Genomic DNA, 57,671 nt, shown 5'->3' on the forward strand with positions numbered 1-57,671 from the left:
TGTTCGAGGGCGAGACCCTCGGCTGGACGAAGGGCGTCGCGACGGCCAAGGTCGATGGTGGATCCTCGGAGTTCGGTGCCTCGGCCCCGAACCTCGTGGTGAAGGACATCGACGCCGGCGACTGGACGGGTCTCTCCTCGGTGGCGTTCGGTGAGAACGGCGCTGCGTCGATCACTGCGAAGGTGAAGCCGCTTCAGGCCGGCGGCGCGATCCAGGTGCGCCTGGACTCGGCTGACGGCCCCGTGGTGGGCACGATCGACGTCGATGGCACGACGGGTGCGTGGACCGAGGTGACTGCCGACCTCGAGGGGGCGACGGGCACCCACGACGTCTATTTCACCTACAGCGGCGCCGCCGGTGACCTGTTCGAGCTCGACACGCTCGAGTTCACCGAAGGCGAGGTGGCTCCGGCGCTCGACGTCGCGGTGACCGCCGGCACACGATGCGTCGCCGGCAAGGCGATCGTGACGGTGCAGGCGACGAACCACGAGGACGTATCGGTCTCGGTCGTCTTCGGGACGTCATTCGGCACCAAGTCGATCGCGTCGCTTGCTCCGGGGAAGAACGCGGTGCACGCGTTCACCACTCGTCAGCCGACCTTGCCGGCCGCCACGGTCGCCGTGACTGCGACTGCGCCCGTGGATGGCGAGCCGCGGACCGTCTCGCTGGATGCGCCGTACGACGCGCGGTCCTGTGGCTGAGTGAACGCGGCGGCCCGCACCTTCACTCGCCCACTCATCGAGTGGGCCGAGTCCGAGGGAGCGGGTCGCCGCGCCCTCGACCGCGTTGCGGACGGCGCGCAGCCGCAGGCTGAGCCGAGCGCGGGCCGGGGCGAATAGGCTGGTGCCCGTCGGTCGGTGTCGGAGGTCGGCGCCGAGCGGCCCGAGCACGATGAGTGTGCAGAGACATCCGCGAGACAGGAGTCGGTCGTGAGTGACGTCGAGACGGGGGAGCGCCCCGAGAAGCTCGGCATCCGCGAGGTTGCCGCGCTCGCCGGCGTCTCGCACATGACCGTCTCGCGCGTGCTCAATGGGCACCCCAACATCCGCCCCGCCACCCGGCAGCGCGTGCTCGACGTCATTCAAGAGCTCGACTTCAAGCCCAACAGCGCAGCGCGCGCGCTCGCGACGCAGCGCACCCAGCGCATCGGCGTCATCGTCGACAGCTCGGTCGAGTTCGGGCCGACCAGCACGCTGCGCGGCATCGAGTTCGCCGCCCGCTCGAGCGGCTACTCGGTGGCATCCGTCGCCCTGCAAGACGACGCCAACCTGACGCCCGAGACGGCGGTGAGCCACTTGATCGCCGAGGGGGTCGATGCGCTGTGCATCGTCGCGCCGCGCTCGTCGTCGGTGTCAGCGCTCCGGCGCATCTCGATCGACGTGCCCGTGCTCGTGGTGAAAGCCGCGAAAGACCCGACGTTCCTCAGCGTCAGCGTCGACCAGCAGCTCGGCACGACGCTCGCCGTCGACCACCTGGTCTCGCTCGGACACCGCGACATCCTGCACCTCGCCGGCCCCCTCGACTGGCTCGATGCGCGTGGTCGCGAGCGCGCGTTCCACACCCGCATCGAGCAGTGGGGCCTGAAGGCGCGGCCGATCGTCGTCGGCGACTGGACCGCCGACTTCGGCTACGACTACGCGTCGAACCTGAAGGGCGTGCCCGAGTACACGGCCATGTTCGTCGCGAACGACGAGATGGCGCTCGGCGTCGTGCACGGCTTCCACGACCGCGGCATCCGGGTACCCGAAGACGTGAGCATCGTCGGCTTCGACGACCTGCCGCTCTCTCGCCACTTCATCCCGCCGCTCACGACCGTGCGGCAAGACTTCCATGCGCTCGGAATCAAGGCCATGGAGGTGTTGCGCGCCGCGCTCGAGGGCCGCGAGATCCCGCAGCGCTCGAAGATCCCGAGCGAGCTCGTCGTCCGCGCATCGACCGCGCCGCCGAGGTCGTCATGACCGAGCGGGATGCCTCGGCGCGGCCGGTCGTCGAGATGACCGGTATCACCGTGGTGATCGAGGGAACACCGGTGCTGCACGGCGTCGACCTGCGCCTGTTCGGCGGCGAGATCCACGCCCTCATGGGCGGCAACGGTGCCGGCAAGTCGTCGATGGTGAAGGCGCTCACCGGCGCGTACCGCATCGATGCCGGCGAAGTGCGCATCGACGGGGAGCCGGTCGCGCTCTCGGGCCCGGCCGCGGCGGAGGCGGCGGGCGTCGCCGCAGCCTTCCAAGACGTCGACCTGTGCGGCAATCTCTCCATTGCCGAGAACGTCATGATCGGTCACGAGGAGCGGCGCTGGTACGGCATCTCGTGGGGAGCAACGCGGCGGCGAGCCGTTGCGGTGCTCGACGAGCTGGGCCTCGGCGACCTCGACCCCAAGCAATCGGTGTCGGCGTTGTCGCCGGCCATCCAGCAGCTCGTCGCCATCGCCCGGGCGCTGGTGACCCAGCCGAAGGTGCTCGTGCTCGATGAGCCAACCTCGAGTCTCGACGCCGATGAGGTGGCCACCCTCTTCCGGGCCCTGCGGCGCCTGCGCGAGCAGGGCGTGGCGATCCTCTTCGTCTCGCACTTCCTCGAACAGGTCTACGCGATCAGCGACCGCATCACGGTGCTGCGCGACGGCCGTGGGCACGGGGAGTACTCGACGAGAGAACTCGACCGTGCCGAACTGATCTCGAAGATGATCGGCAAAGACCTCACCGAGCTGCGCCGCATCGGGTCGGAGCGACGCGCCCACCGCGCCGAGCCCACGGGCGAGCCCGTGTACCGCGCGGTCGGCGTCGGCCGGCGGGGCGACTTCGATGCGACCGACTTCGAGCTGCACCGGGGCGAGGTCGTCGGTCTCGGCGGCCTGCGCGGTTCGGGCCGGAGCGAGTTCGGCCAGCTGCTCGCCGGCGTCGTGCGGGGCGACTCGGGAACGATCCAGATCGACGGCCGCAAGGTCGTGCTGTCGAGCCCGGCGGCTGCGCTGCGCCACCGCATCGCGTTCGCGAGCGAAGACCGGCGCGACGGCGGCATCATCGAGGAGCTGAGCGTGCGCGACAACATCGTGCTCGCCCTGCAGGCGATCCGGGGCTGGGCGCGACCGATCTCGCACGCCGAGCGCGATGCGCTGGTCGAGCGGTTCATGGAGTCGTTCGACATCGTGGCGCCAGGGCCGGATGCGCCGGCGAAGCAGCTTTCCGGCGGGAACCAGCAGAAGGTGCTGCTCGCAAGATGGCTCGCGACGAGACCCCACGTGCTCGTGCTCGACGAGCCGACCCGCGGCGTCGACATCGCGGCGAAGGTCGAGATCCAGGCTCGCGTGGCCGAGATGGCCAGAGACGGCGTCGCCGTGGTGTTCATCTCCTCGGAGCTCGACGAGGTGGTGCGGCTCAGTGACCGCATCGCGATCCTCAAAGACCGCCGCAAGATCGGCGAGGTCAGCAACGGGCCGGGGCTCAGCGTCGACACGATCATCGAGATGATCGCGGCCGCCGACGAAGACGACGCGTAGGGGCGCGCACCAGAACCTCGCGGCCCGTCGCCGTTTCCAGAACGTTATGTTTCCGGGAACAATGGGTGTTGCGCTTCGGAAATTGTTCCCGGTAACATGCTGGAAGCGGCACGCATCGAGCGGAGCTGCAATCACACACAGCCCGCGCGAGTGGGTAGAAGCCGGCAGCAGTGCCGGATCTCAAGGAGGAGATCACATGTCAGTTCAGAGGCGATTCACGAAGATCCTCGGCCTGGCGGCCGTCGGCGCGCTCAGCATCGGCCTCGCCGCGTGCTCGAGCGGCGGCGACAGCGGTTCGGGTGGTGGCGAGGGCGACCTCACCACGGTCGGCTTCGTCGCAGTGGGCCCCGAGGGTGCATGGCGCGAGGCGAACGAGACGAACATCCAGGACACGTTCACGAAGGATGCCGGCTTCGACCTGAAGTACGCGCCGGCCACGAACCTCGACCAGAAGTCGCAGATCGACGCGTTCACATCGTTCGTCGACGAGGGCGTCGACGTCATCCTGCTCTCGGCCACCGAGGCATCCGGCTGGGAGGACTCGCTCGCTCGTGCGCAGGAGGCAGAGATCCCCGTGATCCTGCTCGACCGCGGCATCGAGCCCGAAGACACGAGCCTCTACGTCACCCGCATCGCCCCCGACAACGTCGAGGTCGCCAAGGAGGTCGGCGCCTGGGCTGCAGAGCAGTTCCCCGACGGCGGCAACTACATCACCCTCGAGGGCCCCGCCGGCGTCGGCGTGGTCAACGAACGCAACGAGGGCTGGAACGAGTCGGTCGAGGGCACGAAGCTCGTGCAGGTCGCTGCGCAGACCGCCAACTGGTCGGCCGAAGAGGGCAAGAGCGTCACCGAGACGCTGCTCAAGGCCAACGGCAACAACATCCAGCTGATCTTCGCGCAGAACGACGAGATGGGCCTCGGCGCGGCACAGGCCGTCGAAGAGGCCGGCCTCACGCCGGGCGTCGACGTGAAGATCGCCACGATCGACGGCACGCTCGCCGCCATGGAGGCGCTCGCCGACGGCCAGCTCAGCTACGTGCACGAGTACAACCCGCTGTTCGGTGAGACCGCACTCGAGGTCGTCGAGAAGGCGCTCGCCGGCGATTCGGTCGAGTCGTACATCATCGTGCCGAGCGAGGCGTTCGACTCTGCCGAGGCAGCGCAGGCCGTGCTCGCCGACCGCAAGTACTGACGGTCGCCACGCCGCACTCGCGGCACACGGCAACTGAAGTGCGGGGCCGGCTGCCACAGCGGCCCCGCATCGTCGCCCACAGAACGACCGGCCCGCGTCGACGCGGTCGTCCACAGAACGGCCGGCCCGCATCGAAGCGGTCGGAGCACAGAAATGCGACTGTCATGACTGAAGCACTGCCCCTCATCGAGATGCGCGACATCTCGATCGAATTCCCGGGCGTCAAGGCGCTCGACGGCGTGGACTTCCGCCTCTTCCAGGGCGAGATCCACGCGCTGATGGGCGAGAACGGCGCCGGCAAGTCGACGCTCATCAAGGCGCTCACCGGCGTCTACAAGATCGACGGCGGGTCCATCGTCGTCGCCGGTCAGGAACGCCAGTTCCACGGCACCAGCGACGCGCAGAGCGCCGGCATCTCGACCGTCTACCAAGAGGTCAACCTCGTCACCAACCTCACCATCGGCGAGAACGTGATGCTCGGCCACGAGGTGCGCGGGGCGTTCGGCGTCAACTGGCGAGCCACCCACAAGGCCGCGACGGAAGCCCTCGCGACGCTCGGACTCGAGTACCTCGACACGCACAAGCCGCTGTCGACCCTCTCGATCGCGCTCCAGCAGCTCGTCGCGATCAGCCGAGCGATGGCCGTCAAGGCGAAGGTGCTCATCCTCGACGAGCCGACATCGAGCCTCGACGCGGCCGAGGTCGAGGGACTCTTCCGCGTGATGCGCGTGCTCCGCGACCAGGGCGTCGCGATCCTGTTCGTGTCGCACTTCCTCGATCAGATCTACGCGATCAGCGATCGGCTCACCATCCTGCGCAACGGCCGGTACGAGGGCGAGTACCTCACGCGCGAACTCGACCGCCACCAGCTGATCTCCAAGATGATCGGCAAAGACCTCAGCACGCTCTCGTCGCTCGGCGGCAACCGCCGCGCCGAGGAGCGCGACTACACCGCCGAAGAGCCGCTGCTCTCGGCGAAGGGCATCGGCCGGCGAGGCTCCATCGAGCCCACCGATCTCGACATCCACCGCGGCGAGGTGATCGGCTTCGCCGGCCTGCTCGGCTCGGGTCGCACCGAGCTCGCGCGCCTGCTCTACGGCGCCGACCGCACCGACGAGGGCGAGATCACGCTGCACGGTGCACGCGTCGACATCAAGAGCCCGGCCGACGGCCTCGGCAAGCGCATCGCGTTCTCGACCGAGAACCGCCGCGACGAGGGCATCATCGGCGACCTGACCGTTCGAGAGAACATGATCCTCGCGGTGCAGGCCGAGCGCGGGTGGGCGCGGCCCATCCCACGCAAGGAGCAGGACGAACTCGTCGAGAAGTACATCACCGCGCTCAACGTGCGGCCGGCCGACCCGAATCGGCTGATCAAGAACCTGTCGGGTGGCAACCAGCAGAAGGTGCTGCTCGGCCGCTGGCTCGCGACCACGCCCGAGCTCCTGATCCTCGACGAGCCGACGCGCGGCATCGACGTCGGCGCGAAGGCCGAGATCCAGGAGGCTGTCGCGGCACTCGCCGAAGACGGCGTCTCGGTCGTGTTCATCTCCTCCGAACTCGAGGAGGTCGTGCGCCTGAGCGAGCGCATCATCGTGCTCAAGGACCACCAGAAGATCGGCGAGATCGTGAACGGCCCGACGGTCACCGCGCAGCAGGTCGTCGACATCATTGCGGCACATGGTGTCGAGGCGGCCGCGCACAGTGGCATCATCGATGCCGAAGCAGGTCTGCACCCGAGCGACGGCCGGCAGGCGAGCGCGCATGCGCTCACCGCGGCGAAGGAGGAATCATGAGCACCGATGCTCGATGGTCATGGCTGCGCGAACTCATTCGCAAGCCGTTCTTCTGGGGGCTGATCGCCATCCTCGCGCTGCTCGCGCTGAACGTGCTGAAAGACCCCAACTACCTGGCGATCTCGATCAACCCGGTCAACGGCAACCTCGTCGGCAACGTCGTCGACATCCTGCGGTCCTCGGCGCCGATCCTGATGATCGCGGTCGGCATGTCACTCGTCATCGCGACCGGCGGCATCGACCTCTCGGTCGGCTCGGTGATGGCCGTCTCGGGCGCTGTCGCGATGGTGTTCATGAAAGAGGCGGGGGAGTCGGGCTCGCTCGGCGCCGCGCTCGGCGCGATCGGCCTCGCACTGCTCGTGAGCGCGGTGCTCGGCGCCGTGAACGGCGTACTGGTGGCCTATGTCGGTCTGCAGCCGTTCATCAGCACCCTGATCATGATGCTCGCCGGCCGCGGTATCGCGAAGGTGATCACCGAGGGGCAGAACACCTCGGCCACGAACGACCCGTTCCGCTGGATCGCGAACGGGTTCTTCATCGGCCTGCCCGTCGTCTTCCTCCTCGCGATCGCGATCGTCGTCGTCGTGGGCTTCGTGGTTCGGCGCAGCGCGCTCGGCCTCATGATCGAGGCGATCGGCATCAACCCGAAGGCGAGCCGCATGGCGGGCATCAAGCCGAACGGGCTGCTGCTCACCGTCTACATCCTGAGCGCAGTGCTCGCCGGCATCGCCGGCATCATGTCGGTCGGTACCGTGATGACGGTCGACGTCTCGCGCACCGGCTATCAGATGGAACTCGACGCGATCCTCGCCGTCGTCATCGGCGGCACCTCGCTCGCGGGCGGCAAATTCTCGATCGGCGGCGCGGTCGTCGGCGGCCTGCTCATCGCGACCCTCGACAAGACCATCGTCTTCCTCGGCATCTCCTCGTCGGCCACGCCCGCATTCAAGGCGATCGTGATCGTGGTGCTCTGCCTGCTGCAGTCCGAACGGGTGCGCAGCTGGTTCGTGCAACGTCGCAGGCCCCCGCAGGGGCGAATGACACCGACCACGCCGCCGGTGAAGCAGGAGAACCAGGAGGTGACGGCATGACCGCCGTGCAGACCCCGCGCGCCGACTCGCCCACCGAGGCATCCGCTGTCGCGAAGATCGTGGCCCGGGTGAAGCGGGTCGTCTCATCGAACCCGTCGGTGCTGCCGACCGTCGCGGCCATCGTCATCTTCATCGGCATGGTGATCTACGGCGAAGTGGCCTACGGCCGCATCGTGCAGGCCAACACGCTGTCGAACCTGCTCATCAACAATGCGCACCTCATCATCCTCGCGGTGGCGATGACCTTCGTGATCCTCACGGGCGGCATCGACCTGTCGGTCGGCGCGATCATCGCGCTCTCGAGCGTCGCCGGAGTCATGCTCTCCAATGCCGGCTGGGATCCGCTCGTCGTGATCGTGCTGATGATCCTCATCGGTACGGTGTTCGGGCTGGCCAGCGGCATCCTGATCCAGTACTTCAACGTGCAGCCGTTCATCGCGACGCTCGCGATGATGTTCCTCGGGCGAGGTCTTGCGGCGCTGCTCAGCACCCAGCCCGAGCGACTCTCCGAGGATTCGCCGATCCGCTGGCTCGGCGAGCAGTTCAAGATCGTCGACGGCGAGAAGGTGAACGACGTGGTGGTCACCCCCGGCGTCGTGATCGCGCTCCTCGTGGTGCTCGTCGCGTTCTTCGTGCTGCACCGCACCCGCACCGGCCGCACCGTCTACGCCATCGGCGGCTCCGAGAGCTCGTCGGCCCTCATGGGTCTCGCGGTGCCACGTACGAAGGTGCTCGTCTACGTCATCAGCGGCACGCTCTCGGGCGTCGCCGCCGTGGTCTACACCTCGCGTCTCGGCATCGCGCAGAACATCACCGGCATCGGGTGGGAACTCGACGCGATCGCCGCGACCGTCATCGGCGGCACGCTGCTCACCGGCGGCTACGGCTACGTGCTCGGTTCGGTGATCGGCGCCCTCGTGCTCGGCCTCATGAACGTGCTGATCACCCGCGACGGCGGCATCCCGCCCGAGATGACGACGATCATCACGGGTGGCATCCTCCTGGTGTTCGTGCTGCTGCAGCGCGCGGTGACCTCGAAACGGCATACCTAGCCGCCGGCGTCGGCGTCGGCGAGACGACTGGCGCAGCGAAGGGCCGGATGCCTCGAGGCATCCGGCCCTTCGTCGTTTCTCGAGATGTGGTGCGACGCGTCAGACGGCGTGGGCGTACCGGGCCTGCTCGGGTTCGGCATCTGCCGTTGCGAGTGCTCGGGAGGTCAGGCGATCGTGATCGCGTTCGCGCGGGCAGCTGCACGGAACCGCGAAGCGGTCGCCGTCGTGCGTCACGAACTCGACGTGCTCGGTCGGTTCCTCGTGTTTGCGTCGGTGCCACATGATCGACTCCCTTCACCTGAAGAGACGCCGGATGCCGCGATCCATGACGCCACTCGGGGGAGTGATTCCGGGCGGGTTCCGGCCGAGGAACGCCCGGCCGGAACCCACCGTGTTCAGAGGATGAACCGCGCGCCTTGCCAGCCTTGGCCGACGCGGTTCGCGGGGGTGAACATGTCGCCGGTGAAGACCCCGGTGTTCACGTTCTCGAGCAGGGTGCCTGCGGCGTCGACGGAGAGCAGGTCGGCTTGCGAATCTCCGTTCAGGTCGGTGACGACGGGCAGGTTCGAGCTCGTCCAACCTGCTCCGACGTCGATGCGGGGCCCGAAGGCGGGGATGCCGTTGGTGCACCCGGTGTTCTGATACGCGGCGAGCTTCCCGTCCGTGAAGACGGCCAGGAGATCGGCGCGCCCGTCTCCGTTCAGCTCGACGGCGTTCAGTTGCAGTGTGTCGCCCCAACCCGAGCCGACCTGCGCGGTACTGGAGAACATCGAGCCGGTGAACGTACCGCTGTTGTTGAACGCCCTCAGGTTTCCGGCGGTGATGGTGAGGAGATCGGTGTCGCGGTCGCCGCACAGGTCGCCGAGCACGGGCAGCTGCGATGCCGACCATCCCTGGCCGACCTTGACCCCCGCACTGCTGAAGGCCGGGACGTTGTTGCTGCATCCGGTGTTCCGATAGGCCATCAGGTCGCCGTTCGCGAGAACACCGAGCAGGTCTGCACGGCCGTCGGCATCCAGGTCGGTGGCCTTCAGGCTGAGGTTGCCCTGCCAGCCCTGACCGACCTGGACCGGAGCCGCGAACATGCTCGCGAAGATGCGGGTGTTCGCGCGGTATCGCAGTGCGCCGGTCGACTCGACCTGCAGGATGTCGAGGTGCCGGTCGCCGCAGAATTCCCCGACGATGGGCAGCTTGGCACCGGTGTACCCGGATCCGACGGTCACCGACGAACCGAAGGTCGTGGCCCCGTCCTGGTTGGATTCGCCGCTCGTCGTCGAGAAGTTCGGGTAGGCGTTCAGCGTCCCGTTCGCCATGACGCCGAGCAGGTCCGAGCGGCCAGTGCCGCTGAGGTCGCCGAACTCCGTCCCTCGGGCCAGGGCGAAGGAGAGGAACGGGTCGAGCACTCCCACGCCGACTCGCACGGTGCTCGCGCTGATCTGCGCAACGAGCGCGGTCACCTCGTTGCGCTTCTGTTTCATCGTGGCCGTGTTTCCTGCGCGTTCGGCGAGGAGTGCGGCAACCGCGGCTTCACCCGCCCGACCGTACAGGCTCGCCTTGTCGAGCCATGGTCCGCCTTCGGCGGCGATGAGTTGGTTGGAGCCTGGCTCTCGGAGCGTCGTCGCGCTGTTCTTCAGCGCGGTGAACGCGGCGGTGAGCTGCGTGCCGGCTGCGGCGAGTCCGTTGTTCGACTGCCACGCGCCACGGAACGCGGCGATCTTCGCACCGATGCCCACCGACTCGATGTCACTGAGCGAAGAGGCGTAATTGTTCTCGGCGAAGACCCGAAGCGCGTCGGCGCGGCTGCCGCCGAGCGCCACGATGGATGCCTCCCACGACGCTTCCCAGGAGGCGTTCGCGTTGTATGCGACGGGGTTCCACGCGTAGTCGGCAGCCGTGAACAGGGCCACCTGCGAGAGTTCCGCCTGCTGCATCGCGTTGAACGTGATGCCCGCGCTCTGCTCGGCGAGGCTGGCGTCGCGGCCCTGCACAGGTCCGAGAAGCAGCCGGTCGGCGCTGAATCGGTCGGCGTAGTCGTTGACCGGGTAGTTGTCCCAGACGGCGATGGGTCGCCCGCCGAAGGCGTTCTCGGCATCGGTGAAGTCTGCTCCCGTGATCGTGGGCGAGATGACTTCGGGGCCGCTCCAGTAGAGCGTCGCCTTCGGCGTCATTTCCTGAACGAGTCGTGTGCGGTACACCGTCGAGCGGGTGGAGAAGTATTCCGTCGGCACGACCAGGAGGGGGCGAGCGCCGGTCTTGGCGTCGAGGAACGCCTGGATCTTGTTGACCAGCTCCGCCTGGGCGGTCGCGAGGCCCTCGTCGGTCACGCCGTATCCGAGTTCGTCGCCATCGCAGACGAACTTCTCCGGGATGTCGTCCCAGGCGATGGTGAACCGTCTGACGCCGATGGTCCAGAGCTGGTCGATGCGGTTCTTCAATGCGGTGACATCCGCGGGATCGGTGAAGCAGATGCCCTTCGATGAGTCCATCGGCGCCTGCGGCGAGATGCGATAGATGTACTCCACGTGGCGCGCGGCGCTGAGGTCGACGGTCGCGGCGATGGCGTCGAGTTCGGCCTGGGTGTACATCGTCCGCCAGTGGTCGCCCGTCACCACCTTGTCGGCCGGTTCGGAACCGGTCTTGGGGTCGCCGGCCGGACCGTAGAAGTACGTGTCCATCTTGTTCCGCGCGAGGAACTCGATATGCGAGTGTTCCGCAGCCGCCGACCACACCGGCCCGTAGAACGACTGCATGCCGCCGCGCATCACGAAGGACGGACTGTCGCTGACGGTGACCTTCCAGATCTTGGAGCCCGAGCTGCCTTGCGACACGATCTGACGGAGGCTCTGGGCCGCGTAGTAGGTGCCGGTCGGGTCGACGCCAGAGAGCACGACGCGGACCCGGCCCTGCCCGTCGGCGCCGGCGGCGAGCACGTACCCGGCAGACGGAAGTCCGGCCGGCCCAGTCGCGCCGAGCGCGCTGAGCGCCGCTGCGCTGGCCGGGTTCTCGGTGGGGCCGCCGACGTAGACGGTGGGCCCGGTTCCCGGGTCGCTCGATGCCACCGTGGTTGCGGTACCTGTCGCACTGAGCAGGCTGCGCGTCAGGGCGAGAGCGGCGGTGTCCGCGCCGGCGGGAGCAACGAGGGTGACACTCGAGGGCAGCGTGAGTTGCTGGCCGTTGCTCGTCAGTTGCTTCGGCTTTGGCCAGATGGCCGGCCCGGTCGGGGCGGCGGTCGCCGGGGCGGCATCGAGGATGCCGGTCGGCGTGAGGACTCCGACGGAGAGGGTAGCCGCGACGGCGAGCGCGAGTGCGGCTCTGCGACGACGGGGTATGGCAGTACGCAAGGACTTCATGAGGCATGGCCCCTTCTGACCAGCGCCGCACCGGTTGCGGCGGACTACGCCAGATACTGGTCTAGAGCGGTATGCCTGTCAAGGATTTCTCGAGATCGCGTGAGTCAGGCGCTCTGGGCGCGCCCGACATGCATCTCGATGACGTATCGGTCGCCGCGATAGAGCGAGCGCCCGAATTCGACGGCTTTTCCCATGTTGTCGTGGGCTCGGCGTTCGATGGCGAAGCAGGGTTCTCCGGTGACCGTCTCCAGGCGAGCGGCATCCTCTTCGCTCAGTCGATCGATCGCGACGGTCTGCTCCGCGTTCTCCAGTCGTACGCCGTACGCGGTGCCGAGCACCTCGTACAGCGACGCGGATTCCGACATCCGATCGAGGAGATCCGGGAAACGCGCAAGCGCGAGGTTCGATGTCTCGAACGCCATCGGCGTACCATCCGCGGTTCGCACGCGCTCGATGCGGATGACCGCGTCGCCTTCGGCGATGTCGAGTGCCGCGGCAACGCGAGCGGATGCCTCCTCGATTCGGGCCGCGAAGTCGCGTGCCCCCGGCTCCATGCCTCGGAAGCGCATGTCTTCCGTGAATGAGCGGAAGATCTCGGAGTGAGCGAGCCTCGGGTGCTGGACGAACGCCCCACGCCCGGGCTCGCGACGGATCAGCCCGGCGGTTTCGAGGCTGTCGATTGCACCTCGCACCGTCATGCGCGCAACACCGAACTGCTCGGCGAGTACTCGCTCGGAGGGAAGCAGCGTGTCGGGGCGCGAGGCGGCGGCGAAGGCGGCGAGCGCCTGGCGGATCTGCTCGCCCTTTCCGGGCTCGCCCAAGTGCTCGCCGACATGCTCGGCGAGCAGGCCGATCTCCGCGCGCCCGTCGGATTGCCGTGTGCGTGCCACGTGACTCCTCATTCCCAACGCGCTCGGTCGCGTGTAGTCAGCATAGAGCGGCCCGTGGCACATTGGTCTATACCAACCATTGACATGCGGTATAGACCAGTATTAGCGTGAGCGCACCACATAAGCCCCGCCGACTCACTGCCCACCTTCCGTCGGCAGCGGTCTCACCAAGAGGAGAACAATGTCGAACATCAGAAGGGCCACACTCGCTACGGGATTGCTCACTGCGAGTGCGCTCGCACTCACCGCTTGCGCCCCGGGCGCGGGCGGCGCCGGATCCGGAGATGACTCCGTGATCACCGTCTGGGGCTGGCGGCAAGAGGACGCCGCGACGTACAAGACGATCTTCAAGACCTTCGAGGACGCCCACCCGGGCCTCACGGTCGAGTACGTGCCCTACCTCAACACGGAGTACGACACGATCCTGTCGACCGGACTCAAGGATGCCTCGGGCCCCGACGTTGCTCAGTTGCGCTCCTATGGGCTGCTCCAGCCGCTCGTGGAATCCGGAAGCCTCGTCGCGCTCGATGACGAGATCGACGCACTGGCGGACTTCGCGCCGTCGGTGCTCGACGGCGCCCGCGGTGCATCGGACGACGCCGTGTACGGAGTGCCGTTCGCGGTTCAGACGCTCCACGTCATCTACAACACCGCGATCTTCGATGAGCTCGGATTGGAGGAGCCGACCACGTGGGACGAGATGACCACGTCGTTCGACGCGATCAAGTCGTCGGGCGTCACGCCGCTCGCCAACACCGTGACCGACACCTGGATGCTCCCCATCGAGCAGGAGATCTTCGGAGCCGGCACCTACGGTGGCACCCCGTACCTCGAGAAGATGCTCGCCGGAGAGGCATCCTTCACGGATGCCCCGTGGGTCGAGTCCGTCGATGCGTGGACGAGCACGCAGCCGTACTGGGGCGAGAGCTTCACGGGCACCAGCTACGAAGATGCGCAGGCCCTGTTCACCTCGGGCCAGGCCGCAGCGTTCCCCGGCGGCATCTGGGAGCTCGCGAGCTTCCGCAAGGCCAACCCCGAGCTGGAACTGGGCATCTTCAACGTGCCTGCCCCCGACGGCAGCGGCACTCCCGTGCCGGGATACGTGGACGGGTCGTTCGGCGTCTCCGAGGCCAGCGACAACAAGGAAGCGGCTCTCGAGCTCGTGGAGTGGATGGCCAGCGCCCAGTTCGGACAGCTGTTCAGCGATGAGCTCGCCCAGATCTCACCGGTGCCCGGCGTGACCCCTTCCGATGAGTTGCTCGCAGAAGCCGTCGACGCGTACGCCGCCGAGCCGAGCCCGTACATCACCTACGCGTACTTCTCCGGCGGCACCCCGGCCGCCTGGGACCTCGCATCGGAGTCGTTCTCGAGCGTCGTGCTCGGGGAGATCGCCGCCGCCGACGCTGCTGGACAGATCCAGCGCGGCGTCGACCAGTGGTTCACTCCGCGCTCATGACCACGGCACGAGTGCGGGGCCGCTATTCGCCCGAGCACACCTCGTTCGGATGGATCGCCCTGTTCAGCGGCCCCGCACTCGTGCTGTACACGGTGCTGGTCATCGTTCCCATCCTGACCGCGTTCGTCTACGGACTCTTCGACTGGAAGGGCACCGCCGCCGGCGCGTTCGTCGGCCTCGGCAATTACATCGAGCTGTTCACCCGCTACCCGGTGAACGAGCAACTCGGTACCGCGTTCTGGCACAACGTGCTCTTCTTCATCGGCACCATGGCCGTGCAGAACACCATCGGTCTCGGACTGGCGGTGCTCCTCCACCGAACACGCACCGGCAAGCGCCTCTTCCAGACCCTCTACTCGACCCCTTATCTGCTCAGCCCGCTCATCGTCGGCTACCTCTGGGCGATGCTCCTCAGCCCGAACTTCGGCCCCATCAACGCCGGCCTGCGCGCCGTCGGGCTCGACGCGCTGGCGCTGCCATGGCTCGGCGAACCGAGCACCGCACTGCCGGTGCTAATCCTCATCAACGCCTGGCAGTGGATCGGTGGCCCGCTCCTCATCTTCGGCGCCGCGCTCGGTGGCGTCCCTCAGGAACTCGAGGAAGCCGCGGCACTGGACGGCGCTTCGCCGAGCCGCCTGTTCTGGGCCATCCGATTCCCGCTCATCATGCCCGCCGTCGGCATCATCACCGTGCTGACCTTCATCGGGTGCTTCAACCTGTTCGACCTCGTCTACGCCCTCGGCGGATCCAATGGCGGGCCATCCGGATCCATGGACGTGCTCGGGCTCGTGTACTACCGACTCGCCTTCGGTGGAGGGACGAATGCCATCGGCGAGTCCTCCGCCATGGCGGTGCTCATGTTCATCCTCGTCTTCGGCGTAGCCATTGCGCTCGAACGATTCCTTCGACGCCGGGAGGCCTGATGACCGCCACGCTCGACACCCCGCGAACGAGTTCGCCCGCACCATCGCACGAGGCGGAACGGCAGCAGCGGTCGCAGCGACGAACTCGCCTCGGTCAGAAGATCGGCGTGCAGGCGGTGCTCTGGCTGTACGCCGCCATCGCATTCGGTCCGATCCTGCTGGTGCTGCTCGGATCGCTGCGTCCGACGAGTGAGATCCTGCAGGACCCCATCGCGCTTCCGACCAGCTTCGACCTGTCCAACTACGTCAGGGCCTGGGAATCAGCCTCCCTGGGAACCTACTTCGTGAACTCGACCTTCATCACGATCTGCTCGGTCGCGCTCTGCGTGGGGGTCTCAGTCGCCGCCGCATTCGTCATCACCCGGCGACGGTTCAGGGGCCGAGCCTTCCTGGCCGCGTTCTTCATCGCCGGGCTCATGGTGCCGGCGAAACTCGGCCTGCTCCCGATCTACTACATGTTCCAGGCCGGCGGTCTCATCGACAGCCACCTGGGGCTGATCCTCCTGTACGCGGCCAGCGGCATTCCGTTCACGATGTTCGTGCTGATGGGCTTCATGCGCGGGCTCCCGGTCGAGCTCGAAGAGGCCGCCCGACTCGACGGAGCGAACGACGGACGGATCTTCATCTCGGTCATGCTGCCGCTCGTGCGGCCCGCGCTCGCCGTCGTCACGATCTTCCAGTTCGCTCCGACATGGAACGACTTCTTCTATCCGCTCATCCTGTTGCGCGACACCGACAAGTACACGATCCCGGTCGGGCTCACCCGGTTCTTCGGCGAGTACTCCGCGGACCGGGGCACGCTCTTCGCCGGGCTCGTGATCGCCCTGCTCCCGTTGGCGCTGGTCTTCGCGTTCGCGTCGAAGCAGATCATGTCGGGCCTCACCGCTGGGATCAGCAAGTGACCGCTGTCGCCGCCATCGACGGCGGAAAATCGGGGCTGCGGATCCGCATCTCGACGCCGACCGGAGAACTGACCGGGAGCGGGCCGGGATTCGTCTACGCCGGATCCTCCCATGACATCGCCGCCATCGCCGGCGCGGTGCGCATCGCCCGTGACAATGCCATCGGGCGCTCTGCGGGTGATGCTGCGCCGAAAATGGATGCCGCGGTGCTCGGCCTGACCGGAATTCCCGGCGAACGACCGGAGCGGGCACAGCTCACCGCGACCCTCGAGCACGAGCTCGCGGCACGGGTCCTCCTCGTCGATGACGCGTTGCTCGCCCATGCCGGGGCCGTGGCCGGGCCCGGAACCGTGCTCAGCGCGGGCACCGGTTCCATCGCCCTGGCGATCACCGGAGACGGCCGCCCCGCGTGGGTCGACGGTTGGGGACCGACGCTCGGCGATCGGGGAAGCGCGTACGCCATCGGGCTCGCCGGGATGCGTGCGGCGACGGCCGCCCTCGACCGCACCGGACCGGAGACCCGACTCACCGTCGATTTCGCCGATGCGCTCGGCGGCGACTCCTCGCTCGCGGCGCTCCAGCGGTTCTACCGTTCGGAGTCGACGGTGGTCATCGTCTCGTCGTTCGCCATTCGTGTCGCCGCGGCCGCAGAGGCAGGGGACGGTGTCGCGACCGGGATCCTCCGCGCTGCCGCCACCGACCTGGCCGACACTGTCGCGCTCGCCGCCGCACACGCCCCAGGCCTCCCCGTCAGCTACGCCGGTCGGATGCTGCGGGTGAACGCGACCCTGCTGGCGTTCGTCTCCTCGGCGCTGGTGGCGCGCGGCCTCCGCCTCGACGCGCCCCGCGGCGATGCCCTCGACGGCGGGATCCGGCTCGCGCGGGTCGCCGCCGGCGCTGAAACCGACATGGGCGCTGACACCGACATGTCGGTGTACGAGCGGGCATTGAACGCCTGGGAGAGCGAGAACCCGTGCTAGCGGTGGGACACGCGGCGTCGACCCTGCCGGTGCTCCCGGGCGAGCTGCTCGGGGGGTACGTCGACCGCACTGGCGGGGCGATCGGTTCGCTCGAGCCGCTCGAAGTCCATGCCGTCAGCATCTCCGGCGGAGGCAAGCGGATCGTGCTGCTCGTCGTCGACCTCATCTGCGTCAACACCGACCTGGTCGCGAGGGTCCGCGAGGCGGTCGCCGAGCTCGGCGCCGAAGCGGCGTGGGTCTCCGCCACCCATGCGCACTCCACGCCCGAGGCGGGGTGTTTTCCGGGGGGTGCCGCCACCCCTGAGGCCGTGGCTCTGCGCGTCACCGCCGCCGCTCGGGAAGCGGCGCTCGGCGCCATCGAGGCGGAGCGCTCCGCTCGCGTCCGTGCGGTTCGCGCCGAGGTCGACGAGGTCGGCGGACGCCGGAACGTGCCGATCTCCGGTCCCCCGCGCGTCCCGGTCGACGCCATCGTCTTCGAGGGAGACGACGGCGAACGGCTCGGCCTCTTCGTCGTGACCCCGGTGCATCCGACCGTGTTCGGGGCTGACAACAGGTTCGCCAGCGCAGATCTCGCCGGTGGAGTGCGTCGAGCGCTCGACCCTGACGCAGGGTGGGTCGTCGCCGCGACCGGTGCCGCGGGCGATATCAGCACACGGGCCACTCGTCGGGCGCGGAGCCTCGCGGAGATCGACCGCCTCGCCGGCCGGATCGCGGTCGCGCTGCGTGGCGCGCTCGACCACGACCCGTCGGCGACGACCGGCGCCCTGGTTCTGCCGCTCATCGAGGAGCTCGCCCTGCCGATGAGCAGCGCCTCGGAGCTCGAGCTCATGACACCGCAGCCCGACCCCGCCGACGCATTCGCTGAGCGACGTCGGGCGGTTCTCGAGCAGGGACTCGCGTTGGCGGCGGCGAGTCGTGCGCACCGTGCCGCCGGCACGAAGGTGCTCACGCTCGAAGTGTTCGCCCTCGCGCACATCCGACTCGTCGCGGTTCCCGCGGAACTCTATCTCTCCCTCGCCGAGCGGATCCGCCGAGAACATCCGTTCCCCGGGCCGGTCATCGTCATCGGGTACACGAACGGGTATCTCGGCTACCTGCCCGATGCGGACGCGCCGGTGAGCTACGAGACCGTCGTCAGCCCGGTCAGACGGGGCAGCGGCGAAGCACTCGTCGAGGCGGCACTGCAGCAGCTCCTCCAACTCGAATCCACCTCACTCAGCCAAGGAGTATCCGCATGACCACGACGACACTGCAGTACCCCGCAGTCGCGTTCGAGCACATCCGAGCTGTGCTGGACACTCAGGCCGCGCCCATCGAGCAGGCCACCGAGATCCTCGCGAATGCGATCACCGCCGGCGGGATCATCCAGGCGTTCGGAACGGGTCACTCGCGCGCGGTGACGCTCGAACTCGCGGGCCGAGCCGGCGGGCTGGCGGCGGTCGGCATGCTCGCGGTGAAGGACCTGGTGCTGTTCGGCGACACGCTCCCCGAACAGATCCTCGATCCGACCTTCGAGCGCGAGGCCGGCATCGCCGCGAGGATCTACGACCTCGCACGCCCGCAACCCGACGACGCGTTCGTGATCGTCTCGAACTCGGGGATCAATTCCGCGGTCGTCGAGATGGCCGTCCTCGCCCGCAGCAAGGGGCATCCGATCATCGCCATCACGTCGCGGAAGCACAACGCGCACGTCGCCACGCGCGACGCGTCCGGCTTGAATCTCGCCGACCTCGCCGACGTGGTCATCGACAATGCGGCTCCAGCGGGCGACGCCACCATCGACCTCGGGAACGGCATCCGCATCGGTGCAGTCTCGAATCTCACCGGCATCCTCATCGCCCAGATGATCGCCGAAGGGATCACCCGCAGGCTGCAGGAGCACGGCGGGCCGGTGCCCGTGTTCGTCTCGGCGAACCTCCCCGAGGGCGATGCGCACAATCGTGGTCTCTACGACGCGTTCGGGAGTCGCATTCGACCCATCGAGCCGTGAACGGCGGGGCCGTGCCTGTCGGGAGACCTGTCAAGCCCCTGGGGGCGGCACGAGCGGCTTGCTATGTTGGCGCCAACGGCTCCGCGACCGCCGGTGCCCGTACTCATGACCGATGCGCAACCGGAGCAGCAGCATGGAGCGCCTTCTCTACGCAGGACACGACTTCCCCACAGCGACCGCCATCGCCGATGCGGTACTCGACTACGCGCGCACGCTGGCCAGATTGGGCCGCTATGCGACGATCGACATCCCGATCGTCGCGATGGACGGCGCACCGTCGAAGGCGAAGCTCCTGCTGGGGCCGTCGCTGCCGATCGCGAGCAAGCCGATTCAGGGCCCGGCGATCGAACTCGTCGATGCCGGCGCCGTGGCGGAGCTGCGCGATGCGACCGAACGATTGAATACGCCCGCCGAGGTGCACTGGGAGCTCGACCGGCGTGACGACGAACGGATGATCGACGAGTTCGATGTCGATCAGTTCTGAGCGCTCGGAACCGGCCTCGAGCCGTGACGACTGCGTTCTCACAGCCAGACGGACTATCCTGAAGCGTGACTGCTGACGAAGCTCCGGTCGAGGTGGAGGCTCCCAACGAGCCCGCCGCGACGACATTCTCCGACCTCGGGCTCGATGGTGCTGTGCTGAAGGCCCTCTCCGACGTGGGCTACGAGACCCCCTCCGCGATTCAGGCCGCGACCATTCCGACCCTGCTCGCCGGGCGCGACGTCGTGGGCCTCGCCCAGACCGGCACCGGCAAGACGGCGGCGTTCGCGCTGCCGATCCTCGCACGCCTCGACCTCTCCCAGAAGACCCCGCAGGCACTCGTGCTCGCACCGACGCGCGAGCTCGCCCTGCAGGTGTGCGAGGCGTTCGAGCGCTACGCCGCGCACCTCAAGGGCGTGCACATCCTTCCCGTCTACGGCGGTCAGGGTTACGGCGTGCAGCTCTCGGCGCTGCGCCGTGGTGTGCACATCGTCGTCGGCACTCCGGGCCGCATCATGGACCACCTCGACAAGGGCACGCTCGACCTGTCGGAGCTCAAGTACCTCGTGCTCGACGAAGCCGACGAGATGCTCAAGATGGGCTTCGCCGAAGACGTCGAGACGATCCTCGCCGACACTCCCGACACGAAGCAGGTCGCCCTGTTCTCGGCGACGATGCCGGCGACGATCCGTCGCATGTCGAAGCAGTACCTGCACGACCCCGAAGAGATCACCGTCAAGACGAAGACGCAGACCTCGGCGAACATCAGCCAGCGCTACCTCATCGTGTCGTACCAGCAGAAGGTCGACGCCCTCACCCGCATCCTCGAGGTCGAGAACTTCGAGGGCATGATCGTCTTCGTGCGCACGAAGAGCGTCACCGAAGAGATCGCCGAGAAGCTCCGCGCACGCGGGTACTCCGCCGCGGCGATCAACGGCGACGTCGCGCAGGTGCAGCGTGAGCGCACGGTGAACCAGTTGAAGTCGGGCAAGCTCGACATCCTGGTGGCGACGGATGTCGCTGCGCGCGGCCTCGACGTCGACCGCATCAGCCACGTGGTGAACTTCGACATCCCGACCGACAGCGAGCCCTACGTGCACCGCATCGGCCGCACCGGTCGCGCCGGCCGCACCGGCGATGCGATCAGCTTCGTCACGCCCCGCGAGCGCAGCCTGCTCGCCCGCATCGAGAAGGCGACCCGGCAGCCGATCGTGCAGATGCAGTTGCCGAGCGTCGACGACGTCAACGTCACGCGTCTCGCCCGCTTCGACGACCGCATCACCGCGGCGCTCGACCAGAGCGAGCGCATCGACGGGTTCCGCGACATCATCGCCCACTACGTGCGCAACCACGACGTTCCCGAAACGGATGTCGCGGCCGCGCTCGCCGTCGTCGCGCAGGGTGAGTCGCCGCTGCTGCTCGAGCCCGAGGCTGAGCGGCGTCGCTCCGAGCGGGAGTGGGATGACCGTCCGGCGCGAGGTGCACGCCCTGAACGCGGCGACCGGGCGGGTCGCGATCGCTCCGACCGCGATCGCGGCGATCGCGGTGACCGGCCCGAGCGTCGTCAGCGGCCGAGCAGCGGTCCGATGGCGACCTACCGCATCGCGGTGGGCAAGCGCCACAAGGTCGAACCGCGCCAGATCGTCGGTGCGCTCGCGAACGAGGGCGGGCTGAGCCGCGGCGACTTCGGAGCCATCCAGATCCGTCCCGAGTTCTCGCTCGTCGAGCTGCCGGCCGATCTCTCGCAAGAGACGCTGCAACGCCTCGACGGCACCCGCATCTCGGGCCGGCTGATCGAGCTGCGTCCCGATCGCGGCGGCCCGGCGCGTCGTTCGGACGACGACGGCGAGAAGCCGTTCCGGAAGCCCCGCCACAAGGGCTGAGCGAGCGGATGCCGGTGGCGGCGACCACTTCGCGACGCATCCGCGTGCGCGGCTTCGTGGCCGCCGGCGCCTGCCTCGTGCTCGGCCTCGGCCTGCAGCTCGTCGATCGCACGCTGATCGTCGACCTGCTCGGAAGCATGCTCTACGTCGGCCTCTTCGCCTTCCTGCTTCGGGCGTGCTGGCCGGGGTTCGGCGCTGTGCCGGCCTCGGCGGCGGCGTTCGCGCTCGCGGCCGCGGTCGAGGTGCTGCAGCTGACCGATGTGCCGCAGCGGGTGGTCGAGGTGTTCCCACCTGCTCGCCTGCTGCTCGGCGGCTCGTTCGACCCGATCGACCTGCTCGCGTACGGCGGCGGGGCGGTGCTCGCCTGGCTCGTGCAACTCGTCTTCATCGACCGGGCTCGCGTACCCTCGTTCACGGGCGACGCCCGCACCGAGAGCTGACCGAGACCCGACGGAGACCCGAGAGCATGGACGACGGCGGGAGCACGCCCGGCGGGGCTCGGCCGAACGGCAACGAGCGGCGCCCACGTGGGCGACGAGTTGCGCCCGCGCCCGCGTCACCGGTCACCGGGCTCGTGGCTCCACTGCTGTCGTTCCTGGCGACGTCGGTCGCGTGGGTCGCCCGTCATCGGCTCGCCGCCGGCCTCGCCGTCACGGGTCTCGCGACCGTCGCCATGCTCGCGGGCGGCATCGCACTCATGCAGCCCAGCGGCGACGCCGCAGCCGACCAGGAGGCATCCACATCGGTCGACGATCCCCGCCCGGATCCGACCCGCCCGACATCGACCCGCCCAACGGCTCCGAGCCCCTACGGGCCGGTGCTCCCCACCCCGGCGCCGCCACTGTCGCCTCCAGCCGAGACGACGCCGCCGGTCGAGGGAATCGACGAGCCTCCGGTCGACGACCCGGTGACCGAGCCGACGGCCGCACCCGAGCGGGGTGACGACCACCCCGGGCAGGGCAAGGGGCCGAAGAAGCCGAAGTGAGTCGTGCGCCGGGGTCTAGCCGACGCGCTCGGATGACCGACGCGTGCGATCGACACCGGCGATGAGCCGTGCGCCGACGGCGCGAAGCGGTCGCGGGAGGGGAAGTCTCGCCGCGACCGACCGAGCGCGAGGGAACCGGTCGGATCTGCGCGCCTCGCCTCGCACGGCGGCCTGTCGCAGCGCTCGTGCCCAGGCTCGCGTCACCCGCTGCTCGTCGAAGCGTCGTGACGTGCGCACCGCGCGAGCACGCATGCGCGCGACGCGTCGTGGCGACATCCGCTGCAGCCGCTGGATCGCGCCGGCGAGGCCGTCGACGTCTCCGCTCGGCACGAGGAATCCGTTCCGCCCGTCGCGGATGAGGTCGGCTGGGCCGTAGGGGATGTCGTAGGCGATCGGCAGGCAGCCGGCGGCCATGCTCTCGACGAGCACGAGCGGGAAGCCCTCGGAGTGCGAGCTGAGCAGCAGGAACGAGGCGCCGGAGAGATGGCGTCGTGCGTCGGGATCGAACCCGTGAAGTCGCACCGCCGCGGGATCGGTGATGCGGCGTTCGAGTGCTGGGCGGCTCTCACCGTCGCCGTATACGTCGAGCCGCACCCGTGGAGCCGCCCGGCCGGTCGCCGAGCGTGCCGCGTTCGCTGCCTGCACGGCATCGATCGCGTGCGAGACCCGCTTGCGCCGGGTGAGCGCGGCGAGCACGACGCCGCGGCCGGAGTCACGCGGTACCGGGGTCGATCGGTGCGGAATCGGACGAGCGTTCGGAATCACCGCCAGGTGATCGTGCCGGCCGACGAGCTGCTCGACATCATCGCGCTGGCGCCGCGAGAGCAGCACGATGAGGTCGAAGCCGTCGAGTTGCTCGAACACCTCTCGCCGCGATCGACGGATCGGGTGCTGTTCGGACCCGGCCGAGCGATGCGAGGCGTGCACGACATGGGCGGTCACGACATGCGGGCGGCGGTAGTCGAGCAGGAACGGGGCGATGGTCTTGCTGTCGATGATCAGGTAGCTGGGCCGGCCGTCGGTCAGCGCGTCGAGCCAGGCGCGATAGAGCGAACGGATGCGTCGCCACGAGCGCACCGGGCGGCCCTCGACGTCGCACAGCACGACCGTGCGGCCGCCCAGCTCCCCGCGCACTCGTGTGTCGCGCCGGTCGCTGAGGAGCAGCGTGCCGTCGGCTCGGTAGTGATCGACCTGGAGCGTGCGCCCCTCGGCATCGACGCGGCTGCGACTCATGACCCGGTCGCCGCGAAGCAGTGTCTCGCCTGCGGGTTCGTCGCTGCGGCGGGCGTCGTTCGCGCTGGGTTCATCGAGCGGGGTGAACACGTCGCGATCGAGTTGCAGCGAGCCGCCGGGCAGCGGATGCTGCCGGAGCCAGTCGTACAGGTTCGTGATCTGCACCCCGGCCTCGAGCACACCACGCCGCCGGAGCTCGACCTCGATCTCGGGCGTGTCGGGTCGGGCGTCGAACGTGAGCACGTCGACCGGCACCCTGCCCTGTCGATGGAACGCCGCGGAGCGTCGCAGCAGGGCGTCGGTCATGCCACCGAAGGTGTCCGGAATCGACCACGTGACAGCGAAGTGACGACCCTCGGGCAGACGCGCGCCGATCACTCCGAACCACGGGGTAGTGCGAGCCTGACGGACATCCGTCAACCGTAACCTCGGTCGCTCGGCGGGAGCTGGGTGCTCAGCCGGTGACCTCTTCGAGGAAGCCGAGGGTCTCCACGAGCGCCGCCTGCGCCTCCTCGGAGTCGAGGTGGAACTGGTATTCGTGCGGCTGGGCGGGCGCATGATCGGCCGGCCAGAACAGCGAGGTGACGTCGACACCGAGCTCGGCGAGGCGAGCCTCCATCGGCAGCGACTGGATCCAGGTGAGCGCATCGCCGTTGCCGCCCGAGATGTAGGTGGCCGGGAAGTCGGTGGTCACGAAGTCGATCGTCGACATCGTCGTGCCCGACGACAGCTGCGACCAGTCCTGGTGGCCGGTGTAGCCCCAGAGCGCGATCTTGAGTCCCCATGCGCCGATGCCGTCGAGCTCCGACATCGCCTCGAGGTCGTACACCCCGCAGTTGAGCACGGCCCCGACGATCTGGTCGGCGTCGAGCGCCGGGTCGATGCTCATGAGTCGCGCGTAGTCGGGGTTGGTCGACAGCGTCACGAGCTGGCTGGCCAGTTGCGCCCCGGCCGAGTCGCCCGCGATCACGATGCGGCCGGGGTCGATGCGGTACTCGTCGGCGTCGGCATCGAGGGTCGCGAGCGCGTCGTTCAGCTGATGCACCGCGGTGGGATACGTCGCCTCCGGCCCGACGGTGTAGTTGAGGCCGACCGTCGTGTAGCCCTCGGCCGCGAGAATCCGCAGATACGGGTCGACGTTCGACGAGTTGCCCGAGATCCACGCGCCGCCGTGTACCCAGATGACGGTGGGCAACGGCTCGTCGTCGCCGTCATCGGGGGAGAACACGTCGAAGGTGATGCCGGCGTCCGCCGCGTCGCCGTCGACCGGCACCGCGAGATGTTCGGTGAGCGGCGCGTCGGTCACGTACTTGTCCATCTCGGCCGCGGTGTCGGCGCCGCCCTTCTCGAAGACCGCCCGGATCGCGAGTGCCGACGGCCATGGTGTGAGCGTCAGCACCCACGTGATCAGGAAGCCGATCACGGCGACCGTCGCGACCGTGCCGATGAAGCGGCGCTGGCCCCGCGTCAACCAGATTTCGTTGCCCCACGACGGCAGTGCGTTGCGTGTGTTCCTCGACGACACTCGTTTCCCCCTCGACCTCGTCTCGGTCATCCTGTCGGGAAAACGCTCGGCCGGACGGGTGACTCACCGGCGCTCACCGCGTTCGGCTTCGTCACATGCCGTGTTCATGAGCCGTTCAGGCCCGCATGGTCGGCTAGTCTGCATGCCTGACGCCCGACGTTGTGCGTCGATCACCGATCGATGGGACGAATCGTGACGAGCCGTACGGCCGAGTACCCTCGGCCGGACCACTTCCTCCTCCACATCAGCGACACGCACGTGCTCGCTGGCGGTGGCATGCTCTACGACCGGGTCGCGAGCGAGCGTCACCTGCAGACGCTGTTCGACGAGTTCGAGGCATCCGGTGCCCGCCCCGAGGCGATCGTCTTCACCGGTGATCTCGCCGACAAGGGCGAACCCGACGCATATGCGCGCATCCGCGGCATCGTCGATCCCGTCGCCGAGCGCCTCGGCGCCCAGGTCATCTGGGTCATGGGCAACCACGACGATCGCGCCGCCTTCCGGCGCGGGCTGCTCGGCGAGTCCAGCTTCGGCAGCACCGGCGGCGTGCGCCCGGTCGACCGGGTCGACGACGTCAACGGCCTGCGCATCATCACGCTCGACTCGACGGTGCCAGGGCACCACCACGGCGAGATCGCACCGGGCCAGCTCGACTGGCTGGCGGAAGAGCTCTCGATCCCCGCGCCGCACGGCACGATCCTCGCGATGCACCACCCTCCCGTGCCGAGCGTGCTCGACCTCGCCGTCGCCGTCGAACTGCGCGATCAGGCCGGCCTCGCCGAGGTGGTCGAGGGCAGCGACATCCGCTCCATCATCGCCGGCCACCTGCACTACTCGTCGACCGCGACCTTCGCGGGCGTGCCGGTCTCCGTCGCGTCGGCCAGTTGCTACACGCAAGACCTCAACGTGCCGGTCGGCGGCACGCGCGGCCGCGATGGGGCGCGCGCGTTCAACCTGGTGCACGTGTACCCGACCACGGTGCTGCACTCGGTCGTGCCACTCGGCTCGTTCCCAGCGCTCGACTGGATCGACGCCGGCGAGACGGTGCGGCGTCTCGGCGCGTCGGGCATCAGCATCGCGGATGCCGCGGCCGCGCCGGTCTCGGCCGAGCCGCCGTTCACCATGCCGATCCCGGTGCTCGCGGGCTGACCCACCTCGGTGCGCCGCCCTGTTCGATCGAACGGCCGCCTGCCATACTCGGAGCACTCTCGCGCGAGGTGCGAAGCCCCGGCGTGGGGAACCGCGCGTCTTGGGGAGGAACCGGTCATGAGTACAGAGGTCGCCGCGATCATCGGAGTCGCGCTCGTGCTGGTCGATCTCGCGATCCGCATCGCCGCGCTGATCATCGTGCCGCGCGGGCGAAAGCCCACGGCTGCGATGGCCTGGCTGCTCGCGATCTTCCTGATCCCGTTCATCGGCATCCTCTTCTTCCTGCTGATCGGCAGCGTCAAGCTGCCGAAGAAGCGTGTGGAGAGGCAAGCCGAGATCAACCGCATGATCGCGGAGCGGGCCGAGGGAATCGAACTCGTGTCCGACCGATCGTCGTGGCCCGACTGGTTCGTCTCGCTCACGCGGCAGAACCGCGTGCTCGGCGCCCTGCCGGCGATGGGCGGCAACACGGCGACGCTCATCGGCGACTACAACGGATCGATCGCCGCGATGGCCGCCGAGATCGACAAGGCCACTCGGTTCGTGCACGTCGAGTTCTTCATCGTCTCGTTCGACGAGACCACGAAGGGGTTCTTCGCCGCCATGGAGCGCGCCGTGCAGCGCGGCGTCATCGTTCGCGTGCTGCTCGACCACATCGCCTCGGGCAAGGCCGCCGGTCACGACGAGACCTATGCCGAGCTCGACCGCATCGGCGCGAAGTGGAGCTTCATGCTGCCGGTGCGCCCGCTGAAGGGCGAGTACCAGCGGCCCGACCTGCGCAACCACCGCAAGCTCGTGGTCGTCGACGGACTCGTCGGGTTCATGGGCTCGCAGAATCTGATCGATCGCAGCTACAACTCGAAGAAGAATCTCAAGCGCGGCCTGCAGTGGCAGGAACTCGTGACGCGGGTCACCGGCCCCATCGTCACCGGCATCAACACCGTCTTCCTCTCCGACTGGTACCTCGAGACCGACGAGCTGCTCGGCGAGGAGGAGAACGTGCCCGCCGTCGCAGTGCCGGCCGACCCCTCACCCGACTCACTCGTGTGCCAGGTGGTGCCGAGCGGCCCGGGATACGTCGCAGAGAACAACCTCCGCCTCTTCCTCGCGCTCATCAACTCTGCGCAGCAGCGGGCCATCATCACGAGCCCCTACTTCGTGCCCGACGAGGCGATGCTGTACGCGATCACCTCGGCCTGCTACCGCGGTCTCGACGTGCAGCTCTTCGTCTCGGAGATCGGCGACCAGGGTTCCGTCTGGCACGCGCAGCGCTCCTACTACCGCGACCTCCTGCAGGCGGGCGTCAAGATCTGGCTGTACCCGGGTCCGTACATCCTGCACGCGAAGCACCTGTCGATCGACGACGACGTCGCGGTCATCGGCTCGAGCAACATGGACATCCGCTCATTCAGCCTCAACTCCGAGATGATGCTGCTCGTGCGCGGCCGTTCGTTCGTCGACCAGATGCGCGCGGTCGAGCAGGGGTACCGCGACGTCGGGCGTGAGCTCACCCTCGAGGAGTGGCAACGGGAGCCAGCCTCGGCGACGTTCCTCGACGGGGTCGCGAGGCTCACGTCGGCGCTGCAGTAGTCCCGCAGATCTCGCCGGTCGAGTGGCGCCCGACGGAGGGGGACGCGTATCGAGACCTGTTGCGAGATCTCGCCGGTCGAGTGGCGCCCGACGGAGGAGGACGCGTATCGAGACCTGTTGCGAGATCTCGATACGCTCGCTGGCGCTCGCTACTCGATCGGCGAGGGCGGATCTCGATACGCTCGCTGGCGCTCGCTACTCGATCGGCGAGGGCGGATCTCGATACCCTCGTTCCTCGATCGGCGGGCGGGGTCAGGCGGTGAGCTCGGGGACGGCGGATGTCGCGCCGGCGCCCAGGCGCGCGGCATCCGCGTGCGCAGAGGCATCCGCTGCCTCTTTCTCCCACGGCGCCGGGAACGGGAAGTAGCGCTCGAGGAAGTCGATCACTGCGCCCGTGCGCTCCTCGACCGAGATCTCGGGGAAGCTCCCGTCGTTCAGGCAGAACATGTCGTGGTCGCGGCGCTTCAAGAGCTGCTTCATGGCGGGCAGCGCCTGACGCAGCGTCGTCTCGACGTACTTGACCTTGGCGTCGGTCTGCACGACCGCGTGGCCGGTGAGCAGTGCGTAGTAGTGGTACAGCGAGTTCGTCACCGAGATGTCGGTCGCCGAGCGGAAACGGCTCGCGGCGGTGCGCTGGAACTCCTCGGGGAACGCCGCGTCGAGCTCGGCCAGGACGCTCTTGCGCAGGGGTGCGGCGCAGTGCTCGAGGTGCCGGGTGGTGACCTTGCCGAAGCGGTCGCGCAGGAGCGCCCGGTTCACGCGTGCCGCGTTCTCGAAGCCGCTGCGGCCGGCGTGCGTCGAGCCGAGTCCGATGCGGGTGGCGGCCTCGACGAACTTGGTGATGCCGCCGGGGGAGAAGAAGAGCGCGGGGTTCAGCGGCCGGCCGAAGAACATGTCGTCGTTCGAGTAGAGGAAGTGCTCGGCGAGGCCGTCGATGTGGTGCAGCTGGCTCTCGACGGCGTGCGAGTTGTGGGTCGGCAGCACCGAGGTGTCGGCGAACATCTCTTCGCTGCGCACGATGGTGACCTTGGGATGCTTCGCGAGCCAGGTCGGTGCCGGGGAGTCGGTCGCGATGAAGATGCGCCGCACCCACGGTGCGAAGAGGTGCACCGAGCGCAGCGCGTACTTCAGTTCGTCGATCTGCCGGTAGCGCGCCTCGGAGTCGTCGCCCTCGCCCACGACGTAACTCTGCATGCGCTTGGCCCGCTCGCGGATGAACTCGTCGCTCGACCCGTCGACCCAGGAGAAGACCATGTCGATCTCGAAGTCGATGTCGCTCGCGAGGGACTCGAACATGTGCTCGAGGGTCGGCCAGTCGCGTCCGTGCAGGTGCACGACGTCGTCGGTCGTCTCGGACCGCGACAGGGTGCGGCGCATGAGGGCGTTCTCAGCGGGGGCCTCGATCGTGTCCTCGCCGAATCGCCAGAACTCGATCTGCACGGCCGTCTCGCTGCCGTAGCGCAGACGCCCGATCGGCTCGATGCGAGGTCGGTAGACACGCAGCACTGCGGGCTTTCGCGCGGCTGAGAGCCTGCCGTCGGCGAGGAGCACCGGGTGGGTGTCGGCGGCCCGGGCCGGCGCGAGGGTCGCCGCGTAGAACGGCTCGTCGGCGAAGGCGTCGGCGAAGGCCCGGGCGACCCGCTTGCGCTCGGCGCGGTCGACGGCGATGACCGGCCGGTCGTCGTTGCCGCGTACGAGCAGGAACGGGATCTCGGCGTCATCGAGCGCGGCGCCGACGGCGAGCAGGTCTTCGACCATCGACTCCTGCGGCGTCATGTGCCCGTTGCGCAGCGCGTACTGGCCCTTGCGCATGACGAGGTCGTCGCGATCGAAACGGAGCGCACGGTTCGCGGATGCCACGAGCACGAGTTCGGACGCGTCGGAGAGCCGCATGGGCGGAGTGGGCGTCGTGGCCCGCTTCGCGAATGCGTGTCCGTCGTGCTGCTGCCGGTCAAGGGTTCGATCGCGGTCGGGTCTCGTCACGGAGCGGTGGCCTCCAGGGGTCGTGGGGTGGGAGCGCGCGGAGCGCGATGCTCTGATTGTACGCAGCGGGAGGTGCGCGCCATCCCACCGTCCGTCGTCATTGACAGCATGCTGTCATACGTGCGAGAATGACAGCATGCTGACAAACACTGAGACGAATGAACGACTGGTCGTGCTCTACGCGACCGACACGATGGCCGATTGGGAATACGGCTATCTCGTCGCCGGCCTGGGCATGACCGGAGGGGCGATCCGCCTCGTCGTCGCGGGCGAGACGGCGGCGGCGGTCACGACGATGGGCGGCCTGCGGGTGCTGCCGGAGGTCGCGCTCGCGGACCTCGACCCCGACCGCATCGCGATGCTCGTTCTGCCCGGCGCCGACACCTGGGCCGAGGGGCACGAGTCGGTGCTCGCGCTCGCCGAGCAGTTCGTCGACGCAGGCACGCCGGTGGCGGCGATCTGCGGTGGCACGCTGGGGCTCGCTCGCGCCGGGCTGCTCAACGAGCGAGCGCACACGAGCAACGCGCCCGACTTCCTCGAGCTGGCCGATGGCTACGCGGGGCAGGTGCTGTACTCGCCGGCGCGGGCGGTCGTCGACGGTGGCGTGATCACGGCCGCTGCGACCTCGCCCCTCGAGTTCGCGAAGGCGGTCTTCGAAGCGCTGGGCGCGATGCCGCAGCCGGTGATCGACGCCTGGTACGGCCTGTACACCACCGGCGAGCGCCGCTACTACGACGCGCTCGTCGGCGCCGCCTGATGGTCGGGCGCACTCCGGCCGGTGATGCCGTCACCGAGCTCGTGCTGCCGGCCTTCGAGCTGAACGGGGAGTTCCTCGATGCCGCCCGCGACATCGCCGGCCCCGCCGGGCTCACTCCGGCGCAGTGGCAGGTGCTCGGCGCCACCCTCGACGGCGGTCTTCCCGTGGCCGAGATCGCCCGGCGGGTCGGTCTCGGCCTCGCGAGGCAGAGCGTGCAGCGCACCGCCGACCTCCTCGTCGATCGCGGCTGGGCCGAGTACCTCGAGAACCCGATGCACCGGCGTGCCAAGCTGCTGCAGCCGACTCCCGAGGGGCGGGCTGCGGTCACTCGTCTCGGTGCTGCGCAACGTGCGTGGGCCGACGCGGTCGGCGCGGAGCTCGGTGCCGAGGAGCTGCAAGCCGCGCGGGCGACGATCGAGCGCATCATCGCCGTGTCGCGGCGGGTGCGGGGTACGGGCGGCTGACCGGGCGAGCGACCCGTGGGTTGGGCGGCCGCGCGGCCCGCGCTCGAGGCCGCGGGACTGGGAGTTCAGTGAGGAAATCTCGTGTCTGCCCGTTCTCGGCGTAACGTTGATGACCTCGAAGCGTTTCGCCCACCGCCGTGTCCCCGGCCTGGTGCGGCGACCTCGAGAGGAGGTCGTCATGACCGCGGAGATCGCACCGGTACAGCGCACTCGGCCGAGGCCGGTGGATCGCGTGACGACGCCGGCCAGCGACTTCACGGAACTCGCGCGCCGGATCAAGGACGCCGGGCTCATGCGACGCCGCTACGGCTACTACTGGACGAAGCTCATCGCCGTGCCCGTCGCCATCGGCGGTGCGATCGCGCTCTTCGTGTGGATCGGCGACACCTGGTGGCAGTTGTTCACCGCCGTCGCATTCGCATTCCTCTTCACGCAGACGGCCTTCCTCGGCCATGACGCCGCGCACCGGCAGATCTTCCGCTCGGGCAAGTGGAACGACTGGGTGAGCCTCGTCATCGGCGACCTCTTCGTCGGCATGAGCTACGGATGGTGGCAGCACAAGCACACCCGCCACCATGCGAACCCCAATCAGGTCGGCGTCGACCCCGACATCGACCTACCCGTCGTCGCATTCACCCCTGAGCAGGCCACCCGTGAGCGTGCCGCGTTCTTTCGTTGGGTGATCGCCCACCAGGGCGCATTCTTCTTCCCGATCCTGCTGCTCGAAGGCCTCTCGTTGCACGCGTCGAGCGTGCACCGGGTGTTCGCCCGCGAGCATGTCGCGAGGCGCCCCGTCGAGATCTCCTTCCTCGCCGTGCGGGTGATCGGCTACCTCGCCCTGGTCTTCGTCGTGCTCTCGCCCGACAAGGCGGCGGTGTTCCTCGCGATCCAGCTCGGCCTGTTCGGCTTCTACATGGGCATGTCCTTCGCGCCGAACCACAAGGGCATGCCGCTCGTGCCGAAGGGCATGAAGCTCGACTTCCTCCGACGCCAGGCGCTCATGAGCCGCAACATCCGGGGCAACAGGGTGCTCGACTTCGCGATGGGCGGGCTCAACTACCAGATCGAGCACCACCTCTTCCCATCGATGCCGAGGCCGCACCTGCGGCTCGCCGCGCCCCTCATCGCGGCATACCTGGGGGAGCGCGACGTGCCGTACACGCAGACGACCCTCTGGCGTTCGTACGCCATCGTCTTCCGCTACATCAATCGAGTCGGTCTCGGCGAGCGCGACCCGTTCGAGTGCCCCCTCGTGGTGCAGCGGGCGTCGATCTGAACGCCTGCCGTGACGCCGTGTGACCCAGGATTGAGGCGTATGACGGCTGGTTCCCCCGTGTGACGGCGGCCCTCGCGACATCCGCCCGGCCTCTCTAGCGTCGGGGGCGGAGGTCGAAACGTGACACGACTCATCATCGGCGCGATGGTCAGGGCGATCGGTGCGTACCCGTCGGGCTGGCGGTACCCGGGCGCCCATCGCGACCCCCGCGCCGACGCCGCCGTACTGCGGCGCACAGCCGAGGTGGCCGAAGCCGCCCGCTTCGACTACCTCTTCTTCGGCGACTGGCTCGCGACGGGGCACGACCTCGAGTTCCGCGACCCGTACCTCGTTGCGCGCGTCGATCCGATCTCGGCGATCACCTACCTCGCGGGCATCACGTCGCGCATCGGCCTGATCGCCACCGCGAACACGAGCTACTCCGACCCGTACACGCTCGCGCGGGCGACCGCGTCGGTCGACCTGCTGTCGGGAGGGCGTGCCGGCCTCAACCTCGTGGCCGGCGCCGAGCCGCGCGTCGCCGGCAACCACGGACTCGACTTCGACGCGGCGAACGGCTCGCGCTACGACCGGGCCGTCGAATTCGAGCTGGTGCTGCGCCGGCTCTGGGACTCGTTCGAAGACGATGCGATCGTCGCGGATGCCGCGAGCGGCGTGTACCTCGACCCGCAGAAGCTGCACGCCACCGACTTCCACGGCGGGCACCTGAGCGTGACCGGACCGTTGAACGTGGTGCGACCGGTGCAGGGCCACCTGCCGATCGTGCACGCCGGCACGTCGCCCCGGTCGCGGCTGTTCGCCGCGCAGAGCGCCGACCTCGCGCTCGTCGCCGTCAGTGGTCTCGAGCACGCCGTCGCCATGCGCGCCGAGCTGCGCGCGCTCGCGTTCGAGTCGGGTCGCGACGACCGCACGCTCAAGGTGATCGCCCCGGTGCTGCCGATCGTCGGGGAGACCCGCGAGCACGCCCAGTCGATCGCCGACGAACTCAGCGAGCTCGTGCAGATCGCGGAGGACTGGCCCGACGGGCCGCCCGCCGCGTTCCCGGTGACGCGTTCGCTCGCCCAGCTCGCGAACCTCGTCGGCGTCGACCTCGCCGGGCTCTCGCCCGATCGTGCGGTGACCCCGGCACTCGTCGCAGAGTTCAGCGCCGCAGGCCAGGAACTCGTCGAGATCGTCGCCGAGCGCACCGGCCGCAGCCCGAGCAGCGAGCGCCCGTCGACGCTGCGACATCTCGTCGTCGCGGCCTCGGTGAACGCCTCGATGATCGTCGGCACCGCCGACGACATCGCCGCGGAGTTCGCGGCATGGGGCGATGCGGGCGCCGTCGACGGATTCAACGTGCTCTCGGCCGTGCAGCCGCAGCAGTTCGAGGCGTTCGCGCTGCAGGTCGTGCCCGAGTTGCAGCGGCGGGGCGTGCTCCCCACCGAATACGAGGGCGAGACCCTGCGCGACCACCTCGGCCTCAGCCGGCCCGGCAACGTGCACGTGGCGCGTGCCGACGTCGGGTGGTACGCCATCTGACCCCGCGATCGGGCGGGTCGAACACCGCGACGTGTGTCGCAATGTGTCGCGGTGTGACCTCGTGCGGCGACCGGTGCTTGAGGGGGTTTCGAGCCGACCGTAGCCTCATCGCGAACCCCGCAATCGAGGAGCTTCCGTGATCAGCATCGAAGAGCGCACTGCCAGCCGTGGTTCGCGCGCCGCTGCCGTGACGGATGTCGCGGAGCCGACGGCCGTGCCGCCGCCCGCCGCCGGCCCCGGCCCGCTCGCGGTGCTCGCCGATGCCGGGCTCGAGGTGCCGGTGCTCGGCGGCGGCCGGGTGCGTCACGTGAACCTCGACGTCGCGGCGTCCGCTCCGGCCTTCGAGGTCGTGGCGCAGCGGGTGGCCAGGGTGCTGCCGTACTACGCGAGCGTGCATCGCGGCTCGGGGTTTCCCTCGCAGGTGTCGACCTCGCTCGTCGAAGACGCCCGCCTCGCCGTCGCGCGTCACGTCGGCGCCCGCGACGACGACCTCGTGATCTTCACCCGCAACACGACCGATGCACTGAACCTGCTCGCCGGCGCCGTGCCGGGCGACACGGTGGTGCTCGACCTCGAGCACCACGCGAACCTGCTGCCCTGGCGGTCTCGTCGCGTGGTCGAGGGCCGTGCGACCATCGCCGCGACACTCGAGGCACTCGACGTCGAGCTCGCCCGATGTCCGGCGGCCCTGCTGTCGGTGACGGGCGCATCGAACGTCACCGGTGAAGTGCTGCCCGTCGACCGGCTCGCCGAGATCGCCCATTCGCACGGCGCCCGCATCGCGGTCGACGCCGCGCAACTGCTACCGCACCGGCGCGTCGACCTCGCGGCATCCGGCGTCGACTACCTCGCATTCTCGGGGCACAAGGCGTACGCGCCGTTCGGGGCCGGAGCGCTCGTCGGCCGTGCCGACTGGCTCGACGCGGCACCGGCGTACCTCGCGGGCGGAGGCGCCGTCGGCGCCGTGCGCCTCGACGGCGTCGAATGGAAGCACGGCGTCGACCGGCACGAGGCCGGCACGCCGAACGTCGTGGGTGCCGTCGCGCTCGCCCACGCGCTCGACGAACTCGAGCGACTCGGCGACGATGCCCGACGCGAACACGAGCAGTCACTCACCGCCCGCCTGCACGCCGGGCTCGCCGCGCAGGCCGGAGTACGTGTCATCCGCGGCTTCGCCGATGCGGTGCCGGCGTCCGTGCCCGCCGCCGCGTTCGCCTCGGCGGGCGACGCCGAACCGGTCGATCGACTCGGCATCGCCACCATCGAGCTCGAGCGCGGTTCGGTCGGCCTCCTCGCTGCGGCGCTCGGCGGCGAGCACGGCATCTCGGTGCGCGCCGGCCGCTTCTGCGCGCACCCCTTCTTCGAGCGTGCGGCGACCAGGTCGAACGGCCTTCGGGCGAGCCTCGGCGCCGGCAGCTCTGCCGACGACGTCGACCGGTTCCTCGACGCGCTCGCCCGGCTCATTGCCGACGGACCGGCGCACAGCTACGACCACTCGCCCGAAGGCTGGTGCCCGCGCGTCGACGACCGGCCGCGGCCGAGCTTCACCGGCTGAGCTCGACGACGGCATCTTCGCGCCCCCGACCGACCGGGAGGCGAGGGGTGCGGGCGCCGGTGGAGCGGCGTACCGTTGACCGCAGGAGCTGTCGATGGATCACGACCGTGCGCGTCTGACCGCCCGCCGCGAGGAGTTGCGGCGCGTGATCTACGGCGTGCCCGGCGGTGACACCTCCGATGCCGTGGCCCTGCTGGCCGCCGTCGAGCTGGAGCTCGAGGAGCTCGAAGAGCTCGACCGGCGCGCGCAGCGCGCGCGGCAGGCGCGGCAGGCGCGGCAGGTTCAGCTCGACGCGATCCGCTCGACGCCTGCAGCCACGCCGACGCTCCACTACGGACCGAGCGCGGGGCCGCCGGCGAGCGCGGCCACCCGAGTGAGCGGGTCGGCGAGCTCGAAGCGGTCTCGGCGACGGCGCCATCTCATGCTGGCGGGGGCCGGTCTGCTCGGTACGGTCGCCGTCATCGCCATCGCGTTCTCCGCGCTGCCGGATCGCGCCGACCCACCGCGCGGACTCGAGGTGTTCGACCAGGCACGCGACGACGTCGACGCCGGACCGCGCGCCTTCGTGGCGGTGCTCGGCACCGACGCCGTCGCGACCTTCCGCAACATCGGGCATGCCGTCGGGCACGACGTCTGGGTGTTCCGCGACGACGGCGACGTCTGCATGATCGCCCAACGGCAGCAGTGGAGCAGCTGGGGTGCGAACTGCGTGAGCGAGCGGGAGTTCGCCCGGGCCGGCATCCGTCAGTTCATCACCCACGACGAGTTCGGCGACCAGCCCCCGCCGGCCGGGCTCGACCCGGCGAGCGCCGTCGAACTCGCGTGGAATGAGCACTCCACCGCCGTCGAATGGTCGATCGTGCCGCGCTCGCAGGCCTCGACGGACGGCGTCTGGGTGTGGGTGCCGACGCCGGCGGACGACGGGCCGACGCCGATGACGTACGACGAGTGGTCGTCGTCGGGTCTCGCGGCCCGCCACGTCGAGTAGCCGGCGAACCGCCGAATTCGTCGTTCCGTCACGGCCCGTGTTGCGCCACACTGAGCGCATGGGATCAGCGTTGACCACCATCGGATTGCCCCTCGCCCTCGGCATCATCATGTTCGGGCTCGGCCTCTCCCTCACCCCCGGCGACTTCGCGCGCGTCGCGAAGCATCCGAAGGCGGTGATCGTCGCCCTGCTCTGCCAGCTGCTTCTGCTGCCGGCGGTCTGCCTCGCCCTCGTGCTGGCCTTCCGGCTGCCGCCGGTGCTCGCGGTCGGCATGATGCTGCTCGCCGCATCGCCCGGCGGCACGACGGCGAACCTCTACAGCCACCTGTTCCGCGGCGACGTCGCCCTGAACATCTCGCTCACCGCGATCAACTCGGTGCTCGCCGTCGTCACCCTGCCGCTCATCACGAACCTCGCGATCGCCTACTTTCTGCCGGGCGATGAGACCCTCGGCCTGCAGCTGGCCAAGACCGTCGAGGTCTTCGCGATCGTGCTGCTGCCGGTAGTGCTCGGCATGCTCGTGCGCTGGTGGCGCCCGAGCTTCGCCGACCGCATGGACAAGCCCGTGCGCATCGCCTCCGTCGTGATCCTCGTGGTCGTGATCGCCGGCGCGATCGTCTCCAACCTCGACCTGCTGCTCGAGAACTTCGGCAGCCTCGCCGCCATCACGGTGCTGTTCTGCGTGCTGAGCCTCAGCATCGGCTACGTCGTGCCGCGGATGCTGCGGGTCGACCGTGCGCAGTCGATCGCGAGCTCCTTCGAGATCGGCATCCACAACGCGACGCTCGCGATCGTGATCGCCCAGACCGTCATCGGAAGCGTCGAGATGAGCCTGCCGGCTGCGGTGTACGGCGTGCTCATGTTCTTCGTCGCGCTCGCCTTCGGCTTCCTGATCCGAGGTCGTGGCGCAGCACCAGATCGAGCGGATGCCGCGGCCGCCGCTGATTCCGAGGCGCGCCCGGCGTCGTGAGCGCTTCGTAGACTGGAGGCACGCACGGAGGGGAATGCATGCAGCCACTGGTGGAGACCGACATCCGCTCGTCACTCGGCAATGCGAGCGCGGCAGAGCTCGAGCAGCTCTCGCTGCCGGTGCGGTTCTTCATCACCGAGTGGGCTCCGCTCGACGCGTTCGCATGGCGCGACCCGCGCATCCCCGCGCGCGGCTACCTCGTCACCGAACTCGGCGGCACCCCTGCAGGCATCGTGCTCCGCGCCGCGGAGCGCACCGGGTCGCATCACCGCGCCGCCATCTGCGATCTCTGCCACACGCAGCAGCCCGGCGACCAGGTCGAGATGTTCTCGGCTCGCCGCGCAGGGGCCGCCGGTGAACGCGGCGACAGCCTCGGCACCTACATCTGCGCCGACCTGGCCTGCCAGGAGACGGTGCGCCTCGGCCGGCCGCCGGCGCCGTCGGAGGTGCAGCCGAGCGTGCACGAGCTCGAGCGCATCGAGGGACTCGCACGCCGCACGCGGGCGTTCGTCGCCGACGTGCTCGGGGCTCGGGTCGGCTGAGACCGCTCGACGCCCGAGGTCAGGCGTCAGCCCGCGGCATCCGCGGCAACCGGCTGGAGGCTCGGTCGCTTCGCGGTGCGGCCGTCGCCGGAGGAGCGGCCGGTGAGCCGACGCCCGATCCAGGGAAGCACGAATTCGCGGTAGTACGTCGCGGTGTTGCGGCTGCGCGGCCCGGCGGGTGCCGCGGCGACCTCGTCGACGCCCCACTCGACGGGCACGGGCACGCCGAGACCCGTCAGCACGTTGCTCGCGACCCTCGCGTGGCCGAGCGCATTGAGGTGCAGCTTGTCGGCCGACCAGTAGCGGATGTCGCGGAGGATGCGATCGTTGAAGTTGTCGACGAAGGTGACGCCGGGCACATCGGCGAGGTCGACGAGCGCCGCCGTGAGGCGTGCGCCACGAGCGTCGAACACCTTGCCCAGGGGTAAGTGCTCGGTCGGGTTCGCTCCGCTCAGCATGAGCACGTGGATGCCCGCGCCGCGGATGCGTTCGATCGCGCCGCGGAACCGCGTGGCGGTCGCCTGCTCGTCCATGCGGGGGCGAAGCATGTCGTTGCCGCCGCCGTTGAAGCTCAGCAGCTCGGGCTGCAGCGCGATCGCCGCGTCGAGCTGCTCGTCGATGATGGGCCCGAGCTTGCGGCCGCGGATCGCGAGGTTGGCATAGCCGATCGGCTCGCGCGCCGCCGCTGCGAGGCCGAGTGCGACGAAGTCCGCCCACCCGCGTGCGGTGCCATCGGGCATCTCGTCGCCGACGCCCTCGGTGAAGCTGTCGCCGATGGCCGCGTAGGAGTGGAACATGCGTCCACGCTAGCGCGGCACGATGTGTGTGCGGCCCACGCGGCCCACGCGGCCGCGCCTCACCCGCGCGGCCGGCACAGCTGCACGTCGACGCGGTGCTCGGCGTCGCAGTGCGCCTGCGTCGTCAGCCGGCGTGCTGTTCGTGCTCGAGCACGCAATCGGCGCCGGGGAAGAGTAGCGTCTCGTGCCCGTCGTCGAATCGCACGAGGTAGGGCGGGCTGCCGTCGTCTCCGCGCACTTCGAGGATCTCGCCGTGGCGTGCTGCCTGGCCGACGTGCTTGCCATGGATGATGAGGCGTTCTCCGACGGTTGCGTGCATCGCGTCCTCCTTCGGGTTCTTCCAGCGTACGCCGGGCGGTCGCGGTGGGGAAGGTGTCGGACGATCGGTGCGGTGCGCGCTCGAAGCGCGGACGCTCGTCCCTTGACGGGCACGGAACCGCATCCGTACGCTCCGAAGCACGCCCAGAGGAAAGCCCATTCCAAGGCAGGTTCCCGCGGGCACGTGCCGCCTCCGCGGCATGTCGAACTCACAGGGGGAGCAACAGATGACCGAAGCATCGACGTCACCGAATCGCCGTCGCCGCACCACCGTTCTCGCCGCAGCAGCAGCACTCGCCGTGGCAGCCCCGCTGGCCGCGGGCTCGCCGGCACTCGCCGACGCCAATTTCCCATCGCCCAACGGCAACACCAACATCGCGAGCATCGCGACGTACGCCGACCTCATCGCCGAGCTGGATCGACTCGAGCGCACCTCGCGCTTCGGCGTCGAGGTCGCCACCCTCGCCGAGATCGGCACCGAGGTCTCGACCTCGGAGCAGGGCCGCGATCTCTACGTCGCCACCGTCGGCGACGGACCCGAGGCGGTCTGGCTGCAGGGCCGCATCCACGGCAACGAGCCCTACGGCACCGAGACGCTGCTGGCCGTGCTGAAGGACCTCGGCACGAACGGCTCCGCCGACTGGGCGCTGCTGCGTGAGACGTACACGTTCCACGTCATCCCGATGTACAACCCCGACGGATCCGAGGCGAATATCCGCCAGACGATCCTGCAGGACGGCTCGGAGACCCGGATCGACCTGAATCGCGACTGGGGCGACAACCGGTTCGTCGCCGCCGAGTCCGAGGCGTACTACGAGTACTGGACGATGGTCGACCCCGCGTTCGCCGTCGACATCCACCACCAGGGGCTGAAGACGGAGTACGGCACGGGAGACGACGTGACGCTCTCGCTCGGCATCTCACTGGCCCCCGGCGGGCCGACGCTTCCGGGTATCGAAGGCGGCGCGTACGACACGCTGACGCGACAGATGCACGTGCACGTGTACGACGAGCTCGCCAATTACGGGTACATCAACATGGACCGCTACCAGGTCGGCGGAAGCCTCGAGATCGACATCAAGGGCGGTGTCGTCTCGGCGATGATGCTCGGATACGACTACAAGGGCCTCAACCCCGAGGGGCACAGCAACCCGGCGATCTTCTTCGAGACGAGCGGCAACACGAGCGACGGCAGCCTCGGGCAGAAGGCCCGCGGCAAGTCGATCCAGCAGAACGTGCGTGCGCTGACGGAGCTGCTGGTCGGCATGACGACGGGCGAGGTCGCGCAGGAGGACCCGGCCCGCTGGGAGGAGATTCCGCACGCACCCGTCACCGGCTACCAGACCGACGACGGTGTGATCCCGGCCTCCTTCTGACGCTGGTCGCCGGTCGCTGAACCACGCGCGGCGGCGGGTCTCCGGTTTCGCCGGGTGACTCGCCGCCGCGTCGTGCAGCGTGCTCGCACACACTTCCGCCGGCGGGGCTGCCCGGCTAGGGTGGCGAGAGTGGGTCAAGCGTCCCAGTCGAGGGCGAGCGGGTGTCGCGGCATCCGCTGACCGTGACCTGCAGACGAACAGCGAGGTTCTCCATGCGCGACGCCGCCACCCCTGAACACTCGACCGAGCCGGCGCCGTTCCCGCGGGGATTCCGCTGGGGCGCGGCCACCGCCGCCTTCCAGGTCGAAGGGTCGACGACGGCCGACGGCCGGGGCGAGTCGATCTGGGACGTGTACACCCGGGTACCCGGGCAGGTGCTCGAGGGCGCCAACGCCGAGGTGGCCGCCGACAGCTACCGGCGGTTTCGCGACGACGTCGCCCTGCTCGCAGGGCTCGGCGTCGACGACTACCGCTTCTCGATCGCCTGGCCGCGAGTGCAGCCGACCGGCAGCGGGCCGGCGAACGAGCCGGGGCTCGCGTACTACGACCGCCTCGTCGACGCACTGCTCGCCGAGGGCATCGCCCCCGTGCCGACCCTCTACCACTGGGACCTGCCGCAGCCGCTCGAGGCGGCCGGCGGCTGGCTGAACCGCGACACCGCCCACCGCTTCGCCGAGTACGTCGCGCTCGTCGTCGACCGGCTCGGTGACCGCGTCGGCCGATGGATCACCCTCAACGAGCCCGCCATGACGACGCTGCAGGGCTACGCGCTCGGCACTCAGGCACCGGGCCACGCGCTCATGATGGGCGCGCTGCCGACCGCGCACCACCAGTTGCTCGCGCACGGGCTGGCTGTGGCCGCTATCCGTGCGCGCAGCGACGCCGAGGTCGGCATCACCAACAACCACACCCTGGTGGTGCCCGCGACGGATGCCCCGGGTGATCGTCTCGCCGCCGGCGCGCTCGACCTCGTCTACAACCGCATCTTCGCCGACCCGGTGCTCACCGGCGCGTACCCCGACCTCTCGGGATTCGGGCTCGACGCGATGCCCGGCCTGGCCGACGGCGACCTCGAGGTGATCGGCGCCCCGATCGACTTCTACGGGGTGAACTTCTACAACCCGACGCGGGTCGCCGCGGCATCCGACGGCTCGGAGTTCGCCGCAGCGGGTCTGCCGTTCGAGCCCGTCGACTTCGAGGGGGTGCCGACGACGGGATTCGGCTGGCCGATCGTGCCGGCGGCGTTCACCGAGTTGCTGGCGTCGTTGCGCGCCGATTACGGCGACCGGCTGCCGCCGATCGTGATCACCGAGAACGGTGCGTCGTTCCCCGACGAGGTCGTCGGCGGGGCGGTGCACGATGAGCGGCGCATCGCGTATCTGTCGGAGCACATCGAGGCGGTACGCGCCGCGATCGAGCTCGGCGTCGACGTGCGCGGGTACTACCTCTGGTCGCTCCTCGACAACTTCGAGTGGGCCGAGGGGTACACGCAGCGGTTCGGGCTCGTGCACGTCGATTTCGAGTCGGGGGAGCGCGTGCCCAAGGACTCGTACGCGTGGTACCGGTCGCGCATCGCGCGCGAGCGGCGCGGTCGGTAGCTCGCGCTGTATTCAGGCGATAGGCCGCCCGTCAGGTCGCGATCTGCGATTCCCGCCTGACGGGCGGCCCATTGCCTGAATCGCGGATACCGGCCCGCCAGGCACGACGGTGCATCGAGCCGGGCCGAGCCGAGCCGGCCAGGGCCGAGCCGGGCAGGGCTGAGCTGGGCAGGGCTGAGCTGGGGCCGAGCCGAGCCGGGCCGAGCCGAGCCGTCAGTCGACGGCGAGCAGGGCCGCCCAGAGGTCGGCGCGCGCGTGGAAACCCGAGAGGTCGCGGCCGAGCAGGCGCTCGGCGAGCGCGATGCGGCTGCGCACGGTGTGCCGGTGCACCCCGAGCGCCTTCGCGGTGGCGTCGAACTGGCCGCCGTTCTCGAGCCAGGTGCGCGCCGTCGCGAGCAGCGCCGTGCCGTTGGCGGCGTCATGCTCGGTGAGCGGGGCGAGGGTCGCGAGGGCGACGGCCCGCGCGTCGGTGCGGGCGAGGAACGCGAGCACCCCCTGGCGGCTGATCTCGTCGAACAGCACCACGCCCGACCCCGATTCGCGGGCCCGCTCGAGGGCGCGCAGGGCCTGCTCGTGAGCCGCGGCGATGCCGCCGGCGCCGACCGGGTCGGAGAGGCCGACCGGCAGCTCGAACTCCGATGCGAGCTCGTCGGCGAGCGCGAGGTCGGCTTCCTCGAGCACGAGCACGAACTGCTCGTCGTCGCGACCGAAGAAGAGCCGGCCGTTCCGCTCGTCGACCCGCAGCTCGAGCAGTTCGGTGAGGCGATCGACGTTCGTCGGCGGGGAATCCGTCACGGCGATGCGCATCGGCGCCGACGGCAGCGGCCCCCACATCTCGGTCGCGACCCGCTCGGCGAGTGTCAGGTCGCCGGCGAGGATGCCGCGGAGCAGACCCGAGCGCAAATGGCCGCGGGCCCGGTCGAGGTCGCGGTTCTGCTCGAGGGCGAGGCCCGCGAGTGCGATCACCGAGGTGACGACCTCGCGGCCGGCCTGGTCGAGCTCGGGGGAGTCGCCGATCGCGAGCACCCCGCGCAACGCGCCGCCGCCGCCGAGCGTCTGCAGCGTCATCCGCTGCGGTGCCGGTGTCGACTCGCCCGCGAGCAGAGTGCGACTCGCGCGCTGGCCCCGCCGCAGCATGGAACGCGCTTCGCCGACGACCTCGCCGAGCAGGGGCTGGTCGAGCCCGCCCGACGGCGCCTCACGGTCGAGCGAGCCGGTCGCGTCGACGAGCCCCACCCACGCGCCGATGCGATGCGAGAGCTCGGCGAGGGTCGCCGACAGCCCGTCGGGCCGCAGCGCCGCGAGCGAGATCGCACGCTGAGCGTTGAGTGCCCACGCCTGGCGGGCGTAGGCGTCTTCGGCGATGAGGTCGGCGACGGTGCGGGCGATCGCGATGAACGGCACCCGGTAGGGAACTTCGAAGAGCGGCAGGCGCTGCACGGTGCAGGCGGCGACGAGCGACTCGGGCGTGCCCTCGCGGATCACTTCGGTGCCGAAGCCCAGTGCAGCGACCCCGGTCTCGCGAAGCCGCCGCACGTAGCGCTCCGCGAAGTCGTCGTCGGCGTCGTCGCCGAACTGGGTACCGGTCGTGAGCAGCACGTGCCCCGCATCGAGGAACGGCGCGGGGTCGGCGAGGTCGGAGCTGTGCGCCCAGACGATCGGCGCCGAGAGCGCGTCGTCGGGCAGCGCCGCCCGAGACGTGAGCAGGCCCAGTCCGAGTTCGGAGCGGTCGAGAAGGGTCTGCACGGTGGGCTGCACGGGGTTCCTTCGTGGTTGGCCGAGCGGGCGATGTTGGCGCCCATCAATGCGAGAGGAGAACCAACTTCGCCCACTCGATCGGAATGGTCTGGCGGGGTCGAAGGGTGATCGCGACGGAACGCCCGGAGGAGCCTCGTCGCGACCGACGGTGATGTACGCGGTGTCGAGCGAAGTGCATTCGAGTGTACACGCGGGCCATGAGGCATCCGCTCGGCCCGACCTACCATTGCCGCATCAGCCAACGTCGTCACCTCGCATCGGAGCAGCCATGACCCTCGTCGACACCCCGGTCACCACGACCGGAGGACCTTCGCTCGTGCAGGAGCGCCGCCTCGTCACCGCCATCCCGGGCCCGCGCTCGCAGGAGCTCCTGGCTCGCAAGGCGACCGCCGTCGCCGCGGGTGTCGGCCACACGCTGCCGATCTCGGTCGTCGCTGCCGGCGGCGGTGTCGTCGTCGACGCCGACGGCAACTCGCTCATCGACCTCGGCTCGGGCATCGCCGTCACCGGTGTCGGCAACTCCCACCCGCGCGTCGTCGAGGCCGTCACCGCACAGCTCGACGCCTTCACGCACACGTGCTTCACCGTCTCGCCGTACGAGGGCTACGTTGCCGTCGCCGAGAAGCTCAACGAGCTCACGCCCGGCGACCACGTCAAGCGCTCGGCACTCTTCAACTCGGGTGCAGAGGCCGTCGAGAACGCCGTCAAGATCGCGCGCCACTTCACGAAGAAGCAGGCCGTCGTCGCATTCGACCACGCGTACCACGGCCGCACGAACCTCACCATGGGGCTCACGGCGAAGAACATCCCCTACAAGAGCGGCTTCGGTCCGTTCGCCCCAGAGGTGTACCGCGCCCCGCTCAGCTACCCGTTCCGCGACGGCGGCCTCGACGGTCGCGAGGCGGCCGCCCGCGCGATCAGCCAGATCGAGAAGCAGGTCGGCGTCGAGAACCTCGCCGCGATCATCATCGAGCCCATCCAGGGCGAGGGCGGCTTCATCGTGCCGGCCGCCGGGTTCCTCCCGGCGCTCGTCGAGTGGGCGAACGCCAACGGCGTCGTCTTCATCGCCGACGAGGTGCAGACCGGATTCGCCCGCACGGGCGCCTGGTTCGCGAGCGAGCACGAGGGCATCGTGCCAGACCTGATCGTCACCGCGAAGGGCATCGCCGGTGGCCTGCCGCTCTCGGCCGTCACCGGTCGCGCCGAGATCATGGACTCGGCGCACGCCGGCGGCCTCGGCGGCACCTACGCCGGCAGCCCGATCGCCTGCGCCGCCGCGCTCGCCACGATCGACGCGTATGAGCACGACGGGCTGATCGCCCGCGCTCGCGAGATCGGCGCCGTGCTCATCGGCCGGCTCAACGCGCTGCGCACCGCCGATCCCCGCATCGGGGATGTGCGAGGCCGGGGCGCGATGGTCGCGATCGAGCTCGTCGACCCCGAGACGGGCGCACCCGACGCCGCCCTCACCAACGCGGTTGCGAAGTACGCCCACGCCAACGGCGTCGTGCTCCTCACCTGTGGCACCTACGGCAACGTGGTGCGCTTCCTGCCCCCGCTCACCATCTCCGACGAACTGCTCGTCGACGGCCTCGGCGTCGTCGCGGAAGGATTGAAGAACGCATGACCGAGCTCCTCGCGGCGACGACGGTGTCGACCGCAACGGATGCCGCAGCATCCGGCCACTCCGCAGCATCCACCGCGCACATCGCCACGCCCCTGACTGACGCGCGCTCGCAGCTCGCCGAGGCGATCAGCCTGCTCGGCTACACCGACGGGCTGCACCAGATGCTCGCGACCCCGCGCCGCGAGCTCAGTGTCGCGGTGCCACTCCGCATGGATTCCGGTGAGAGCCGGCTCTACCTCGGCTACCGCGTGCAGCACAACTTCTCACGCGGCCCCGCCAAGGGCGGCCTGCGCTACGCGCCGAACGTGAACCTCGACGAGGTGCGGGCGCTCGCGATGTGGATGACCTGGAAGTGCGCCCTGCTCGACGTGCCGTACGGCGGCGCGAAGGGCGGACTCGCGATCGACCCCCGCGAGCACTCCATGGCCGAGCTCGAGCGCGTGACCCGCCGCTACACGAGTGAGATCCTGCCGATCATCGGCCCGGAGCGCGACATCCCCGCGCCCGACATCGGCACCGACGAGCAGACGATGGCGTGGATCATGGACACCTACTCGGTGAACATGGGCTACACCGTGCCCGGCATCGTGACGGGCAAGCCCATCTCGCTCGGCGGTTCGCAGGGGCGGGCGAGCGCGACGTCGCGTGGGGTCACCCACATCGCGCTCGCCGCGCTCCGGCACGTGGGCATCGAGCCGTCGCGGGCGACCGCAGCGGTGCAGGGCTTCGGCAAGGTCGGCGCGGATGCCGCACGGTTCCTGTCGGAGGCCGGCGTGACCGTCACCGGAGTGAGCGACCAGTACGGCGCGATCTTCAACGCCGAGGGTCTCGACGTCGAGGCGCTCACCGACCACGTGCGCTCAACCGGATCGGTCGTCGGCTTCGCCGGGGCCGAGCCCATCGACGGCGCCGAACTGCTCGGCCTCGACGTCGACCTGCTCGTGCCGGCCGCCGTCGAGGGCGTGCTGCACGAGGGCAACGCCGAGGGCGTTCGCGCCACGGTCGTCGTCGAGGGCGCCAACGGGCCGACCACGCCCGCCGCCGACCGCATCATGCGCGAACGCGGCATCCTCGTCGTGCCCGACATCCTCGCCAACGCCGGCGGCGTCATCGTCTCCTACTTCGAGTGGGTGCAGGCGAACCAGGCCTACTGGTGGCGCGCCGACGAGGTCGAGGCCAGACTGGAGGAGCGGATGCTCAGCGCGTGGCGGCACGTGCTGGGGTACGCCGAAGCGCGGGGGCTCTCGCTTCGTACCGCCGCGACTGCGCTCGCCGTCGAGCGTGTCGCCGAAGCCCACAAGCTGCGGGGGCTCTACCCCTGATCGACTGCGGACCGAACACCGTCGGTCCGCATCCGCCGACCGGCCAGGTCGCCACTCACGGAACATCGAACGGACACCACGCATGACGAACGCAACACTGGAAGCCACCGTGCTCGACAAGATCAACGGCGGGCTCTTCATCGGCGGCGAATGGGTCGCCGCCGAGGGCGGCAAGACGCTCGCCGTCGTCGACCCGTCGACCGGAGGCACGATCAAGGAGATCGCGGATGCCTCGGTGGCCGACGGCACCCGCGCCCTCGACGCGGCCGTGGCCGCGCAGGACGCCTGGGCTGCCACCGCTCCGCGTGAGCGCGGCGAACTGCTGCGCCGTGCGTTCGACCTGCTGCAGGAGCGCAAAGAGGAGTTCGCCCTCCTCATGACGCTCGAGATGGGCAAGCCGCTCGCCGAGGCGCGCGGCGAGGTCGCCTACGGCGGCGAGTTCCTGCGCTGGTTCAGCGAAGAGGCCGTGCGCATCTCGGGCCGCTACGGCCTGAACCCCGAGGGCACGGGCCACATGGTCGTCTCGCAGCGCCCCGTCGGGCCGTCGTTCTTCATCACGCCGTGGAACTTCCCGCTCGCGATGGCGACCCGCAAGATCGCGCCGGCGTTGGCGGCCGGATGCACCGTGGTGATCAAGCCCCCGGCCCTCACGCCGCTCACGACCCTCGCGTTCGTGCAGTTGCTCGAGGAGGTCGGCCTGCCGGCCGGCGTCGTGAACGTCATCGCGACGTCGACCTCGTCGAAGGTCTCGGGCCCGATCATCGCCGACCCGCGGCTCCGTAAGCTGAGCTTCACGGGCTCGACCGAGGTCGGCCGCAGCCTCATGAAGGAAGCGGCCCAGGGCATCCTCCGCACCTCGATGGAGCTCGGCGGCAACGCGCCGTTCGTGATCTTCGACGACGCCGATCTCGACAAGGCGGTCGATGGCGCGATGCTCGCGAAGTTCCGCAACATCGGGCAGGCGTGCACGGCCGCGAACCGGTTCATCGTGCACGAGTCGGTCGCTGCCGAGTTCGGCAAGCGGGTCGCCGAGCGCGTGCAGGCGATGCGCGTCGGCCGCGGCACCGAAGACGGCATCGCGATCGGCCCGCTGATCGACGCGAAGGCGGTCGCCTCGACCGACGAGCTCGTCACCGACGCCGTGAGCAAGGGCGCGACGGTGCTCGCCGGCGGCAGCCCGATCGAGGGGGAGGGCACGTTCTACGCGCCGACCGTGCTCGGCTCGGTGCCCGCCGACGCCCGCCTGCTGCGTGAAGAGATCTTCGGCCCGGTGCTCGGCATCACGACCTTCTCGACCGAAGACGAGGCGGTGCGCCTTGCGAACAACACCGAGTACGGGCTCGTCTCGTACGTGTTCACCCAAGACCTCGCCCGCGGCCACCGCATGATCAACCGCCTCGCCACGGGCATGATGGGCCTGAACACGGGCCTCGTCTCCAACGCCGCCGCTCCGTTCGGCGGCATCAAGCAGTCGGGCATCGGCCGCGAGGGCGGGCTCGAGGGCATCCACGAGTACCTCGACACGAAGTACACCCTCATCCCCGTCAGCTGAGTCCCCCGTCGGTCGAGTAGCGAGCGCAGCGAGCGTATCGAGACCAACCGCTGAGTCTCGATACGGCCTGGCGGGCCTACTCGACCGGCGAACGCAATTCGCGCAGAGACAGGAAGAACAGAACCATGGAACGCATCGATTGCGACGTCGTCATCGTCGGCGCCGGGGCATCCGGCCTCACCGTCGCCAACCGCCTGCAGGACGCCGGCCGCTCGGTCGTCGTGCTCGAAGCGCGCGACCGCGCCGGCGGACGCCTGTGGACCGATGACATCGACGGCGCGATGCTCGAGATCGGCGGCCAGTGGGTCTCGCCCGATCAAGATGCGCTCATCGAGACGCTCGACGAGCTCGGCCTCGAGACGTACTCGCGCTACCGCGAGGGCGAGAACATCTACATCGGCCCCGATGGCGAGCTGAAGAAGTTCGAGGGCGAGATCTTCCCGGTGCCGCGCGCGACCGAAGAACAGATCGTCTCGCTCATCGACAAGCTCGACGCCCTCGTCGCCGAAATCGACCCCGACCGGCCGTGGGCGCACCCGCGCGCGAAGGAGCTCGACGAGATCTCGTTCGCGCACTGGCTCGAGACGCAGACCGACGACCTCGAGGCGCGCGAGAACATCGGCATGTTCATCGCGGGCGCCATGCTCACGAAGCCGGCGCACGCGTTCTCTGCGCTGCAGGCGCTGCTCATGGCCGCCTCCGCCGGTTCGTTCTCGAACCTCGTCGACGCCGACTTCATCCTCGACAAGCGCGTCGTCGGCGGCCTGCAGCAGGTGCCGCTGCTGCTGGCTGAACGGCTCGGCGGCGCCGTGCGCCTCGGCCAGGCGGTGCGCACCGTGCGATGGTCACCGGATGCCCCGGCGTCGGGTGTCGTCGCGGTGACCGGCTCGCTCGAGGTGCACGCGAAACACGTCGTGCTGGCACTGCCGCCGATCCTGATCAGCCGCATCTCGTACGAGCCGCCGCTGCCCCGCCGGCAGCAGCAACTGCACCAGCACCTCTCGATGGGCTTCGTCATCAAGGTCCATGCCGTCTACGAGACGCCGTTCTGGCGCGCGGCCGGGCTCTCGGGCACGGCGTTCAGCCCGTACGAACTCGTGCACGAGGCCTACGACAACACGAACCACGACGACCCGCGCGGCACGCTCGTCGGATTCGTCTCCGACGAGGAGGCCGACGGCGTCTTCTCGGTCACGCCAGAGGAACGCAAGGCGAAGATCCTCGAGTCGATGTCGCACTACTTCGGCCCCGAAGCGTTGAACCCGGTCGTCTACTACGAGAGCGACTGGGGCTCGGAGGAGTGGACCCGTGGCGCGTACGCCGCGAGCTTCGACATGGGCGGCCTCGCCCGATACGGCGCCGACCTGCGAGCGCCCATCGGCCCGATCCACTTCTCGTGCTCCGACATGGCGGGCAAGGGCTACCAGCACGTCGACGGTGCGATCCGCGTCGGCCGTGAGGTCGCCGCCGAGATCCTCGAGGTGGGCTGATGTCCGCTCCGACCCGTATCGTCGTCGGCTACATCGCGAACGACAGCGGCGCCGACGCCCTCGCACTCGCGACCCGCATCGCACGCGCAAGCGAGGCGGTGCTCGAGGTCGTCATCGTGCTGCCGAGCGAGGCGCGCACGAGCAACGTGCCGAAGGATGCCGGATACGAGCGTTTCCTCAGGGAACGCTCGCGCACGTGGCTGGCCGAGGCCTCCGCGGCGCTCGGCGACGAGGTCGCCCAGTCGCTGCACATCCGCTACGCGGAATCGTTCGCCGAGGGGCTCATCGCCGCCGCACACGAGTTCGAGGCGGCGCTCATCGTCGTCGGCGCCGCACGCGGCGGCATCCTCGGGCGCTCGCGCATCGGCTCCGTCGCGAACGAACTGCTGCACTCCTCCGACGTGCCGGTGGCGCTCGCCCCGGCCGGTTCGCGAGAGGTGTCGCCCGGGCAGGGCGTCACCCGCATCACCGCCGCGGTCGGCACTCGACCGGGCGCAGAAGGACTGCTCGAGGCATCCGTTCGGCTGGCCCGGCTGACCCACGCGCCGCTGCGGCTGCTCTCGCTCGTCTCCATCGACCTGCCAGCCGGCATGGACGAACAGCTCGCCGAGCTCACGAGCACGGTGCACGCCGACGAAGTGCTGCTCGCCGCCCGGCGCACGCTGCCACCGACCGTGGAAGCCACCGCGGTCACCGCGAAGGGCGCCACCATCGAGGCCGCCGTGCAATCGCTCGACTGGCATGCCGGCGAGCTCGTGCTCGTCGGCTCCAACCGGCTCGCCACGCCGAGTCACCTGTTCCTCGGCTCGACGGCGGCGAAGATGCTGCGCGAACTGCCGGTGCCGATGATCGTGGTGCCGCGCACCGCGACGCCCGGCGCCACGAACTGATCGACGGAAAGAGACCGCAATGACGCACCCCTCAGAATCGAATGCGCCCCTCACGGAGGCGTCTCGCGCCATCGACGGCTCATCGCACGGCATCTCGAAGAAGGGCCTCTCTGCCGGGTCCGTCGGCCTGATCGGCGCGATCGTCATCGGCATCTCCTGCATCGCACCCGCGTACACGTTGACGGCGGCGCTCGGCCCGACGGTGTCGGAGGTCGGCGTGCAGGTGCCGGCGATCATCCTCGTCGGTTTCATCCCGATGCTGCTGGTCGCGTTCGGCTATCGCGAACTCAACCGCCGAATGCCCGACTCGGGCACCTCGTTCACGTGGGCGACGCGCGCGTTCGGCCCGTGGGTCGGCTGGCTCGCCGGCTGGGGTCTCATCGCCGCGACGATCCTCGTGCTCTCGAACCTCGCGGGCATTGCGGTGGACTTCCTGTTCCTCCTGATCTCGCAGATCGCCGGGAACCCCGACATCGCAGGCATCGCGGCGAACCCGCTCGTGAACGTCGTGGTGTGCCTGCTGTTCATGCTCGGCGCGACCTGGATCTCGTATCGCGACATGCAGACCACGCAGAAGCTGCAGTACTGGCTCGTCGGCTTCCAGGTGCTCGTGCTCGTGATCTTCTCGGTGGCCGCACTCGCCGAGGTCGCGAACGGCAACGCCTTCGACGCCACGGCGATCGATCTCTCGTGGTTCAACCCGTTCGCGGTCGAGTCGTTCTCGTCGTTCGCGGCCGGCCTCTCGCTCTCGATCTTCATCTTCTGGGGCTGGGACGTCACGCTGACGATGAACGAGGAGACCCGCGGCTCCGAGAAGACGCCCGGCCGTGCTGCGACCATCACCGTCGTCATCATCGTGGTGCTCTACCTGCTCATCGCGGTCTCGCTCATCGCCTTCGCGGGCGTCGGCGACGGTGAGTTCGGCCTGGGCAACCCCGACATCCAGGACAACGTGTTCTTCCACCTCGCCGGTCCGATCCTCGGCCCGCTCGCGGTGCTCGTCTCGCTCGCGGTGCTCACGAGCTCGGCGTCGTCGCTGCAGTCGACCTTCGTCTCGCCTGCGCGCACGCTGCTGGCGATGGGGCACTACGGAGCCCTGCCCGAGAAGTTCGCGAAGGTCAGCCCGCGCTTCTTCACGCCCGGGTACGCGACGATCGTCTCGGCGGTCGTCGCCTCGGCCTTCTACGCGGTCATGCGCTTCGTGAGCGAGAACGTGCTGTGGGACACGATCACGGCCCTCGGCATGATGATCTGCTTCTACTACGGCATCACGGCGTTCGCGTGCGTCTGGTTCTTCCGCTCGGTGTGGTTCCGCTCGGTGCGGAACTTCGTCTTCACGCTGCTGTTCCCGCTCGTCGGCGGCGTGATCCTCGCCGTGCTGTTCTTCACGACGCTGATCGACAGCATGGACCCCGACTACGGCAGCGGCTCGAACCTCTTCGGCCTGGGGCTCGTCTTCGTGCTCGGCATGGTGGTGTTGCTCTCGGGCGTCGTCATCATGCTCTGGCAGTGGCGCAAGCGCCCGGCCTTCTTCCGCGGCGAAACGCTCTCACGGGCGGTCGCCGAGGACTGATCGCGGACGCCTCGCGGCGCGGGCGGATCCTTGAGGGCGCGGTCCCGTCGGACCGCGGCGGCATCTGTCAGTCAGACCTCAGCTAGTTCTGTCGCCGCAATTGCGCAAGGAGCTCGGGGCCTCGGCGGTCGAGTGTGTCGCCGCCGACCCGCACGCCGATGACGAGCAGCACCGTGCCGAGCACGATGCCGAGCGCGAGCGAGATCCAGCCGTAGACGACCTGGCCGGTCGTGAAACCGATGATGGCGAAGACGAGCTCGGGAAGCACGAGGATCGCGAGGATGGTCCACGTCACGAGCAGCGACAGCGTCAGGCTGAAGCCGCCACCGGGTTTCGACTTGAACGGGCTTTCGCCAGGAGCGGGCACGGCGAAGATGAGCCTGCCCGAGATCAGCGACGACAGCGCGAACCCGCTGAGGAGCACGCCGATCGTGATGCCGAGCAGCCCGGGCAGCGCGATCCATGCGCCCGTCAGCCAGACCGTGCCGAGCACGACCAATAGCGAAAGTGGCACGGCGAAGACCGCGAGCGCCAGAACCCGCCCGATCCGGTCGTCGCGACCGCTGACGCCCATCTGCAGGTGCAGCGCGAACGCGGTGTTGTCGTACGAGACGTCCGTGTAGATCGACATCGCGAGCAGCACGGCGATGATGGGCCCGACCGCGTTGAGGGGCGTCAAGTCGTCGTTCGTGCCGGAGTACACGAGCACGAAGACCGGCACGAGCGGCAGCGTGATCAGCGACTGCGCGTACCGGGGGTCGCGGATCCAGTACGTCAGGGCCCTGGCTGCGACGGCTCCCGACGGCGTGCCGGGGAAGCGGCCGAAGAACCCGAGGCCTCGCTTCGCTGCTTTCGCCGGACCCGACCGCGCGGGCGTTTCCAGGGCCTTGGCGAGCCCCCACCGCCAGAGGAGCGCGAACCCGGCCAGTGTCGCGACGCCGATCAGGAACTCGACGCCGGCGCGGCCGAAGTCGCCGGCGGCGACGTCGGCGGGAACAGCCCAGATGGCACCGAGTGGCGTCCATGCGATGACCGATGCGATCTGCGGAAGGGCATCGAAGGTGTCGCCCACCAGCCGCTGCAGGCCGAGGATGATCGGCCCCAGGAGGATCAGCGGGATGAAGACGACGAGACCCTTGGCCTCGCGGAACCGCCGGCCCTCACCCACGATCGAGGCGAGCGCGACGAGCATTCGCGATCCGACGACGCAGGTGAGCACGCCGATCGCGGCGCACACGATCGCGACGATCGCGGCGAGCGGAGCCTGCCACCACGTGAGGGCGGTGGCCAGCGCGGCGATCGAGGTCACGATGCCGGGAACCCCGAGCACGCCGCTCACGGTGAGCCCCACGAGCAATGTGGGGAGCGGGATCGGGAACGACACCAGCCGTGAGGGCTCGACGGTCTGGTCGATGCCCGACGTCAGCACCGGCAGGAACGTCCAGCCGAGGATGAGCGCGGCGCCCGCGAGCACGGTGACGGCGCGGACGATGTCGGCCGGCGCGAAGCTGAGGCTGAACAGCCCGACGACGACGCCGACCATGATCCCGAAACCGTAGAGCGTGCCGATCACGACCGCGACCAATTGCCACGGACTCTTCCGCAGCGAGTTCCAGAGGAGCAGGAACCGGAGCCTTACGAGAGTCGCAACCACTCGGGTCCTCCTCCCGCTCGGCGTCCGCCCACGAGATCCACGAACCGGTCCTCGAGCGTCGAGCCGGCGCGCACCTCATCCGTCGTGCCCGAGGCGAGCACGCGGCCCTCGCCGATGATCGCGACATGGTCGCACATGCGCTGTACGAGGTCCATCGCGTGGCTCGAGACGATGACGGTGCCGCCCGATCGCACGAACCCGTCGAGGATGTCGCGGATGTTCGCCGCCGACACCGGATCGACGGACTCGAACGGCTCGTCGAGGACGAGCAGCTGCGGGGCGTGCACCAGCGCGCACGCGAGCGCGATCTTCTTCGTCATGCCCGCCGAGTAGTCGACGACGAGGGTGCCCCCGGCGCTTTCGAGGTCGAGCAGCTGCAGCAACTCGGCCGCGCGTCCGGCGACCAGTTCGCGAGGCAGCCCGCTCAGCAGCCCCGCATACGTCACGAGCTGGATGCCGGTCAGCCGATCGAACAGCCGCACGCCGTCGCTGAGGATCCCGACGAGCTTCTTCGTCTCCACCAGATCGCGCCAGACATCCACGCCGTGGATGCGGATCTCACCGGCATCTGGTCGCAACAACCCCGTGGCCATCGACAGCGTCGTCGTCTTGCCGGCGCCGTTCGGTCCGACCAGCCCGAAGAACGACCCGCTCGGCACGTCGAGGTCGAGGCCTGAAACGGCGACCTTCTCGTCGAAGCGCTTGACAAGCCCCCGAATCTCGAGCGCCGGCGCAGCACCGGCCGCCCTGGGTCGAGCAGCGTCCGTCATGGAGATCTCCGATCCGATCGTCTTCCGCAAACGCTCCAACCCTACGAATCCCCGGGCACTCGCGGATCCCCCGCGCGACGGATTCAGCGCCGCGGGACACAACGAGAGTGGCGCATGCGTCGTGCAACGAGTCGGCATGCGACATCCGCCGTTCGTATGCTTACGGATCATGCGTCGCAACACTTCCAAACCGGCCGTGCTGGTCGCCGCCATCGGCTTCGTGCTGGTCGCTGCGTACGCTGCCCTGGGTGCGCTCCAGATTCTGGTGCTGAACCCCGTGGCCGCCGCGCCAGGTCTCACGCTCGACGAGATTCAGGCAGCGTTGGCGGCGGCGGATGAATCGGTCACCCCTGTTCCGGTCGTCATCTTCGTCTGCCTCGCCCTCGTGCTCGCGAGCACGGTCGTGGTGTGCGCCATCGCGGCACAGAACGCACCTCCCCAACTCGTCGCGATCTTGATGCTGCTCATCCTCGCGTTCGGTGCCCCCGCCTACTTCGCAGCGTCGTTCCCCATGGGCATGGCGCTCGCGGATACGTTCATGATCTCCGGCGGTGACCGCTCACGCTGGTCGACACTGCTCTACGTCACGAGCGCCATCGCACTCGTGTTGTCGATCGCACTGTCGGTCATGCTCGCTCTTCGCAATCGCCGGAGCTCGCGCGTCGCGCACGACCTCTAGTCCTGAGTCCGCACAACGCTTGACCTTGTCACCGTGACAAGGTGTTGTATGGCATCCGGAGGTGTTCACCATGACCGATACACGCACCGAGATCGAGGCGTCGCAACTCCGGGCTGCTTTGAGAGCTCCCGTGGCATCCGCTCGATTGCAGGCCGCGTTGACAGCGGGCACGCACCCGGCACCCGAGTACGTGCGCGTGCTGGTGGCCCAGTGCGGCATCGAGACCGACTTCTATGTTCGCGACATGCTGACCTGGGCGCTCACTCGACACGACCGCGACACCACTGTCGATCTGCTGCTGGCAGAGCTCGGCTCCGACACCGCGCAGGCGAGAAGCCAGGCGCTGCACACGTTCTCCAAGCTCGGCGACGCGCGCGCGTGGCCGGCGATCACGACGGCGTTGCTGACTGACGATGACGACGAGGTGGCGCGAGCAGCCTGGCGCACCGCGGCCGGTCTCGTTCCCGAAGAGCGGAAGGGCGCGCTCGCGCGTACTCTCGCGACCCAGTTCGGGAGAGGCGAACGCGAGCTGCAACGGAGCTTGAGCCGCGCGTTCGCGACGCTCGGTGCGCCAGCAACGGCAGTCGTCGATGAGGCGTCGACGGCGGAGAACCCGAGCGTGCGTACCCACGCCATCGCGACCGCGTACGTGATGAGCAACCCCGATCACGGCTTCGACGCGGCCGTCGCGGAGGCGCAGCGCATCGTCGCCTTGCAGGCAGCACCCACGATCTTGCAGGCAGCGCCAACGATCGAGGAATAGCCCGTGCTGATCGGAGAGGTTGCCGAACGCACCGGCATCAGTGCTCGGATGCTCCGACACTATGACCGCATCGGAGTTGTCACTCCGAGTGAGCGCACACCAGCGGGGTATCGCCAGTACACGGATGGTGACCTGCGGCGGCTGTTCCAGGTGGAAGGACTGCGCTCGCTCGGGCTCACCCTCACCGAGATCCCGGCCGCCCTCGCCGACGAACAACTGACGGTGAGCGGCATGGTCGCGCGGCTCGTCGACCGCGCCCGCACGCAGCTCGCCCAGGCAGAGGAGCTACTCGCGCGACTCGAACATGTGCAGATGGCCGGCCCGGAAGGGTGGCCAGACGTGATGCGCACGATCGGACTCATGCGAGGGTTCGACGGGGATGACCCCTCGACACGGCAACGCCATGCTCTCTCGATCATCGACGGCGACCACCGCGACGTCGCCGTGCTGGTCGAGGCGGCGCTTCGCGAGCCCGACCCCAACGCCTTCGGAGCGATCCAATGGGCCATCGTCCAAGTTGGCGACGCCGCCATCCCACTGCTCGACGTCGCCCTCAACGACCCGGTCGCGCATCGCCGGCACCGTGCCCTCGAGGTGCTCGAGAAGATCGATTCGCTCGCGACCCGAGCGGTGCTCGTCCAAGCGAGAGATCACGACGACCTCCGCATTCGCTCTCGTGCACACCTGGTACTCGGGCGCTCAGGAGATGCCACGTCCATCTCGTCGATCGTCGAGCTTGTCGCACTCGGCCACGGAGACATGGAGGCGGCCGACGTGCTTGAACGACTCGCCGTGGACCACGGTCTTGGCGATGCCGTGGTTCAGAGCATTGTCGAAGCGACGAGTTCGGCCGACGCCGCGGGCCGAAGACGCCTCGTTGCCGCGCTTGCATCGATACCCGGCGATCAGGCAACGGAAGCTCTCGACCTGCTTCTGCGTGATCCCGATCGGTCCGTCGCGCTCACTGCGAAGGGGCTTCACGGCCGCCGGCCGGCCGCCGGGACCCCTCGTCATTCATGAACGACGGATTGTCAGCGAAGGCTCGCGACCGGGTCTCGTGACGAGAATAGAGTCGCCTCATGAGCAGAACAGACCGCGCGAGTCTTCTCCTCCACGTTCCTCGCGAAGAGGTGTTCGCGGCCCTCACGAGTGAGGCCGCGCTGGTCGGCTGGTTGCCGCCGAAGGGCATGCAAGCCCGGTTCGAGCGGTTCGACATGCGCACCGGCGGGTCGTACCGTCTCGTGCTGACGTACGACGACGCATCCGATTCGCCCGGCAAGTCCTCGCCGGACTCGGATGTGTCCGAGGTTCGCATCCCGCGAGTCGATCCGGGCGAGCGGGTCGTGCAGGAGATCGACTTCGAGTCGGACGACCCCGCCATGCAGGGGACCATGCAGATGGAGTGGCAGCTGCGGAGCGTCGACGAGGGAACGATCGTCGAGATCGTGGCACGCAACGTCCCGGCGGGGATCCGTGCTCGC

The 57,671-nt window shown here is 69.2% G+C and carries 50 protein-coding genes (2 of these 50 running past the window's edge); 39 read left to right on the forward strand and 11 right to left on the reverse strand.

Annotated features, from left to right (window positions below; genetic code table 11):
• The 7 genes from AC6CH0_RS07085 to AC6CH0_RS07115 all read left to right on the forward strand — a co-directional run.
• Positions 1-701, forward strand: partial view of a family 43 glycosylhydrolase gene (locus AC6CH0_RS07085; RefSeq protein WP_498099144.1) — the 3' portion only. The gene continues 1,723 nt to the left of window position 1, outside the view; 701 of the gene's 2,424 nt are visible here — the last part of the coding sequence; its start codon lies off the left edge, out of view; its stop codon occupies positions 699-701.
• A gap of 228 nt (positions 702-929) precedes the next feature.
• Positions 930-1,958, forward strand: a complete 1,029-nt coding sequence (locus AC6CH0_RS07090) for a LacI family DNA-binding transcriptional regulator (protein WP_498099146.1) — start codon at positions 930-932, stop codon at positions 1,956-1,958.
• Complete coding sequence (locus AC6CH0_RS07095; RefSeq protein ID WP_498099148.1) at positions 1,955-3,499, forward strand: sugar ABC transporter ATP-binding protein; 1,545 nt, start codon at positions 1,955-1,957, stop codon at positions 3,497-3,499. Before AC6CH0_RS07090 ends, AC6CH0_RS07095 begins: the two co-directional genes overlap by 4 nt.
• Before the next feature lie 196 nt (positions 3,500-3,695).
• On the forward strand, positions 3,696-4,691 hold the full coding sequence (locus AC6CH0_RS07100; RefSeq protein ID WP_498099150.1) for an ABC transporter substrate-binding protein: 996 nt from the start codon (positions 3,696-3,698) through the stop codon (positions 4,689-4,691).
• 164 nt (positions 4,692-4,855) lie between these two features.
• Complete coding sequence (locus tag AC6CH0_RS07105) at positions 4,856-6,487, forward strand: sugar ABC transporter ATP-binding protein (RefSeq protein WP_498099152.1); 1,632 nt, start codon at positions 4,856-4,858, stop codon at positions 6,485-6,487.
• Entirely contained in the window at positions 6,484-7,578 is a 1,095-nt protein-coding gene (locus tag AC6CH0_RS07110) for an ABC transporter permease (RefSeq protein ID WP_498099154.1), read from the forward strand. Before AC6CH0_RS07105 ends, AC6CH0_RS07110 begins: the two co-directional genes overlap by 4 nt.
• Positions 7,575-8,630 (forward strand): ABC transporter permease, encoded by a 1,056-nt coding sequence (locus tag AC6CH0_RS07115; protein ID WP_498099156.1) that lies wholly within the window; start codon positions 7,575-7,577, stop codon positions 8,628-8,630. The genes AC6CH0_RS07110 and AC6CH0_RS07115 overlap by 4 nt, the downstream gene beginning before the upstream one ends.
• Before the next feature lie 99 nt (positions 8,631-8,729).
• Here the strand turns inward: AC6CH0_RS07115 and AC6CH0_RS07120 are convergent, their stop codons facing one another.
• The 3 genes from AC6CH0_RS07120 to AC6CH0_RS07130 all read right to left on the reverse strand — a co-directional run bounded on the left by AC6CH0_RS07120 (position 8,730) and on the right by AC6CH0_RS07130 (position 12,870).
• Complete coding sequence (locus AC6CH0_RS07120; RefSeq protein WP_498099158.1) at positions 8,730-8,912, reverse strand: hypothetical protein; 183 nt, start codon at positions 8,910-8,912, stop codon at positions 8,730-8,732.
• Between the two features lie 113 nt (positions 8,913-9,025).
• Complete coding sequence (locus tag AC6CH0_RS07125) at positions 9,026-11,980, reverse strand: beta-N-acetylglucosaminidase domain-containing protein (RefSeq protein ID WP_498099160.1); 2,955 nt, start codon at positions 11,978-11,980, stop codon at positions 9,026-9,028.
• 104 nt (positions 11,981-12,084) lie between these two features.
• The gene (locus AC6CH0_RS07130; RefSeq protein ID WP_498099162.1) at positions 12,085-12,870 is read right to left on the reverse strand and encodes a GntR family transcriptional regulator; all 786 of its coding nucleotides are present in this window, start codon (positions 12,868-12,870) and stop codon (positions 12,085-12,087) included.
• Between the two features lie 292 nt (positions 12,871-13,162).
• Here AC6CH0_RS07130 and AC6CH0_RS07135 point away from each other — a divergent pair, with 292 nt between their 5' ends.
• From AC6CH0_RS07135 to AC6CH0_RS07180, 10 genes are all read left to right on the forward strand, one after another.
• Positions 13,163-14,326 carry an ABC transporter substrate-binding protein gene (locus AC6CH0_RS07135; RefSeq protein WP_498099164.1) on the forward strand — a complete coding sequence of 388 codons (1,164 nt, stop codon included), beginning with the start codon at positions 13,163-13,165 and terminating at the stop codon, positions 14,324-14,326.
• Entirely contained in the window at positions 14,323-15,249 is a 927-nt protein-coding gene (locus AC6CH0_RS07140; RefSeq protein ID WP_498099166.1) for a carbohydrate ABC transporter permease, read from the forward strand. Before AC6CH0_RS07135 ends, AC6CH0_RS07140 begins: the two co-directional genes overlap by 4 nt.
• The gene (locus AC6CH0_RS07145; RefSeq protein ID WP_498099168.1) at positions 15,249-16,151 is read left to right on the forward strand and encodes a carbohydrate ABC transporter permease; all 903 of its coding nucleotides are present in this window, start codon (positions 15,249-15,251) and stop codon (positions 16,149-16,151) included. The genes AC6CH0_RS07140 and AC6CH0_RS07145 overlap by 1 nt, the downstream gene beginning before the upstream one ends.
• Positions 16,148-17,131: an N-acetylglucosamine kinase gene (locus AC6CH0_RS07150; RefSeq protein WP_498099170.1), complete on the forward strand. Its 984-nt coding sequence runs from the start codon at positions 16,148-16,150 to the stop codon at positions 17,129-17,131. The genes AC6CH0_RS07145 and AC6CH0_RS07150 overlap by 4 nt, the downstream gene beginning before the upstream one ends.
• Positions 17,125-18,369 carry a hypothetical protein gene (locus tag AC6CH0_RS07155; protein WP_498099172.1) on the forward strand — a complete coding sequence of 415 codons (1,245 nt, stop codon included), beginning with the start codon at positions 17,125-17,127 and terminating at the stop codon, positions 18,367-18,369. Before AC6CH0_RS07150 ends, AC6CH0_RS07155 begins: the two co-directional genes overlap by 7 nt.
• Positions 18,366-19,121 carry a sugar isomerase domain-containing protein gene (locus AC6CH0_RS07160; protein WP_498099174.1) on the forward strand — a complete coding sequence of 252 codons (756 nt, stop codon included), beginning with the start codon at positions 18,366-18,368 and terminating at the stop codon, positions 19,119-19,121. Before AC6CH0_RS07155 ends, AC6CH0_RS07160 begins: the two co-directional genes overlap by 4 nt.
• A 133-nt stretch (positions 19,122-19,254) precedes the next feature.
• Positions 19,255-19,605 carry a hypothetical protein gene (locus tag AC6CH0_RS07165; protein ID WP_498099176.1) on the forward strand — a complete coding sequence of 117 codons (351 nt, stop codon included), beginning with the start codon at positions 19,255-19,257 and terminating at the stop codon, positions 19,603-19,605.
• A 65-nt stretch (positions 19,606-19,670) separates the two neighbouring features.
• A complete protein-coding gene (locus tag AC6CH0_RS07170) occupies positions 19,671-21,485 on the forward strand; it encodes a DEAD/DEAH box helicase (protein WP_498099178.1) in 1,815 nt (604 codons plus the stop codon).
• 14 nt (positions 21,486-21,499) lie between these two features.
• Positions 21,500-21,925 carry a DUF2809 domain-containing protein gene (locus tag AC6CH0_RS07175; protein ID WP_498099180.1) on the forward strand — a complete coding sequence of 142 codons (426 nt, stop codon included), beginning with the start codon at positions 21,500-21,502 and terminating at the stop codon, positions 21,923-21,925.
• 26 nt (positions 21,926-21,951) lie between these two features.
• Entirely contained in the window at positions 21,952-22,470 is a 519-nt protein-coding gene (locus AC6CH0_RS07180) for a hypothetical protein (RefSeq protein WP_498099183.1), read from the forward strand.
• 15 nt (positions 22,471-22,485) lie between these two features.
• Here the strand turns inward: AC6CH0_RS07180 and AC6CH0_RS07185 are convergent, their stop codons facing one another.
• A complete protein-coding gene (locus AC6CH0_RS07185; protein ID WP_498099185.1) occupies positions 22,486-24,009 on the reverse strand; it encodes a glycosyltransferase in 1,524 nt (507 codons plus the stop codon).
• A 148-nt stretch (positions 24,010-24,157) separates the two neighbouring features.
• Positions 24,158-25,174, reverse strand: coding sequence for an alpha/beta hydrolase (locus AC6CH0_RS07190; RefSeq protein WP_498099187.1), 1,017 nt, complete (start codon positions 25,172-25,174; stop codon positions 24,158-24,160).
• 246 nt (positions 25,175-25,420) lie between these two features.
• Between AC6CH0_RS07190 and AC6CH0_RS07195 the strand changes: the two genes are divergently transcribed.
• Both AC6CH0_RS07195 and AC6CH0_RS07200 read left to right on the forward strand, forming a co-directional pair.
• Positions 25,421-26,377 (forward strand): phosphodiesterase, encoded by a 957-nt coding sequence (locus AC6CH0_RS07195; protein ID WP_498099189.1) that lies wholly within the window; start codon positions 25,421-25,423, stop codon positions 26,375-26,377.
• Between the two features lie 117 nt (positions 26,378-26,494).
• Entirely contained in the window at positions 26,495-27,967 is a 1,473-nt protein-coding gene (locus tag AC6CH0_RS07200; RefSeq protein ID WP_498099191.1) for a phospholipase D-like domain-containing protein, read from the forward strand.
• A gap of 252 nt (positions 27,968-28,219) precedes the next feature.
• Here AC6CH0_RS07200 and AC6CH0_RS07205 read toward each other — a convergent pair whose 3' ends face one another.
• Positions 28,220-29,860, reverse strand: a complete 1,641-nt coding sequence (locus AC6CH0_RS07205; RefSeq protein ID WP_498099193.1) for a stealth family protein — start codon at positions 29,858-29,860, stop codon at positions 28,220-28,222.
• Between the two features lie 226 nt (positions 29,861-30,086).
• Between AC6CH0_RS07205 and AC6CH0_RS07210 the strand changes: the two genes are divergently transcribed.
• The 8 genes from AC6CH0_RS07210 (at position 30,087) to AC6CH0_RS07245 (ending at position 38,023) form a co-directional block, all read left to right on the forward strand.
• Positions 30,087-30,707 carry a DJ-1/PfpI family protein gene (locus AC6CH0_RS07210; protein WP_498099195.1) on the forward strand — a complete coding sequence of 207 codons (621 nt, stop codon included), beginning with the start codon at positions 30,087-30,089 and terminating at the stop codon, positions 30,705-30,707.
• Complete coding sequence (locus AC6CH0_RS07215) at positions 30,707-31,171, forward strand: MarR family winged helix-turn-helix transcriptional regulator (RefSeq protein ID WP_498099197.1); 465 nt, start codon at positions 30,707-30,709, stop codon at positions 31,169-31,171. The genes AC6CH0_RS07210 and AC6CH0_RS07215 overlap by 1 nt, the downstream gene beginning before the upstream one ends.
• Positions 31,172-31,349: 178 nt before the next feature.
• Positions 31,350-32,447: a fatty acid desaturase family protein gene (locus AC6CH0_RS07220; protein WP_498099199.1), complete on the forward strand. Its 1,098-nt coding sequence runs from the start codon at positions 31,350-31,352 to the stop codon at positions 32,445-32,447.
• Positions 32,448-32,567: 120 nt separating this feature from the next.
• A complete protein-coding gene (locus AC6CH0_RS07225; protein ID WP_498099201.1) occupies positions 32,568-33,968 on the forward strand; it encodes an NtaA/DmoA family FMN-dependent monooxygenase in 1,401 nt (466 codons plus the stop codon).
• A 136-nt stretch (positions 33,969-34,104) separates the two neighbouring features.
• Positions 34,105-35,523: an aminotransferase class V-fold PLP-dependent enzyme gene (locus AC6CH0_RS07230; RefSeq protein ID WP_498099203.1), complete on the forward strand. Its 1,419-nt coding sequence runs from the start codon at positions 34,105-34,107 to the stop codon at positions 35,521-35,523.
• A gap of 94 nt (positions 35,524-35,617) precedes the next feature.
• The gene (locus AC6CH0_RS07235) at positions 35,618-36,511 is read left to right on the forward strand and encodes a hypothetical protein (RefSeq protein ID WP_498099205.1); all 894 of its coding nucleotides are present in this window, start codon (positions 35,618-35,620) and stop codon (positions 36,509-36,511) included.
• 58 nt (positions 36,512-36,569) lie between these two features.
• Positions 36,570-37,481, forward strand: a complete 912-nt coding sequence (locus tag AC6CH0_RS07240) for a bile acid:sodium symporter family protein (RefSeq protein ID WP_498099207.1) — start codon at positions 36,570-36,572, stop codon at positions 37,479-37,481.
• A 38-nt stretch (positions 37,482-37,519) separates the two neighbouring features.
• Positions 37,520-38,023: an FBP domain-containing protein gene (locus AC6CH0_RS07245; RefSeq protein ID WP_498099209.1), complete on the forward strand. Its 504-nt coding sequence runs from the start codon at positions 37,520-37,522 to the stop codon at positions 38,021-38,023.
• Between the two features lie 26 nt (positions 38,024-38,049).
• Here the strand turns inward: AC6CH0_RS07245 and AC6CH0_RS07250 are convergent, their stop codons facing one another.
• Together AC6CH0_RS07250 and AC6CH0_RS07255 are read right to left on the reverse strand one after the other, a co-directional pair.
• On the reverse strand, positions 38,050-38,820 hold the full coding sequence (locus AC6CH0_RS07250) for an SGNH/GDSL hydrolase family protein (protein ID WP_498099211.1): 771 nt from the start codon (positions 38,818-38,820) through the stop codon (positions 38,050-38,052).
• A 124-nt stretch (positions 38,821-38,944) separates the two neighbouring features.
• Entirely contained in the window at positions 38,945-39,139 is a 195-nt protein-coding gene (locus tag AC6CH0_RS07255) for a DUF1918 domain-containing protein (protein WP_498099213.1), read from the reverse strand.
• A 226-nt stretch (positions 39,140-39,365) separates the two neighbouring features.
• On the opposite strand from AC6CH0_RS07255, the gene AC6CH0_RS07260 reads away from it, so the two are divergent.
• Together AC6CH0_RS07260 and AC6CH0_RS07265 are read left to right on the forward strand one after the other, a co-directional pair.
• Positions 39,366-40,514: a M14 family zinc carboxypeptidase gene (locus tag AC6CH0_RS07260; RefSeq protein ID WP_498099215.1), complete on the forward strand. Its 1,149-nt coding sequence runs from the start codon at positions 39,366-39,368 to the stop codon at positions 40,512-40,514.
• 212 nt (positions 40,515-40,726) lie between these two features.
• Positions 40,727-42,112, forward strand: a complete 1,386-nt coding sequence (locus AC6CH0_RS07265; RefSeq protein WP_498099217.1) for a GH1 family beta-glucosidase — start codon at positions 40,727-40,729, stop codon at positions 42,110-42,112.
• 213 nt (positions 42,113-42,325) lie between these two features.
• On the opposite strand, the gene AC6CH0_RS07270 is transcribed toward AC6CH0_RS07265, so the two are convergent.
• Positions 42,326-43,870 (reverse strand): PucR family transcriptional regulator, encoded by a 1,545-nt coding sequence (locus AC6CH0_RS07270; protein WP_498099219.1) that lies wholly within the window; start codon positions 43,868-43,870, stop codon positions 42,326-42,328.
• A gap of 268 nt (positions 43,871-44,138) precedes the next feature.
• Between AC6CH0_RS07270 and gabT the strand changes: the two genes are divergently transcribed.
• The 6 genes from gabT to AC6CH0_RS07300 all read left to right on the forward strand — a co-directional run bounded on the left by gabT (position 44,139) and on the right by AC6CH0_RS07300 (position 52,324).
• Positions 44,139-45,497 carry a 4-aminobutyrate--2-oxoglutarate transaminase gene (gabT, locus tag AC6CH0_RS07275; protein ID WP_498099221.1) on the forward strand — a complete coding sequence of 453 codons (1,359 nt, stop codon included), beginning with the start codon at positions 44,139-44,141 and terminating at the stop codon, positions 45,495-45,497.
• The gene (locus AC6CH0_RS07280; RefSeq protein WP_498099223.1) at positions 45,494-46,819 is read left to right on the forward strand and encodes a Glu/Leu/Phe/Val family dehydrogenase; all 1,326 of its coding nucleotides are present in this window, start codon (positions 45,494-45,496) and stop codon (positions 46,817-46,819) included. Before gabT ends, AC6CH0_RS07280 begins: the two co-directional genes overlap by 4 nt.
• Positions 46,820-46,901: 82 nt before the next feature.
• Complete coding sequence (locus AC6CH0_RS07285) at positions 46,902-48,371, forward strand: NAD-dependent succinate-semialdehyde dehydrogenase (protein WP_498099225.1); 1,470 nt, start codon at positions 46,902-46,904, stop codon at positions 48,369-48,371.
• A gap of 125 nt (positions 48,372-48,496) precedes the next feature.
• Positions 48,497-49,861: a flavin monoamine oxidase family protein gene (locus tag AC6CH0_RS07290; RefSeq protein WP_498099227.1), complete on the forward strand. Its 1,365-nt coding sequence runs from the start codon at positions 48,497-48,499 to the stop codon at positions 49,859-49,861.
• Complete coding sequence (locus AC6CH0_RS07295) at positions 49,861-50,751, forward strand: universal stress protein (RefSeq protein ID WP_498099229.1); 891 nt, start codon at positions 49,861-49,863, stop codon at positions 50,749-50,751. The genes AC6CH0_RS07290 and AC6CH0_RS07295 overlap by 1 nt, the downstream gene beginning before the upstream one ends.
• Before the next feature lie 19 nt (positions 50,752-50,770).
• The gene (locus tag AC6CH0_RS07300) at positions 50,771-52,324 is read left to right on the forward strand and encodes an APC family permease (RefSeq protein WP_498099231.1); all 1,554 of its coding nucleotides are present in this window, start codon (positions 50,771-50,773) and stop codon (positions 52,322-52,324) included.
• 82 nt (positions 52,325-52,406) lie between these two features.
• Here AC6CH0_RS07300 and AC6CH0_RS07305 read toward each other — a convergent pair whose 3' ends face one another.
• The gene (locus tag AC6CH0_RS07305; RefSeq protein WP_498099233.1) at positions 52,407-53,978 is read right to left on the reverse strand and encodes a transporter; all 1,572 of its coding nucleotides are present in this window, start codon (positions 53,976-53,978) and stop codon (positions 52,407-52,409) included.
• Positions 53,960-54,748, reverse strand: a complete 789-nt coding sequence (locus AC6CH0_RS07310; RefSeq protein ID WP_498099235.1) for an ABC transporter ATP-binding protein — start codon at positions 54,746-54,748, stop codon at positions 53,960-53,962. The genes AC6CH0_RS07305 and AC6CH0_RS07310 overlap by 19 nt, the downstream gene beginning before the upstream one ends.
• Positions 54,749-54,917: 169 nt before the next feature.
• Here AC6CH0_RS07310 and AC6CH0_RS07315 point away from each other — a divergent pair, with 169 nt between their 5' ends.
• The 4 genes from AC6CH0_RS07315 to AC6CH0_RS07330 form a co-directional block, all read left to right on the forward strand.
• Positions 54,918-55,427 carry a hypothetical protein gene (locus tag AC6CH0_RS07315; RefSeq protein WP_498099237.1) on the forward strand — a complete coding sequence of 170 codons (510 nt, stop codon included), beginning with the start codon at positions 54,918-54,920 and terminating at the stop codon, positions 55,425-55,427.
• 70 nt (positions 55,428-55,497) lie between these two features.
• Entirely contained in the window at positions 55,498-56,190 is a 693-nt protein-coding gene (locus AC6CH0_RS07320; RefSeq protein WP_498099239.1) for a HEAT repeat domain-containing protein, read from the forward strand.
• A 3-nt stretch (positions 56,191-56,193) separates the two neighbouring features.
• Positions 56,194-57,210 carry a MerR family DNA-binding transcriptional regulator gene (locus tag AC6CH0_RS07325; protein WP_498099241.1) on the forward strand — a complete coding sequence of 339 codons (1,017 nt, stop codon included), beginning with the start codon at positions 56,194-56,196 and terminating at the stop codon, positions 57,208-57,210.
• Between the two features lie 59 nt (positions 57,211-57,269).
• Positions 57,270-57,671, forward strand: partial view of an SRPBCC domain-containing protein gene (locus tag AC6CH0_RS07330; protein WP_498099243.1) — the 5' portion only. It continues 156 nt past the right edge of the window; the window shows 402 of its 558 coding nt (coding positions 1-402); its start codon is at positions 57,270-57,272; its stop codon lies beyond the right edge, outside the window.

The sequence above is a fragment of the Agromyces sp. GQ35 genome (assembly GCF_059758475.1).

Coding starts and splice junctions, on each gene's coding strand:
- AC6CH0_RS07320 (WP_498099239.1), top strand. CDS start 55,498: ATGACCGATACACGCACCGAGATCGAGGCGTCGCAACTCCGGGCTGCT.
- AC6CH0_RS07300 (WP_498099231.1), top strand. CDS start 50,771: ATGACGCACCCCTCAGAATCGAATGCGCCCCTCACGGAGGCGTCTCGC.
- AC6CH0_RS07100 (WP_498099150.1), top strand. CDS start 3,696: ATGTCAGTTCAGAGGCGATTCACGAAGATCCTCGGCCTGGCGGCCGTC.
- AC6CH0_RS07185 (WP_498099185.1), bottom strand. CDS start 24,009: ATGACCGACGCCCTGCTGCGACGCTCCGCGGCGTTCCATCGACAGGGC.
- AC6CH0_RS07295 (WP_498099229.1), top strand. CDS start 49,861: ATGTCCGCTCCGACCCGTATCGTCGTCGGCTACATCGCGAACGACAGC.
- AC6CH0_RS07220 (WP_498099199.1), top strand. CDS start 31,350: ATGACCGCGGAGATCGCACCGGTACAGCGCACTCGGCCGAGGCCGGTG.
- AC6CH0_RS07250 (WP_498099211.1), bottom strand. CDS start 38,820: ATGTTCCACTCCTACGCGGCCATCGGCGACAGCTTCACCGAGGGCGTC.
- AC6CH0_RS07290 (WP_498099227.1), top strand. CDS start 48,497: ATGGAACGCATCGATTGCGACGTCGTCATCGTCGGCGCCGGGGCATCC.
- AC6CH0_RS07205 (WP_498099193.1), bottom strand. CDS start 29,860: ATGCGGCTCTCCGACGCGTCCGAACTCGTGCTCGTGGCATCCGCGAAC.
- AC6CH0_RS07095 (WP_498099148.1), top strand. CDS start 1,955: ATGACCGAGCGGGATGCCTCGGCGCGGCCGGTCGTCGAGATGACCGGT.
- AC6CH0_RS07140 (WP_498099166.1), top strand. CDS start 14,323: ATGACCACGGCACGAGTGCGGGGCCGCTATTCGCCCGAGCACACCTCG.
- AC6CH0_RS07110 (WP_498099154.1), top strand. CDS start 6,484: ATGAGCACCGATGCTCGATGGTCATGGCTGCGCGAACTCATTCGCAAG.
- AC6CH0_RS07240 (WP_498099207.1), top strand. CDS start 36,570: ATGGGATCAGCGTTGACCACCATCGGATTGCCCCTCGCCCTCGGCATC.
- AC6CH0_RS07215 (WP_498099197.1), top strand. CDS start 30,707: ATGGTCGGGCGCACTCCGGCCGGTGATGCCGTCACCGAGCTCGTGCTG.
- gabT (WP_498099221.1), top strand. CDS start 44,139: ATGACCCTCGTCGACACCCCGGTCACCACGACCGGAGGACCTTCGCTC.
- AC6CH0_RS07120 (WP_498099158.1), bottom strand. CDS start 8,912: ATGTGGCACCGACGCAAACACGAGGAACCGACCGAGCACGTCGAGTTC.
- AC6CH0_RS07180 (WP_498099183.1), top strand. CDS start 21,952: ATGGACGACGGCGGGAGCACGCCCGGCGGGGCTCGGCCGAACGGCAAC.
- AC6CH0_RS07145 (WP_498099168.1), top strand. CDS start 15,249: ATGACCGCCACGCTCGACACCCCGCGAACGAGTTCGCCCGCACCATCG.
- AC6CH0_RS07210 (WP_498099195.1), top strand. CDS start 30,087: ATGCTGACAAACACTGAGACGAATGAACGACTGGTCGTGCTCTACGCG.
- AC6CH0_RS07260 (WP_498099215.1), top strand. CDS start 39,366: ATGACCGAAGCATCGACGTCACCGAATCGCCGTCGCCGCACCACCGTT.
- AC6CH0_RS07125 (WP_498099160.1), bottom strand. CDS start 11,980: ATGAAGTCCTTGCGTACTGCCATACCCCGTCGTCGCAGAGCCGCACTC.
- AC6CH0_RS07160 (WP_498099174.1), top strand. CDS start 18,366: ATGACCACGACGACACTGCAGTACCCCGCAGTCGCGTTCGAGCACATC.
- AC6CH0_RS07315 (WP_498099237.1), top strand. CDS start 54,918: ATGCGTCGCAACACTTCCAAACCGGCCGTGCTGGTCGCCGCCATCGGC.
- AC6CH0_RS07245 (WP_498099209.1), top strand. CDS start 37,520: ATGCAGCCACTGGTGGAGACCGACATCCGCTCGTCACTCGGCAATGCG.
- AC6CH0_RS07165 (WP_498099176.1), top strand. CDS start 19,255: ATGGAGCGCCTTCTCTACGCAGGACACGACTTCCCCACAGCGACCGCC.
- AC6CH0_RS07105 (WP_498099152.1), top strand. CDS start 4,856: ATGACTGAAGCACTGCCCCTCATCGAGATGCGCGACATCTCGATCGAA.
- AC6CH0_RS07200 (WP_498099191.1), top strand. CDS start 26,495: ATGAGTACAGAGGTCGCCGCGATCATCGGAGTCGCGCTCGTGCTGGTC.
- AC6CH0_RS07265 (WP_498099217.1), top strand. CDS start 40,727: ATGCGCGACGCCGCCACCCCTGAACACTCGACCGAGCCGGCGCCGTTC.
- AC6CH0_RS07310 (WP_498099235.1), bottom strand. CDS start 54,748: ATGACGGACGCTGCTCGACCCAGGGCGGCCGGTGCTGCGCCGGCGCTC.
- AC6CH0_RS07235 (WP_498099205.1), top strand. CDS start 35,618: ATGGATCACGACCGTGCGCGTCTGACCGCCCGCCGCGAGGAGTTGCGG.
- AC6CH0_RS07255 (WP_498099213.1), bottom strand. CDS start 39,139: ATGCACGCAACCGTCGGAGAACGCCTCATCATCCATGGCAAGCACGTC.
- AC6CH0_RS07285 (WP_498099225.1), top strand. CDS start 46,902: ATGACGAACGCAACACTGGAAGCCACCGTGCTCGACAAGATCAACGGC.
- AC6CH0_RS07280 (WP_498099223.1), top strand. CDS start 45,494: ATGACCGAGCTCCTCGCGGCGACGACGGTGTCGACCGCAACGGATGCC.
- AC6CH0_RS07115 (WP_498099156.1), top strand. CDS start 7,575: ATGACCGCCGTGCAGACCCCGCGCGCCGACTCGCCCACCGAGGCATCC.